Below are 56,647 nucleotides of genomic sequence, written 5' to 3'. Positions count from 1 at the left end.
CGTGAGCTCGAAGCGCATGCGGCGCACCTCGTCGCGCTCGAAGCCGAGCGGCGCGAGCAGGTCCTCGAGGGCGCGCGCCGTGGCGGAGCCGAGCAGGTGGAGTGGCACCGTCACCGCCTCCGGCGCCTCGCGGCCGATCACGTGCTCGATCAGCGCCACGAGCGCCGCCGGGTCGCCGGCATGCCACACGCTCGTGATGGTCGCCGTACGCGCGCCGGCCCCCTTGGCGCGCACCTCGACGAACAAGCCGGCGCTCGGCTCCGAGCCGGGCCGGGAGTTGACGTAGCAGCGCGCGGCGTCGGCCACCGGGTCCTTCAGGCGCGCGTTGAGGCGCACGGCGAGCCCGTGCGGATCGGCGTGCCCCACGAAAGCGAGGGCGCGGCCCATGAACCACACGAGTTCGTCGGGCTCGAGGTTGCGAATCACGAGGACCCAGTCTAGCGTGCCTCGCCGCCAGCGTCACAGACGGGCCTGTCGCCGGTGAGGCGACCAACGAACGGGTCCGTGGCCCGAGGGTCCGGCCAGGCCGTGAGGCGGCTCAAGGTCACGGGCGCGGCCGGCCCGCCGGCGCGGTTATGCTCGTGGGCATGGCTAGCCCGCGCATACTGGCAGGCAGCGCGAAAGGCAGGGTGCTGAAGGTGCCGCCGCGCGGGACGCGGCCCAGCCCGTCGCGCCTGCGCGAGGCGCTCTTCGACATCATCGCCTTCGAGCCCCGCGGACGGTTCCTGGACCTCTACGCGGGCAGCGGCGCCATGGGCCTCGAGGCGGCGAGCCGAGGGTGGGACGCCGTCTGTGTCGACCTGTCACGCTCGGCGGCGGCCGTCATCCGCGACAACGCCCGGGATCTCGGGCTGGGAGTCGAGGTGCTCGTCGGCGACGCGGTGGCGTACGCGCAGGCCCACCCGGGCGAGTTCGACGTCCTCGTCGCCGCCCCCCCGTACCCTGACGACCTGCTGACGATCTTCGCGGCGCTCCTGGCCTCCGGCGCCGTCGGCCCGAGCGGCCTGTACGTGTTCCAACACCCGAGCGAGATGGCCTCGCCAACGCTCCCCGCCCCCCTCGCGGGCGCGGACGTGCGGCGGAAGCAGTACGGCACCAACACGCTGACGCTCGTCAGAGTGCCGGCTTGAGGCCGTAGACGCGGCGCCCCCGGGGGCGCCGTTGCGCCCGAGGCACCGTTGCGGCTGGGGCACCGTTGCGGCTGGGCGCCGTTGCGCCCGAGGCGCCGCGACACCTGGGCGCGCCCCGACGGTCGGCCGCGGCCCCTCGGCACCGACCGGCTCGAAGCCGCTCGTTGACGTTCCACATGCTGCAAGGGACGCGCCGGGTCGCGTGCTAGAGTGCCCTGTTGACTCCGCAGCGGGCGCGCCGGCCAGCAGCCGTTGGCTTCGAAGCGCGCCAGGCGGTAAGCACCCCTGGGCTCCCCCAAGGTGAGCGTCCAGGCGCCTGCGCGGAAAGGTCCTTGACGAGATGCTCGGATTCGTTCAGAAACTGTTCGACAACAACGACCGCGAGGTCAGGCGCTTCCAGGCGGAGGCCGTCAACGCGGCCAGCGCGCTGGAGGCCAAGACGGAGGCCATCGAGAACCTGGCCGAGGCCTACGCCGCCCTGCGCCGCCGGCACCTGGAGGGCGGCGAGAGCCTCGACGCGCTCCTGCCGGAAGCCTTCGCCCTCACGCGGGAGTCGGCGAAGCGCTACCTCGGCCTCAGGCATTACGACGTCCAGTTCATCGGCGGCGCCGCCCTGCATGCCGGGCGCATCGCGGAGATGAAGACGGGCGAGGGCAAGACGCTCGTCGCCACCCTCGCCTTGGCGCTCAACGCGCTCTCGGGCAAGGGCACTCACCTCGTCACCACCAACGACTACCTGGCCAGGACCGGCGCCGAGTGGATGGGTCCGGTCTACCGCGGCCTCGGCCTCAAGGTCGGCGTCATCCAGCACGACACGGACGGCGCCAAGCGGCGCGAGGCCTACCGCAACGACGTCACCTACATCACCAACTCCGAGTTGGGCTTCGACTACCTGCGCGACAACATGGCGTTCCGCCCCGACCAGCTCGTGCTGCGCGAGGACACGCCCCTCAACTACGCCATCATCGACGAGGTCGACTCCATCCTCATCGACGAGGCGCGCACGCCCCTCATCATCTCCGGGCCCGCCGAGCTCGCCACCGACAAGTACTACACGATGGCCAAGATCGCCACGCAGCTCGAGAAGGGCGAGCCCGCCGAGGGCGACAAGCCCGCGACCGGCGACTACTCCGCCGACGCCAAGTCGAAGGACATCCACCTCACGGAGGCCGGCATCACGAAGGCCGAGAAGCTCATCGGCATCGACAACATCTTCAGCCCGGAGAACATGGAGATCGGCCACATGCTGCGCCAGGCGCTGCGCGCGGCCGAGCATTACCAGCTCGACCAGGAGTACGTGAAGGACGACAACGGCCAGATCGTGATCGTCGACGAGTTCACCGGCCGCCTCATGCCGGGGCGGCGCTTCGGCGAGGGCCTGCACCAGGCCATCGAGGCCAAGGAAGGCGTGAAGATCGAGCGCGAGAACCAGACGCTCGCCACCATCACTTACCAGAACTTCTTCAAGCTCTACGGCAAGATCGCCGGCATGACGGGCACCGCCAAGACGGAAGAGAAGGAGTTCCAGGAGATCTACTCGACGGACGTCCTGGTCATCCCGACGAACAAGCCCGTGATCCGCAAGGACGAGGAGGACATCGTCTTCCGCACGGAGGAGGGCAAGTTCGCGAACGTCGTCGAGGAGATCGCGGCCGTGCACGCCACGGGCCAGCCCATCCTCGTCGGCACCGTGACGATCGACGCCTCCGAGCGGCTCTCCAAGCTCCTCAAGCGCCGCGGCATCCAGCACGAGGTCCTCAACGCCAAGTACCACGGCCGCGAGGCCGAGATCGTGGCCCAGGCCGGCAGGTCGGGCGCCGTCACCATCAGCACGAACATGGCCGGCCGCGGCACCGACATCGTGCTGGGCGGCAACGCCGAGTGGCTCGCTCGTCAGCTGCTCGAGCGCGAGGGCTTCGACCGCTACGACTCCGACACGGAGCTCTTCATCAAGGCCATCATGATGCGCAAGCCCGACGAGGCCCGCGCCGCCCTGGCGAAGCTCGACGGCCTGAGCCCCGACATCCTCCCCCGCCTCGAGAGCCTGCGCGACGAGGCCGACGCCGACCACGTGAGGGTCGTCGGCCTTGGCGGGCTGCACATCATCGGCACCGAGCGCCACGAGTCGCGCCGCATCGACAACCAGCTCCGCGGCCGCGCCGGCCGCCAGGGCGACCCGGGCTCGAGCCGCTTCTACGTGTCGTTCGAGGACGACCTCATGCGCCTCTTCGCCAACGAGCGCGTGCTCGGCATGATGGACCGCCTCGGCATGGACGACTCGCAGCCCATCGAGGCCCGCATGGTGACCGGCGCCATCGAGCGCGCCCAGAAGCGTGTCGAGGACCGCAACTTCGGCATCCGCAAGCAGCTCCTCGAGTACGACAACGTCATGAGCAAGCAGCGCGAGGTCATCTACGCCCAGCGCCGCGAGGTCCTACTCGGCAACGACATGTCCGACGACGTGCAGGAGATGATCGCCAACTACGTCGACGCCCAGGTCCAGCGCTACCTGAACCCGCAGCTCGAGCACGAGGAGCAGGACGTGACGGCGCTCCGCACGTCGGTCGCCGATGCCGTGCCCGTCTTCGAGGGCATGGACTTCGAGAAGTACCGGGGCAAGCAGCCCGACGAGGTCACGGACGAGCTCGTCGAGCAGATGGAGACGGCGTACCAGGCGCGCGAGGCCGAGCTCGGCGCGCCGCTGCTGCGCGAGCTCGAGCGCTTCATCGTCCTCCAGGTCGTCGACCAGCACTGGAAGGAGCACCTCCACAACATGGACGTGCTGCGCCAGGGCATCGGTCTGCGCGGCTACGGGCAGCGCAACCCCCTCCAGGAGTACGCGTTCGAGGGTTACAACCTCTTCGAGGAGATGAACGCCAACATCCGCCTCAACGTCGCCAAGCTCCTCTTCCGCGTCCAGGTGAACGTCGATCAGCGCCTGGAGCGGCGCCAGCAGCGGCAGGCACCGGTCCAGTACAGCCAGGCCGAGTCGGGCGGCATGACCGCTGCGGCCGCGGGCGGCCCGCAACGCGCGGCGGGGCCGGCGCGCGGCTCCGGGCCCACGTCGCCCATCCGCGTGGAGGACAAGGTCGGCCGCAACGACCCCTGCCCCTGCGGTAGCGGCAAGAAGTACAAGCACTGCCACGGGCGCGATCAGGAGGCGCACGCCTGAACGCCTCCTCCGCCACCCTGGCGGCGCCCCGGCGCGTCGACACGTTCAGCGAGCACCTCCACGCCCGGGCCGCGGCGGCGCGCTCCGTCGTCTGCCTCGGCTTGGACCCGCGCCCGGACGCCCATCCGCTGACAGCGGGCAAGGCCGGCGCCCGCGAGACGGCGAAGGCCGTCGCCGACTACCTCGTAGCCGTGCTCGACGCGGCGCATGACCTCGTGGCGTGCTGCAAGCCGCAGTCGGCGTTCTTCGAGGCGCTCGGGCTGCCCGGGCTCGAGGCGCTCGCCACCGTCATGCACCACGCGCGCAGCCTCGACCTCCCCGTGATCCTTGACGCCAAGCGCGGCGACATCGGCTCGACCGCCGAGGCCTACGCGAACGCCTACCTGACCGAAGGCGACCTGGCGGCGGACGCCCTGACCGTCAACCCGTACCTGGGCCTAGACACGCTCGAGCCGTTCATCGCGGCCGCGCAGAAGCATGGGCGCGGCCTCTTCGTGCTCGTGCGCACGTCCAACCCCGGCAGCGCCGACCTCCAGGAAGCGCCCTCCGCCGCGGGCGAGCCGCTCTACCTCCGGTTGGCGAACGCGCTGAACGAGCGCGCCGCGGCCCTGCCGCGCGATGCGTGGGGTTACACCTCGCTCGGCGCCGTCGTCGGAGCCACCCAGCCGGCCGCGAGCTCGGAGCTGCGCGGCAAGCTGCCAGCGAGCCTGTTCCTCGTTCCCGGTTACGGGGCCCAGGGCGGGAGCGCCGCCGATGCCACCCACGCTTTCGACGCCAACGGCTGGGGCGCCGTCGTCAACGCGGCCAGGAGCATCACGTACCCCGCCGGAGCGGCCTCGGCCGCGACCCTGAGGGAGGTCGGCGCCGCGGCACGCTCCGCCGCCGCGAGCATGCGCGGAGACCTGGAAGAGGCGCTGGCGGCCAGGAGCTAACGGCTCGGCGTGCTCAGGTAGCCCATCAACGCGGTCGGGGCTACGTTGGTGCGCACCCGCCACAGCAGGCCGAGGAGCGTCCCGAAGCCTACCTCCGGGCCGTCGAAGACCGCCGCGTACACCCGCACCCCGCTCAGGTCGGGGAGGTCGAACGCGAACGCGGACAGCTCCTCACCGGGGGCGACGGCGTAAGGCCAGAAGCCGTTCTTGCCCGGTTGGCTCGCGACGACGTACATGCGCGAGCTGTTGTGCGTGATGAACAAGCTCTTGGCCGTCTCCTCCGGCGCCGAGATGTAGGCTGAGACGCGCACGGCGCAGTTGGAGAGCGCGGCGAGCGCGTCGTTGGGGCGCGTGCCGGCATCCGGGTCCGGGCGCACCACGAGCAGGCGTGGGTAGACCGTCCAGTTCCAGATGATCGCCCAGAACGACGTGCGGCGACCGTCGGACTGGTCCGTAGCCAGCAGCGCGGCCGGCCTGATCGCCCTTGACACGCGGGCGAGCGCCTCGCCCATGTCGGCGAGCAGCTCGGCGACGTCGGCGGGGGCGTCGTACCGGCCGGGGGACACCTCGTACCAGGCGAGGAAGCCGCCAAGCATGGCCGCCCAGGTCTCGCCCGTCAGCTCGCCTTCCGCCCAACTCCGGGGCAGCAGCTCGCGCTCGACGAGGTACTTGACGCTCCCGTAGCCGGGGGAGCCGGGGTCCACCGGCACCGGCTCGTCGTACTGCAAGGGCGGCAGCGCAGGCTCGACGAGCTCGACGGCGCGGCGCAACGCCACGGCGGCGTCGAGGCCCGTGGGGGGCCGGCTCAGCGAGGCCCCGTCGAAGTCGGCGGCCAACTCGGCCTGACAGATCTGGGCGAACGCCGCGGTGGCCAGCGGCAAGACGAGGGTCGCCAGGGCCAGGACCGCCCACGGGAAACGAGAACGCATGGGTCGAGTGTACCGGCCCATGCGTGGAGGTGGTGAGAGGCCCGGTGCGGGCTTCGAGGCGGCTCTAGCCGACGACCCGCCGGCCGGCCGGCTGGCTCAGAGGCCGCCCAGAAGCGTGTACTGGCTCGCGGCCGGGGCCCCGGCGCGGTTGGACGCCGAGTAGACGAGCAGGTAGTCGCCCGTGATGACGCTCACCGTGCCGCCGTTGCCGATGGGCCCGAGGAGCCGTTGGCCGGCGCCGTTCACGACCTCGAGGCGTAGGTCGACCGGGTTGCCGGCGGACGTGATGAACTCGATGGAGCCGGAGGCCGAGGCGCGCCAGTAGTCCTTGTCGTACATGAGCTCGATCGCGCCGCGGTCGCCCGTGGCGCTGTCCACGTCGAACAGGGTGGCGGTGGCGATGGAGTCGTTGGTCTCGGACTCATCCATCTCGGCCTCGCCGAAGAAGTACAGGCTCACGTCGGAGGCGCTCGCGCCCGTGTTGACTACGCGGGCGTAGTAGGCCGACGAGCCGCCGGCCGGGATGATCACGCAGCTGCCGCGGCAGCTGACCGTGTCCGTGATGGCCTGGGCACCGATGTCGTCGGCGGCCGTGATGACGAGGCCACCGCGCTCGGGAGCGTAGTAGCGCGCGCTGGAGCTGCTGGCGACGATGTCGTAGTTGGTCGGGTTGCGCAGTTCGAGGTCGAGGTCCTGGTTGAGCTCGATGTAGACGACGTCACTGGAGCCGCTCACGCCGGCGGGCACCGTGAGCATGAAGTTGAGCCACTGGCCGGCCGCGACCCTGCCGCTCCACACCGGAGTCCCCGGGCTGGCGTTCGCGCTGACCGTGTAGTCGGCCGGCGGCGGGCCGGGAGTGACGGTGATCTTGCAGGCCGAGAGCAGGAAAGCGACGGCGGCCAACGCCACGCCGGTCGATTTGAAACGCTTCATGAAGAGGCCTCCTTCCGAAAGTCCTAGCGCGCACTCTAAGGCGCGACTCGGTGAACGACGTGGGCAGCGGCCTCGCGGCCCTTAATGAAGCACCCATCTTCGTGCCGGCCCGTGAACGCTCGCCCGCAGCCGCGCGCTCACTCGAGCACCATCACGTAGGCGTACAGGTCGGGCCCGCCGGCATGCACCTCGAGCTCCAGGTCCGGGTGCGCCGCCGCGATCCGCTCGACGAGCCGCGCGACGCGCTCGGCGGCCTCGGTGGAGTGGAACAGGGTAGCGACGCCGTAATCCGCGGCGCGGGCTTCCAGCAGCGCGAGCAAGCAGGCGTCCGCGTCGCTCTCCGCCACGAGCAGCACCCCGTCGGCCAGCCCTATCGCGTCCCCGACGCGCACGCTCACGCCGTCGATGTCGGCGTCGCGGCTCGCACGGGTCACCTCGAGCGTGAGCGCTCCGTCCGCAGCCGAGCGCATCTCCTCGTAGAGGGTGTCGGCGTCGACCGCCTCCTGGAAGAGCACGGCGGCGGCGAGGCCCTGACCGATCGTGCGCGTCGGCAGGACGCGCACGTGCTTCTCTAGCACCAGCTCGGCGACGCGCTCGGCAGCCATGATGATGTTCTTGTTGTTCGGCATGACGATGACGCTCTCGGCCCCCACGCTGCGCACGGCGTCGGCGATGTCCTCGACGGACGGGTTGTCCGTCTGGCCGCCGCCCACCACCCGCACTCCCAGACTGCGGAAGGCCTTCGTGATGCCGTAACCGTTGGCTACCGCGACGGCGGCGCTGGCCGGCGCCTCGGCCTTCGCAGCGTCCACGTCGGCGAGGATCTCGGAGTGCTGCTCGCTCATGTCCTCGACCTTGGAACGCACCATGCGCCCGTAGCGCGCGACAGCGGCGAGCAGCTTCTCCGGCTCCTCGGTATGGATGTGGCCCTTGACGAACCCTTCCGCTCCCACGACGAGGAGCGAGTCGCCGAACGGCGCGACGAGCTCGCGGATGGCGCTCGTCGGGGCCGTGACGTCGGCCAGGAGGAACTCCGTGCAGAAACCGAACGCCTCCTCCTCGAACTGCTCCTGCGCGCGGCGCTCGATCTTGGGGGGAGGCGGCAGGTCGCGGCCGTCGAAGTAGGCGAGCAGGCCGTCGAGCAGGTGAACGTAACCGAGGCCGCCGGCGTCGACCACGCCGGCCTGCTTGAGGATTGGAAGCAGCTCCGGGGTCCGCTCGAGCGAGCGTCTGCCCGCGGCGAGGACCTCGCGCAGGACGCCTTCCGGCGCCACGCCGTTCACGCCGGGACGCGCGTGGGCGGCCAGGAGGGACTTCTCCCCCGCCTCGGCGGACTCGCGCACGACCGTCAGTAGCGTCCCCTCGACGGGCTTCATGACTGCGGCGTAGGCCGCCTCGGAGCCGGACAGGAGCGCGTCGACGAGGGCGGTCGCGTCCACGTCGTCACGGACCTTGATGGAGTCGGCGAAGCCCTTGAGGACCTGCGAGAGGATGACGCCGGAGTTGCCGCGGGCGCCGAGGAGCGAGCCGTAAGACAAGGCGCGCGCCACCTGCTCCATGCGCTCGTGGTCCTGCTCGGTGAGCTGCCGCCGCACGGACTGCAGCGTGAGGTGCATGTTCGTGCCCGTGTCGCCGTCCGGCACGGGGTAGACGTTGAGGGCGTTCACCTCGTCGACGTGCACGCCGAGCCACTCAGTGGCGAACACGAAGGCGCGCGCGACGTCCTGGGCGGACCATGCGGTGACCGGCGCGCGCTCAGCCACGGCTGACACCGACGACCTTCACGCGCACCTGGTCGAGGCGGATGCCGGCCAGGTGCTCGGCGGCGTAGCGCACGCGCTCGCGGACCGAGTCGGCCACGACGGGGATGTTCACGCCGTAGGCGACGACGACGTGCAGCTCGACGTCGGCGCGGTCACCGCCGTTGGGGTGCTCGACGACGACGCCCTCGTCGACCTGACTGGCGCCGAGGATGCGTCTGATGCCCTCCGAGAAGCTCGCCGGCGCCATGCCGACGACCCCTGGCACCTCGTGAGCCGACAGGCCGATGATGCTTGCGAGCGCGCCGTCCGACACGCGGACCTGGTCCACGGCTCGGGGTGCGGACTTGGCCGCCTTGGACTTCCCGCGCGCCTCGGACTTCGGCTTGGCGAACGTGCCGAGGATGCCCGTGACGCCCTTGGCGGACGCCTTCTTCTTGCTCGCGCCCACCGCCTGTTGACCCGCCTCTAGCGGGCCTTCGGCCGGGGCCGGTGAGGTCTCGTCGGCCGGCCGCCCGGTCGCGGCGTCGGCGGCGTGTTCGGTCTCGTCGTCCATGCCTCAACCTTCCTGGCGCTCAAGGGCGCCGGCTGCCACGCGCGTTACGTTCCGCATTGTAAGGGAGCCGTCGTGCTTCCCGTTGATCGCGACCGGCGCGAACGACGGCCATCACTCCATGCCGGCCAGGAAGCCGATCTTCCTCAGCGCCCGGATCAGGTCCATGGCCGTGATCTCGCCCGCGTCGTACTCCACCGCGACTCGACCGGCATCGCCGGGCGTGACCTCCATCACCCCCGGCACGAACCGCAGAGTCGCCATGACGCGCTCGCGCGCCTCCGGCGTGTCCATGCCCCGGACGCCCATCAGGACCCTGGCCGTGGCGTCAGCCACGCCTGCCCTCCGCCCACGCGGCCGCGCGGGTCCCGAGCACGAGCGTCAAGGTCACGTGGTCGTCCTCCAGGTACCCCTCGCCGAGCAGCGCCGTCCGCAAGGCGTCGTCGGTCCGCGGCGTGCGGAAGACGAGGTCGTAGACCCCCGCGTCGTAGGCGCTCTTGACCAGCGCCCCGGCAAGAGCGGCGCGCGCCTCCGCCGTCGCATCCTCATGCGCGGCGAGGCGATGGGCGTGAACCGTGGGGCGCTCCCCCGTCCAGACGGCCTGCGCCAGGAGGAAGCCCGCGAGCTCGGCACCGGCCGTAGAGTCGGTGGCCGCCGAGTCCACGACGGCAGCGTCGCCGACCTCGGCGACGAACGAATGGCCGCTGCGCTCGAAGAACCGCAAGGCGGCGAGGTTGACGGCCCGCTCGAGGCCGTGCCTGGAGGAGTAGGCGCCGTCCAACTCGGCCAGTCGCTCTAGGTCCCCTGCGACGAGCGGCCTGATGCTGATGCTCATGCCCCGAGTATACGTAAGCCGTCTCAGACGACCAGGTCGCGCACCGCGCGCTCGGAGGCGACCGGGTCCCACGGCGCGTAGCCGGCCTCGGCGAAGTAGAGGCCCTGCGGGCCGACGTTGTGGCCCGCGCGCCGGCGGTCGCGCGCGGCCAGCAGCGCGGGCATGTCTGACGGCGCCAGCTTCCCCTTCCCCACCCACAGGAGCGTTCCGACGATGGTGCGGACCATGTTGCGCAGGAAGCCGTCCGCGGCGATGTGCAGGCGCACCTCGCCGCGCTCGAGGCGCAGCTCGCAGAGGTGCACGGTGCGCACGGTCGACCTGGTCTCCTGGGTGGCGAACGTCGAGAAGTCGTGGGTGCCGAGCAGGTGGCGCGTGGCCGCGGCCATGGCGCCCAAGTCGACGTGCCGGTGGACGGCGAGCACGCGTTCGCGCTGGATGGCGATGCCGCGCGGGTCGTCGCGCATCACGCGCATGCGGTAGAGGTAGCGGCGGTAGAGGCAGTGGAACTGCGCCTGGAAGTCGGGCGCTGCGTCCGCCACGCGAACGACCTTGACGTCGGGCGGCAGGTGGGCGTTGAGGGCGAGGCGCAGCTTCTCGTTGGGTTGGGTCCACGTCGTGTCGACGTGGGCGACCATGGCGAGGGCGTGGACGCCGGCGTCCGTGCGACCCGCCGCCAGCACGCTCGAGTGCTCGCCCGGCAGGGCGGCGAACGCGCCCTCCACGGTGGCCTGGACGGTGCGCTCGCCGCCCGCCTGACGCTGCCAGCCGAGGAAGGCCGTGCCGTCGAACTCGAGGGTCAGGCGCAGGCGCCTCTGGTCGGCCGCGCTCGGCGAGGGCGGCTCGGCGCGTCCTGCCGGCACGTCAGGCGCGCCTGGCGCCGCCGGTCGCGACGACCGGTCCGCCGCTCAACCGCGCCCAGCGGCACACGAGGGGCGCGAGGACGGTGCCGGTGAGGCCGATGACGAGGTAACGCAGGTAGCCCGGCAACGGCGCGTGCCTCAGCTCCTCGGGCATGAGGGACGAGGTGGCGCCGAGCACTGCCGCCACGAGCACCACCCCCACGACGCCCATGGCGAGGCGTGTGACAACGCCCCCGCCGGCGCGGTGCGTCACGAGCTCGGGGCCGACGATGAAGGCCGAGGCGACCGCGAGGAAGACGTGCGAGGCCTCCGTGGTGAAGAGCAGGTGGACGACGAGCGGCACGAGGAGCCCGAGCGCGACGACGGCGGCCTTGCCGGGCGTGAACGCCAGGCGCCGGGCGAACTGGGCGACGGTAACGACGAGCAGGCCGACGGCCAGGCCGCCGAGGATGTCGCGGGGGTAGTGAACGCCGAGGTAGACGCGCGACAGTGCGACGGCGGCCACGATCAGGGCGGCCAGTAGCCAGAACCACGCCCGCTTGAACTGCGAGGCCGCCAGCGTCCAGAAGATGGCGGCCGACTGCGTGTGACCGGAAGGGAACGAACTGCCCGGCGCCGTGTCGGCCGCCCCGGGACGCAGCACGTCCGGCCGCGTCTGAAACGGCCTCGGGGCGTCGACGAGGGTCTTGATCACGTCGTTGAGGTAGGCGCCCGTCAGGAACACGATGCCGAGGCGCCGCCCGAAAGTCGCGTCGACCGCCAGGAACGCGAGGACCAGCAGGACCGTGAACGCTTCTTGGGAGCAGATGTCGGTGACGAGGAGCATCACCCTGTCGAGGGCAGGCGACGCGAGTCGTTGCAGGGCGATGATGGTGTCCACTTGGCCTCCGGGGCGCGTGGCGGTTCGCGCGACTAGAGCGCGATTTTATCAGTCGCGAGCGGCGCGCGGCGCGGCGTTACGCCGGCGCGGCCCCTGGGATGCGAGCATTGGGGGATGGCCAACCTCCCACCGAGTGACGACACCATCGCCGCCATCGCGACGGCCCCCGGCATGGGGGCGGTCGGCGTGGTGCGGGTCTCCGGACCGAGTGCCTACGCCTTGGCCGACGCGGTCTTCGTTCCCGGCAACGGCTCGCGGCCGAGCGCGACGAAGCCCGGCCGGGTCGTGTACGGCCATGTCGTGGACGGCGGCCGGCGCGTCGACGAGGCCCTGCTCCTGACCTTCAGGGCGCCGCGCTCCTACACGGGCCAGGACGTCGTCGAGCTTCAGACGCACGGTGGGCCGGCGGCGCTGCGGGCCACGCTCGACGCCTGCTTGCGTAGCGGCGCGCGGCTCGCCGGACCCGGCGAGTTCACGTTGCGCGCCTACCTCGCCGGCCGCATCGACCTGCTGCAGGCGGAGAGCGTCATGGACGTGGTCGAGGCGCAGACCGACGCCTCCTTGCGCAACGCGGGCTTCGGCCTCAGCGGGGCCCTGGGCGAACGCCTCGGCACGGTGCAGTCGGACATCCTCGAGGCTTACGCCGCCGTGCAGGCCGCGTTCGACTACCCGGACGATGGCGTGCCGGAGCAGGCGCTCGCGGAGCCCGTCGCGCGCGCGGCGCTCGAGTTGCGGCGGCTGCTCGCCACTGCCGAGGCCGGCAGGCTGAGCCGCGTGGGCGCCAGGCTGGCGCTCGTGGGGCGGCCGAACGTGGGGAAGTCGAGCCTCCTCAACGCCCTCCTCGGCTACGAGCGCTCGCTGGTGAGCGCCACGCCGGGCACGACCCGTGACTACCTCGAGGCGCCCCTGACGCTTGGCGGCGTGCCGGTGACGGCCATCGACACGGCCGGCATCCGGCAGGCGGAAGACGACATCGAGGCGTCGGGCGTGACGCTCGCCAAGCGCATCGCCGAGCAGGCCGACCTCAGGCTCCTGCTCCTCGACGGCTCGGAGAGCTTGAGCGAGCAGCTCGACGAGGCGGCCCGCGCGGAGCTCGGCAAGGGGCGCACGCTCGTGGTCGTCACGAAGACCGACCTGGGCGGTGCATGGGAGGACGCCGAGCTGCGGCTGCCGCTGGGCACCGAGACGCCGGTGCGGGTGTCGGCGCTGACGGGCGAGGGTCTGCGCGAGCTGGAGGCCGCCGTGGTCGCAGCGCTGCTGGGCTCCGCCGCTGGCGCGGAGGTCTGGCTGGGGAACGAACGGCACGTGGCGGCCATCACGGCGGCCTTGGAGTCCGTCGAACGCGCGGGCGCCCAGGCGCGGGGCGGCTGGTACGAGCTGGCGGCGCTCGACCTGCAGGAGGCGATGCGCGCGCTGGCCGGCATCACGGGGCGCGACGGCATCGGCGACGAGACGCTCGCGAGCATCTTCTCGCGCTTCTGCGTCGGAAAGTAACGGTCTTCCCCACCGGTACGCGCGCTTGGCGGCAGGCCGCGCGGCGACAGTGATCGCGGTCTAGGAAGGCGCAACCGCCGCGGCGCGCGCCGCCTCTTCTGCCGCCGCCTCCACGGCCCGCGGGAAGCGCTCGCCCACCTTGCGCAGAACGCTCGCCGCCGTGAGCTCGACCATCTTCAGGAGCGCCTGGGTACCCCAGCGCTCCGCGCTCGGCATGACCAGGAACACCGTGAGCCTGAGCGCGTAGTCGAGGCGGCTACCACCCTCGACCGGCTCGACGCGGGCCTCGCCGCCCACCTCGGCCCAGGCGCGGTCATGGTCGACCGGCCCCGCCGGGGTCAGTGTCGCCCCCGAAGCCGTCAGACCGACGGCGCTGGCGAAAGGGACGTCCCGCACCCCGAAGACGGCGGCGTTGACCGGCAAACGCGCCTCGAGCGTCGGCGGATCGCCCGGACGGAGACGCACCCCGGCAAGGAAGTCGGCGTGCGCTAGCGAGGCGGGCACGTCTTGCACGAAGGCGCGGGCCGCGTCGGGGGCTAGCGGTACGCGCAAACGGAACGAGACCTCGCGTTCGAGCCTCAGTAGTCGGCGCCCGCCAGGACCTGGACTGTGGGCCTCCTCCGACGTGTCGGCGGTCACCTCTCGCCCTTCAAGCGCTGGCCGACCCACTCGACCCTGAGCGTGCCGTCCAGCGCGGCCGCCTCGACCTCGGCGTCGGTAGCGCCGCGCAGGCGTTGCAGGTCCTGGAAGGAGTCGGCGCTCGATGCCAGGCCGACGCGCACCGTCACGGGGCCGTCGTCCGCCAACCTGCCGATGCGCCAGAGGAGGTTGGACGCCAGGTCCTCGAGACTCCCCTTCTCCAGGCCCAGCCCCTCCAGCGTCTCTGCCAACCGTGCCAACACTTGTGAATCGCTCATCCGTGGCTCCGACCTCCAGAGTAACGCATGGCCCCCGGGACCGGCGGCCCGCCCTGCCGGCCTTCATGAGGACCGGGGGGCCACCTCGGTCGTGCGCTCGGGCGCGTGATAACATCCGCGCCGTGTCCGAGCCGAGCGCAACCACCGAGCGTCATGGCCTTGGCTTCGGGGACGGTAGCCACGCCCCGAAGAGCTTCGCGGAAGCGGCCCTCCTGTACTGCAAGGGCCTGTTGATGGGGAGCTGCGACCTCATCCCCGGCGTGAGCGGCGGCACCATCGCCCTGATCGTAGGCGTGTACGGCGGTCTGCTCGAGAGCATCGGCGCCCTGACCAAAGGCGACTTCCTGCGCCCCCTCCTGCGCGGCCGCTTCAAGGAGGCGTTCGCGGCCATGCACGGCGGCTTCCTGTTCCTCCTCGCGGCGGGCATCGGCACGGCCATCGTCCTACTCTCGAGGGTGGTCGCCTACCTGCTCGAGCGCCACCCCGGCTACCTGATGGCCTTCTTCACCGGCCTCGTCGCCGCGTCGGTCATCATCATCGGGCGCAACGTGCGCCGGTGGAACGTGCCGGTCGCCCTCCTGCTCGTGCTTGGCACGGCACTGGGGTTCGTGATCGTCGGCCTGACGCCGGTCGAGACCCCCTCGGGACCCGCCTTCCTCTTCCTCTCTGGCTTCCTCGCCATCTGCGCCACGGTGCTGCCCGGCATCTCGGGCGCCTTCATCCTCGTACTGCTCGAGAAGTACGAGCTGGCGCTCACGGCCTTGGCCAACCTCGACCTCGCCGTCATCGTCCCGATCGCGCTCGGAGCCGCCGTGGGCCTCCTCTCCTTCGCCCGCTTCCTCACCTACCTCCTGGGGCGCTTCCACGACGCCACCCTCGCCCTCCTCACCGGCTTCATGCTCGGGAGCCTGCGCAAGGTGTGGCCGTACGCCGACGGCGCCGGGGCGGCGACCTGGCCGTGGGCGACCGGCGACGCCGGGGCGGCCCTCCTCATGAGCGCGCTCGTAGCCGCGGGGCTGGTCATCGTCATCGGCGTCGACAGGCTGGCGAGAGCCGCCTCGGTTTCACGAACCTCATTCTCATCTACGCGTCGCTTCACCCCGCGGCGTTAGCCTCCAGCACGTGAGGGAGGCGCCAGAGCGCGCCTCTTCCCGAGCTCCCGACCCATCTGAGAGCTAATTGGAGGATTGCAGTGCCCAGAAACCGTTCGCTCAGCGTCCTCGGTACCCTGCTCCTGCTGCTGGCTTTGGCCGCCGTCTGGCTGCCAGGCAAGCCCGCCGTCGCCCAGACGAGCCCGGCGCAGGAGACCTCGGCGCTCCTTCAGGACGAACAGAACACCGTCGACATCGTCACGCAGTGGGGGCCGAGCGTCGTCGCCATCAACGTCGAGGTGCGCGGCAGCCGCGTCGTGCAAGACCCACTGCAGGGTCTCCCCCAGCAGTTCAGGCAGCTGTTCCCGCAGCAGCTCTTCCCCCAGCAGCCCCAGGTGCAGCAGAGCAGCGGCTCCGGCTTCGTGGTGGGCGAGAACGAGATCGTGACGAACTATCACGTCGTCGAGAACGCCCTCACGAGTAACGGCGTCGAGAAGGTGGAAGGCGCGACCATCAAGGTCGTCTTCCCCGACGTCGACGACGAGTACGACGCCGAGGTCGTCGGCGCCGACCCCGATTACGACCTCGCTCTCCTCAGGCTCGTCGACGGCGGCAAGATGCCCGCGGCCGCCAGGCCCCTCGAGCTCGCCGACAGCACCACCGTGCGTGTGGGTCAGAAGGTCATCGCCATCGGCAACCCCTTCGGCCTGCAGTCGAGCGTGTCCCAGGGGATCGTCTCCGCCATCGGCCGCGAGCTGCCCTCCATCGGCCAGATCGAGATCCCGATGGTGCAGACGGACGCCGCGATCAACCCGGGCAACTCGGGCGGTCCGCTGCTCGACTCCGCCGGCCGGCTCGTCGGCGTGAACACGATGATCGTGCCGGGCATGACGAGTAGCGGCAGCGCCGGCAACATCGGCATCGGCTTCGCCGTGCCGAGCGAGCTGCTGATCGAGGCGCTCCCGCTCATGCGCGAAGGCGGCCTCGTCGGCGTGTACGCTCAGAACCTCGACATCGTCAACCGCCCGCGCATAGGCATCGAGGTGGGCGCCGTGACCGCCATCCCGGCCGAGGCCCGTAAGGTCCTGCGGCTGCCCGATCATGGCCTCATGGTCATCAACGTGGCCGATGGCGGGCCCGCCGAGGCCGCTGGTATCGAGGGACCCGCCTTCCAGGCGACCATCGGCAACAGCAGCTACCCGGCGGGCGGCGACGTGATCCTCTCCGCCAACGGCACGCGCATCGAGCAGCCCTCCGACCTGCAGAAGCTGCTCATCGGCGCCAAGGCCGGCGACGAGATGACGCTCGAGGTCTGGCGGAACGGCGAGACCCGCACGGTCGCCGTGACCCTGCAGGTCGTGGCCCAGCCCCAGCAGGAGAGCAGCGGCAACTGACCCGGCGGCGGCGCGGCGCGAGGCTTTGGCCCCCCGGCGCGACCTCGTCCTCGAGCGGGGGGGGGGGGGGGGGGGGGGGGGGGGGGGGGGGGGGGGGGGGGGGGCGGGGGGCGGCGCGGGGCGCGGGGGGGGGGGCGGGGGGGGCGGCGCCGCGCCCCCCCCCCCCCCCCCGCCGCTCATCTGCGTACGGCGCGCCGTACGACGCATGCTAGGATCGCGATATGGAGCGTGCTGGACGTCATATCTGTGTTGGGCTCGTTCTGTCTGGCGGTGGCGCGCGCGGCTTCGCGCACATCGGGGTGCTGCGGGTCCTGGAGCGCGCGGGCGCGAAGTTCGACGTGGTGGCCGGCACGTCGATGGGGGCGATCCTCGGGGCGCTCTACGCCAGCGGCGCCTCCGCCGAGGACCTCTACGAGCTGGCCACGGTCACGGACTGGACCGACGTCGTCGACCTGTCCCTCAAGACCGGCCTGATGAAAGGCGATCGCCTGGCAGGCTTCCTCGCCGAACGCCTGCCCGCCACCTTCGAGGAGCTGAAGCTGCCGCTGGCGGTGGTGGCGACGGACATCGAGTCAGGCGAGGAGGTCGTGATGACGGAGGGCGACCTGGTGAGCGCCGTGCGCGCTTCCGCCTCCTTCCCGGGCGCGTTCGAGCCGGTGCACATCGCCGGCCGCACGCTCGCCGACGGCGGCATCATCAACAACCTGCCCATCAACGCCGCAGGTTGGCTCGGCGCCAACCGCGTCATCGCGTCCGACGTGACGCCGCCGAGGCAGTCCGTGTACACGACCATCGAGGAGGAGGGGAGCTGGTGGGAGCGGATGGTGGCCACCGTCAAGCTGGAGCGGCGCAACCCCATGGCCCAGATGCTCTTCCGCGCCTCGGACATCCAGCAGTCGATCCTGGTCGACATCAACGCCACGATCCACCCGGCCGACCTGCGCATCCGCATCCCCATGCCGCAACACCGCATCGAGTCGTTCACGAGCTTCGAGGAGATCGTGTGGGAGGGCGAGCGAGCCGCCGAGCTGGCGCTCGCGGCCGCCGGCGGCTGGCAAGGCGTGCGCGCCGAGATCGGCCAGGGCCAGGCGGTCGAGCCCCCGGCCCTCGACGCGCCTCCCGAAGCGGTCGAGTCGAGCGTGGCGTCCGTAGCCAAGACCACGTTGGCCAGGGTGATCGGTAGGGGCGGCAAGAAGCGCGCTTGAAGGGCCGCTACCTGCTCGCGTCATCACCGACGTTGATCTCGCGTTCGACCTGGGCGCAAGAAGCGCGCTTGAAGGGCCGCTACCTGCTCGCGGTCGCGCTCGGGCTGCTCCTGGGCTTCGGGCTCACTCAGTGGGGCGCAACGGTGATGCGAGTTCACGGCGTCAGCATGGAGCCGACGCTCGGTGACGGCGAGGTCGTGCTCGTCGTGCGAGAGCCGTTGGCGCGCCTGTTGGAGGGCCTCGGCGCCCTGCCGGAAGCGACGAGGGCCGGCACCGTCGTGGTCGTGCCCGACCCGGGGAGCGGTCGCGATGCCGCTCCCGCGCCCGCCGGCGGACCCCTGCTCGTCAAGCGCGTGGTGGCTGCCGGCGGCCAAGTCGTGGCCCTGGTCGACGGACGCGTCGAGGTGGACGGCGAGCCGCTCGCCGAGCCCTGGCTGGTCGGTTCCGGCGGAGGGCACGCCTCCCACCCGGGCGTAGGCGTGCCGGTCGGGTCGGTCTTCCTCCTCGGTGACAACCGGCTGCCCCTCGCCAGCCGCGACTCACGCCAGTTCGGGCCCGTGAGGCTCACCGCCCTGCGAGGGCGCGTCGTCGCCCACGTCCGGTCGCCGTTCCAACCCGAGGGGTGGCGCTGGCCGCTGACCGCCGTCCGCTGAAGCGCCCGCCTGCGTGGAGCCTCAGCCGGCCAGGGAGCCGTCCAGCCCGAGCTCTGCCGCCCGCGCCTGCATGGCGCCGAGCACGAACTGCATGTGCTCGTCGAGCTCGGTCCCGAGCTCCTCGGCGCCTTGGCGGACGTCGTCGCGGTTGACGCCCCTGGCGAACGCCTTGTCCTTGAGCTTCTTCTTCAGGCTGGCGAGGCCGAGACCGGCGATGTCCTTGTCCGGCCTCACGAGCACGGCCGCGGTTATCAGGCCGGTGAGCTCGTCGCACGCGAAGAGGACCTTCGCGAGCAACGTCTCGCGCTTGACGCCCGTGACGTCGGCCGCGTGCCCTAGGATGGCGTCGAGGATCAGGCGGGGGTAGCCCCTCGCCTCGAGCTCCCTGACGCCCACGAACGGATGCCCGTCGACCCCCACGTCCGGGTAGCGCTCGTAGTCGAAGTCGTGCAGCAAGGCGGCGATGGCCCACGGCTCGCTCGGCTCGCCGTACTTGTCCGCGTAAGCGCTGACGGCCGCCTCGACGGCGAGCATGTGCTTGCGCAGGCTCTCGGACGGCGTCCACTCCTCCATGAGGCGGAGGGCCTCTTCACGTGTCGGTTCCATGGGGGAGTGTAACGCGGTGGGCCGCGCCACGGCCGGGCGCGTCGGCGACCGCGCTCGGCCGGCGTCCTACGGTTCTGGAGACCGCCGCCCCCATGGCGGCTTCGTGCCCACCGGGCGCCTGGCTATACTCCGGCATGACCGCGGAGCTGCTGCATACGCGAGACGTGACGGCGGCGGCCTTGCCGCTCGTCGTGGACGGCCTGCGACGGGCCGTCGCGCTGCGGGGGCGCGCCAGCCTGGTCCTCGCCGGCGGCTCCACGCCCCTACCCCTCTACCGCCGGCTCGCGGCGGTAGACCTGCCCTGGGAGCGCGTCCACTTCGTGTGGGGCGACGAGCGGCGCGTGCCCGTCACCGACGCGAACAGCAACGCCCGCTCCGCGCTCGAGGCGCTCGTCGACCGCGTGGGCGTGCCGGAGGAGAACGTCCACCTCTGGCCCCTGCTGCCGAGCGGCGAAGCGGCGGCGGCCGCCTACCAGGGGGCGCTGGAGGCGGCCCTCGGCCCAGAGCCCGTGTTCGACGTCACCCTCCTGGGCCTGGGCGACGACGGCCACACCGCGAGCCTCTTCCCTCGCACGGGCGCCGCCCTCGCGGGGAGCTTCGCGTTAGCCACCACGGCCCCGAGCGGCGCGGCGGTCGCGGAGCGCCTCAGCCTGGGGGCCAGGACGCTGAGCCGGAGCCGGTTGGTGGTCTTCCTCGTGCAAGGAGCCGGCAAGGCCGCCGCCGTGGCGGCGACGTTCGGAGCCGGCGCGCCCGACGTCGGGGAAGGCCCGCCCTGGTCGCCCGAAGCGGCGCTCGAGGTCGACGCCCACCCCGCCATGGCCGTGACGGCGTTGGAGCGGCTCGTGGTCGTCACGGACGTAGACCTCGCCTAGAGCGCGGCTGCGCCGGCGGCTCCGAACTGTCCGGACTACCTAGCGGTCAGGCCCACTTGATGGCGTGGGCGTCGAAGGGCGAGCTGAGCAGCGGGTTGGTGGCCACGACGCGCGCGCCGTAGACGAGCCTCCCGGAGAGCTTCGGCCTGAAGCGCGCCGAGTACGCCTGGGTGCCGTCCGGCGCGCGGTCGCCCCGCGCCTCCATCCGGACGAGCTCCAGCCGCTCCTCGAGAGCGTCGCCTTCGCGGCTGTAGACGATCTCCACTACCACGTCGTCGGCGGCGAGGCCGCCCAGGTGCAGCTCCGCGCCGAGCTGCACCTCGTCGCCGATCCGGAGCGGCGCCTCGGCGAGCGGACCGGCGGTGAACCGCACCTGCGGCCACAGCTCGCGCACATGCCTGGTCCACTCGGCCAGCTCGATGGCCTTGCGATGACCGTGGGCGCTCAGCTCGGCGCCGCGTTCGCTCGCGGGGACGTAATAGCTCTCGACGTACTCGCGGACCATGCGCTGGGCGTTGAAGCGCGGCGAGATCGTCGCGATCGCCTTGGCCGACCGCCGCATCCAGGCGTCAGGGACGCCTTGGGCGTCGCGCTGGTAGTAGAGCGGGACGACCTCGCGCTCGAGGAGGTCGTAGAGCGCGTCGGCGTCGGCGGCGTCGGAGCGTGCGTCGTCCTGGTAGGTCCGGCCGGTGCCGATGGCCCAGCCGTTGGTGCCGTCGAACCCTTCCGGCCACCAGCCGTCGAGGATGGAGAGGTTCAGCACGCCGTTCATGGCGGCCTTCATGCCGCTCGTGCCCGACGCCTCGAGCGGACGGCGGGGGTTGTTGAGCCACACGTCGACGCCCCGCGTCAGCGCGCGCCCGATCGCCATGTCGTAGTCCTCGACGAAGAGGACCCTGCCCTGGAAGCGCTGGTCGTGAGAGAGGTTGTGGATGCGCGCGATGAGCTGCTGGCCCTCGACGTCCGCCGGGTGGGCCTTGCCGGCGAACACGAGCTGCACGGGGCGCTCGACGCTCGTCATGATGGCCGCGAGGCGGTCGAGGTCGGAGAAGATCAACGTAGCGCGCTTGTAGCTGGCGAAGCGGCGGGCGAAGCCGATCGTCAGCGCGTCCGGGTCGAAGAGCGTGTTCGTGTCGTGGAGCGTCGTCGGGCTCGCCTCGTGGCGGCTCAGTTGGCTGAGGAGGCGCCTGCGTAGGAAGCGCACGCTGCGCGCCTTCATCTGGCGCCTCACCTGCCAGAGCGTCGCGGCCGGCACCGCCTCGAAGGCGCGCCAGGCTTCCGGGTCGTCCGTGCGCTCGCGCCAGTCGGGCCCGACGACGTCGCCTATCAGGTCGATGATCTCCGGGGACGTCCAGGTAGCGATGTGCACGCCGTTCGTCACGTGTCCGATGGGGACCTCGGCCACCGGTACGCCTTCCCAGAGCCGCGACCAGATGTGCCTGCTCGTGTCGCCGTGCAGGGCCGCGACGCCGTTGCGCCCGGACGAGAAGCGGATGGCGAGGGCCGGCATGCTGAAGACCGGTCCCCAGCCGAGGTCGGCGCCGCCCAGGTCGTTGAACTGGGCCTGAGTCAGCCCCAGGCCCTCGAAGAACCGCCCGAAGCCCTGATCGACGAGGTCGAAGCCGAAGGCGTCGTTGCCGGCGGCGATGGGGGTGTGGACGGTGAACACGGTCGCCGCCGCCACGCTCGCGCGTGCCGCCGGGAACGGCAGGCCGCCCGCGACGAGCTCGCGGCACCGCTCCAGGACGGAGAACGCCGAGTGCCCCTCGTTCATGTGCCAGGCGGTCGGCCGCACGTCGAGCGCCCTCAGCATGCGCACCCCGCCGATGCCGAGGATCATCTCCTGGGCCACGCGGGTCCGCTGGTCGCCGCCGTACAGGCGGTAGAGGAGCTTGCGGTCGGCGGGGTCGTTGCCGTCGACGTCCACGTCGAGTAGGAGCACGCGGACCTTGCCGACGCGCACCTCCCACGCCTGCACGAGCACTTGACGTCCGAAGATCTCGACGGTTATCGCGGCGCGCCGTCCGAGCGCGTCGAGCGCGGGTCGGAACGGGAGGGCGGCTGGGCTCGAGCGCTGGTAGACGGCTTCTTGCCGCCCGTCAGGGCCGACCCGCTGATGGAAGTAACCTTCCGGGTAGTAGAGGCCGACCGCCACCAACGGCACGCCCAGGTCGGAGGCCGCCTTCGTGTGGTCGCCGGCCAGCACGCCGAGGCCGCCGGAGTAGAGCGCGATCGCCTCGCTCCAACCGTACTCGGCGCAGAGGTAGGCGTAGAGGTGGTCGTTGCCGGCTCCGACGGCAACGGTGGAGTCGAACCAGCTCTTGCTCGCGAGGTAGGCGTCGTAGCGCGCCATGACCGCCGTGTACTCGGCCAGGAAGTCCGGGTCTAGGGCGGCGGCGTCGAGGCGCTCCTGGGCGATGTCGCGGAGCATGGCGACGGGGTTGTGCCCGCATGCCTCCCAGAGGCCGACGTCAAGGCGGCGGAAGACGCGCCTGGCGTCGGAGCGCCAGCTCCAGTAGAGGTCGTGCGCGAGCTCTTCGAGGCGCGCGAGCGGTTCGGGCAGTCTGGGAAGGAGTGTCAGTCGACCGAGGATGTTCATGTTCAGGGTTGCTCGCTTCGTGTCACGTGTGGCGCAGGCGGCCTGGCACGCCAGGTCGGCGCGCTGGCCGCTAGGGCGGACGGCAGTGTAACACCGTGACCGTAAAGTCCGCCTGCGGCGCCGTTCGCGGCGCGCTGGCGCCACCTTGCGACGACGCGCCGCGACCGCGGACGGGTTAGCGTCTGGCATGCGCAACGTCCTGGGTCCGCGTCTGGTCCTGATCACGCTCGTCACCCTGGTCTGCACGACCGCCGGCGCCCAGGGTGTCAGGTTCTGGCTGGGGGCGCTCTCCCCCGCCACCGCGCCCGCCGGCGCCTCGTTCGGCGTCCGGTTCGAAGCGCTGCGGGTCGAGGGCGGGACGGCGACGCTCGACGTGCGCTACGCCGGCGCCCCGCAGATCGGCCTCGCCTTGAGCACGAGCCGCGCCTTCGGGCCCATAGGCAACGTCGTATTCGACGCGTGGGGGGCACTGCGGACCGACGGCAGCGCCGAAGGTCGGCTGGGCGCGCGGGGCGTTCTCGGTCCGGTAGCCGTGCGCCTCGCCGTGGCCGGGTTCGGCCCCGACCGGCTGCTCCGGCAGGAGGCCTTGACCGCCTCGGACCGCCCCGACCTCGCGAGCGCGGCCTTCGGCGTCCAGGCCGGGGTCACGTGGCGACCGAACCGCGATCTGGTGGTGGAAGTCGCCCCGGAGGTCTACCTGGCCGGCGGCGTCGCGCTGCGGGGGGAGGCACGCTTACGCTGGCTGCGGGCGCTCGGGGACGACGAACTCTTCGCCGTGGTGCTCGGCTACGCGCCGCCCGGCCTCGGCACGGCCTCCGCGGGCGGCGGGGTCGGACTGACGCTCACGCGGGGCCGCGCGCCCGACTGGACCTTCGTGGCGCTCGTAGGCGCCTCCCGAGCCGGCGTCGCGGTGGGCGGGCGGGCGAGCCTCGTCGAGGACCTGGGCCCTGTTCGCGTCAGCCTGGACGCGGCCTACGAGCCGTTCCGCCTCGACCTGCGCCCCTTGCGCGTGCATGCCGCCGCGAGCGCGCCGGCGTTCACGGGCGGGACGTGGGAGTTGGCCGTCGACCTCGGAAGCGACCTGGGCGTGAGCTCGGCGGTGAGGGTAGCGAGCGGTACGGCGTACGCCGCCTCCGTCGGGTTGAGCATGCCCTTGTCGAGCGGCCGCTGACCCAGGACCCCGGGCAGCCGGCGTCAGTTGCCGACCGGCACCAGCTCGCCCGTGACGAGGTCGAGCCGGTAGACGCCGTGCTCGGGGACCGCTCGCAGGTACGTGCGCGACTCGCGGGCCTCGCGTAGCTCGAAGGTGCGCAGGCCGGGCCTCACTCCCTGCGCGTAGGCGCCCGACTGCAACGCGCCGTCTATGTAGACGAGCACCTCGCGACGCTCCTCCCAGAAGACCAACGGGTCCAGCGCCGGCGTCAGCTCGCGATCGACGCGCGTGACGCGGTAGTTGCGCACGAGCACGTCGAGCTGGTCGTCCACGAAGCCTTCACGGGTGAGCGTGAGCCGGTGCGTGCCGGGGAGGGCGGCGATCGTGAGCGGGCTCCTGCCGACCTCCACACCATCGAGGAAGACGTGGGCGCGCGGGTTGGCGATGACCTGGATGCTACCGCCGGAGATGGGCGTCAGGACGACGTGGACGAGCGCCGTGTCGGCCGAGCGCAGCTCGACCATCCGGACGTCAGGGAGGAAGCCTTCCTTGCGCACCTCGAGTTGGTAGCGGCCGGGCACCACCATGGCCACGTCGAGGTGGCTGGTCCTGCCGAGCGCGACGCCGTCGAGGAACACCTGGGCGTCGCTCGGCTCGCTCGAGACGAACAGCCCCGCGTCGCCTCTCTGGAGGTCGACCAGTGCGCTCGTGAACGTCGCGACGGTGGCCGCTAGCTGGGTGATCGCCGTACGGAGGTCGTCCGGGTCGAGAGGCAGGCTGATCAGGTCGGTGGCGCGGTCGCGCTCCGAGTCGACGACGATCATGTTCACGGCGTAAGCGTCGCCGGCCGCCGCGCTTGAGCGTGCCAACTCGCCGCTCACCGCGTAGCGCGCCTGGTCGAGCTCCGCTATCAACATGGCGAACTCCGGTTCCAGGCTCCCGGCGATGCCGGGGGTGATCAACTCGCCGTTGCGCACGTCCAGGCCCGTCGCCGCTCCGACCGCGGACCTGAAGGCGGGCATGAAAGCGCTCACCAACGAGTCGGGAACGTCGCCCCGCGTACCGAAGGTCGGCACGGAGACCTGCGCATGGGCCAACGCGAACAAGCATGCCAGCAGCACGGCACCCCGTCTTAACGAGGGGTAGAGACGACGTGGCTGGCGCACGCTGCAAGTATAGCCGCTGGCGCGCCGGTTCCCCCGGCCCCGCGGCCGCACGGGGCGTCCGGGTCGGCGCGCCCCGCACGCCCCGTGCCGGCCCCGCGGCACCCGGCCAGACGGACGCGGCGTCCGTCTGGCGCGGCTACGCGCCCTGGTATCGTTGCGCTCATGCGGTACCTGGTGCTCAGCGACGTCCACGCCAACCTTCCGGCGCTGGAAGCCGTGATCTCACACGCCAAGAAGCAGGGCTACGACCAGGTCGTGTTCCTGGGCGACGCCGTCGGCTACTACCCGCACGCCGAGGAGGTCGTTCAACGCCTGATCGCGCTCGACCCCGCCGTGCGCATCCTTGGCAACCACGACTCCGCCCTGCTCGAGCTGGTCAACGGCGACCGAGGCGATCATTGGGCCGCCGGCGTCGTGATGAACGTCCTCGAACGTCAACTCGTCACGCTGAGCGGCGACTCGCTGCGCTTCCTCGGCGCCCTCGTGCCGCGCCACTCGCAGCACGGCTTCGAGGCGGCGCACGGCGCGTTGGCCCAGCAGTGGGACTACTTGTCGACCGTCACGGCGGCCCAGGCGAACGTCGGGCTCATGACGGAGAAGCTCCTGTTCGTCGGCCACACGCATGTGCCCAAGGTGTTCGCCACCGTCACGAAGGGGCCGCAGGAGCTCTGGCGCACCGTCACGTTCAAGGAGTCGGGCGGCTCCACCTACCGCCTCCCGCCGCTGGCGCGCACCATCGCCAACCCCGGCGCGGTGGGGCAGCCGCGGGACCAGATCCCGTTGGCGTCGTACGTGATCTTCGACCACGGGGCCGGCCTGCTGATGCACCACCGCGTCGCCTACGACGTGCGGTCCGTCCAGGCCGACGTCATCGCGGCCGGTTACCCGGAGGTGCTGGCTTCCCGGCTCGAGGCGGGAAGGTGACACTCCCCCCCGGAAGGGTGGGCTCGCGCCTTCCGCCCGGCGGCGAGCGGTGAGCACGCCCCCCGAGGGCGGCCGGCGGGGCGTCGCCGACCTCGCCCCCTTCGGCCAGGACGCGGCGCTGGCGGTCCTCAGGAGGCTGCGCGGCTCGAGCGCCGGGCCGCGCAGCCTCCTGCTGGCGGGACCGGAGCACGTCGGCAGGCGGCAGGCGGCCAGGTGGCTCTGCGCCTTCTCGAACTGCTCGGCGCCGGACTCCGGCCCGCGCCCGTGCGGCGAGTGCGAGAGCTGCCGCCTGGCGCTGGCCGGCATGCATCCCGACCTCAAGGAGGTCGGCCCGGCGACCACGACGGAAGCGGGCCGCGCCAAGCGCAACCTCGAGATCCGGATCGATCAGCTCGTCCCACGCGAGGGCGGCGACCCCGAGCCCCTCGCGCCGTGGCTCACGACGCGCCCGCGCTACCAAACGCGCGTGGGGCTGATCGACCATGCCGACGCCCTCAACACCTCCGCCGCCAACGCGTTCCTCAAGGTCCTCGAGGAGCCTCCCCCCTGGGCGCTGATCGTGCTCGTGGCGCCGGGACCGGAAGCGCTCCTCCCCACGGTGGCGTCTCGCTGCGTGACGGTGCGCTTCGCCGCGGTCGATGACGCGCTCGCTCGTCTGGGCGAGACCGGGGCGCCGGTGGCGACCGCCGACCTGTCCGGCCACCCCGGGGTCAGGCTCGGCCAGCCGGGAGCCCTCCTCCGCGCCCTAGAGGACGCCGACGCGACCGCGGCCGCCAGGAGCGCCAGCTCGGAGCTCATCGCCGCCCTGCCGGGCGACGTCTTGACGGCCATGCAGGCCGCGGAAGCGTTCGCGAAGGCCGTGGCCGCGAGCATGGAAGCGGGCCAGGAGCCAGGGCCGCTCGGTTGGCTGCGCGAGGCCCTCCGCTCGCTGCCGGCCGCACAATACGCGGCCGCGCTCGACGCGCTCGACGCGTGCGAGCGCGCCATCGCCGCTTACGCCCAGGTGCCGCTCGCCTGCTCGGTGCTGGCCTTGGAGCTGCGCCGGCTCACCCTCGACCGCCGCTGAGCGCCGCGCCATACCGTCCGGTCGACCGCGGGCGCCAGGCCGGAGCGCCGCGTCGTCTCTCTGATCAGGCCCCGCGCATGCGCGTGATCTCGTTCGCCGGGAACTCGCCGAAGCCGCCCTCGTCGGTGCGTAACTCCACCGTGCCCTTGAGCGGGTTGAGCTTGACGACGCGGCCGCAGGTGCCGCTGCCGTCGTGGCACGCCTTGGCGCCCTTGCGCGGCAGGCCCTCCAGCAGGTCCTTGTACATGTCGTGCTCGTACTGGAGGCAACACATCAACCGTCCGCACGGTCCGCTGATCTTCTCGGGGTTGAGCGGAAGCTGCTGGTCGCGAGCCATCCTGATGCTCACGGCGTTGAAGCTCTGCAGCCACGTGCTCGAGCAGGTGCCGTCGCCGCACACGCCGAGGGCGCCGAGCATCCGCGCCTGATCGCGCGGACCGACGTTGGCGAACTCGATGCGGGCCTCGGTGTGCGCGACTAGCTCCTGGGCGAGCACGCGCAGGGGCGCCTGCCGCTCGCTCGTGTAGCTGACCACGAGCAGGGTCTCGTCGATGTTGAACTCGAGCGCCACGATCTTGACGTCCGAGTCGACTTGTCTGGCGCGCGCCTTGAGGAGCCACTTGAGGTCGTCGGCCTTGACGTTCAGCTCGTCGAAGCGCTGCACGTCCTCTTCCTGAGCGTCCCTGACGTAGTGACCCTGCGGCTTGGCGACCTCGCGCACGCCCGTGCGCACTCTGCCGAGCTCGAGGCCGCGCCGCGTCGAGACGACGCACCGCGTGCCGATGGCCGGAGCGCTCGGCGGCGCCTCGAGGTAGTGGATCTTCGGGCCGTTGTCGAACTTGATACCGATGCACTCCGGCATGGTGAAGGCTCCTTCGAGCACCCCGTGCCTGACCGGGCGGCGGCGCCTGGAGCTCGCGAAGAGGTCTCAGGCCGCGTGGCGCGCCCGTCGGGGTTGCGCCATTCTACGCGTCAGCCATGCGCAGCGTGGCCTTCGAGGAGCCTGAGCTGCGCGACGGGCGCGAAGCTCGACCTATGCTCCGGGGTCGGGCCGAGGCGCGCGAGCGCGAGGAGGTGGCTCTTCACGCCGTACCCCTTGTGCTTCTCGAGCCCGTACCCCGGGTAGCGTCCGGCCAGGGCCACCATGTGGGCGTCGCGGACCGTCTTGGCGAGGATGCTGGCGGCCGCCACCTGGTAGCTCCTGGCGTCCGCAGAGGCGACGGCCACCGTCGGTAGCGGGGTGGGAAGCGTCAGGTAGTCGGTCACGAGGGCGTCCGGCGCCACCTGGAGCGCTTGGACGGCGCGCAGGGCGGCACGCTTGGTGGCCTGCAGGACGTTCACCTCGTCCACCTCGCGGGCGCCGGCGAACGCCACCGCGAACGCGACGGCCTCGGCGCGCACCTGGGCGGCCAGCTCCTCACGCCGCTTGGCGCCAAGCGTCTTGGAGTCGCGGTAAGGGTGCTCGCGGCCCCGCACCAGGACGACGGCGGCGACCACCACGGGCCCGCAGAGGGCGCCCCGGCCGGCCTCGTCCACTCCGGCGACGAGCCGGGCCCCCTGCGACCAGAGCCGTTCCTCGAGTTCCCAGCCGGGCTGAGCCCGCCGGCTCACGCCCCGCCGACCACCGTCGGCACGCGCTCAGGGAGGGTGAAGTAGAAAGTACTGCCGCGACCGACCTTGGACTCGACCCAGATCCGCCCGCCGTGCTTCTCGACGGCCAGCTTGCAGAAGGTAAGACCCATGCCCGTGTCGTACCGGTCGTGGATCGTGTGGCGCGACTGCTCGAACGCGTTGAAGATGCGCTTCTGGTCGCTCTCCGGGATCCCCTCCCCGTCGTCTCTCACGCTCAAGACGACGTTGCCGTCCTTGCTCCACGCGCGGAAGTCGATGTAGCCGCCCCGGCGCGTGTGCTTGATGGCGTTGGCCATCAGGTTGGCCAGGATGCGCCTGAGCAGCTTCGGGTCGCCGAAGACCTGTTCCGCCTCCGGTCGCACCAGGAAGCCGAAGTTGCGGTCGCGCGGGCCGCCGCTGACGTCGGCGAGCGCGGCCTTCGCGAGCTCCGTGAGGCTCGCGATCGACTCGGGCTGGTAGGGCATGTGCCCTTCCTTCATCCTGCGCACGTCGAGGATGTTGGCAGCGAGGTTGAGAAGGTGATGGGACTCGATCTGCGCCATCTTGAGGAGCTCCTCGACGTCGTGGTCCCCCCCTTGGCCGCGCAGCATCTCGAGGCTGTGCTCGAGCAGGCCCATGACGCTGGAGATCGGGCTCTTCAAGTCGTGCACGAGCATGTGGATGAGGTCGTCCTTCATCCGCTCGCTCTCCTTGTACGCCTGCTCGAAGCGCCTCGCGCCCTCGAACGCCTTACGAATGGCGCTCTCGGCCATGCGGCGCTCGAGCAGCCTGCCCAGGTACGCCTTGACGAGCTCGGGGCGCGTCGGCAACGTGATGTAGGCGTCGGCTCCGCCCTCGAGCACCCGCGTCTGCAGCTCGGGGGTGGCGGGGCCCAGGTACAGGAACGGGACGTCCTCGAACCCCTTGCGCCGCCTGAGCAGCGCCACCAGCTCGAGGGAAGGCACGCGCTCCGTCAGGCCGTGGTCTAGCAGGAGCGCGTCGGGCACGTTCGCCCCGCGCGTGTGGTACAGCAGCTGCTCAACGTCGGTGAACACCTGGCCGACCAGCCCGACGCTCTCCACGACCGGGAGGAACCCAGCGGCGCGGGCCTCGGATGTCATGGCGATGAGAGCGTAAGGCGCCGCGGGCGCAGGGTCGGGCACGCCAGCATCTTATCAGCGGCCACCCGAACCGCCGTCGCCGGCACGGCGCCCGATGAACCAGCGATTAAGGAAACCGGGCTACGGCCCGGTCGGGCTCGGCGTAACGCCGGGTCGCTACCGTGGCGACGCGCCCCCGCCTGCTACCATGCCCGGACGGTAATGGACGCTCTACCTTGGACGGTGCTGGCAACGGGGTTCGCGACGCTCGGGTCGGAGCTGAACGGCCTGCGTTTCGCGCACCCCTGGCTGCTGCTCGCGGCCGTGCCGCTCGTGCTGTTCGTCTACCTAGGGCGCCGCCGCGGTTGGTGGCTGCGCGCCTTGGCCATGTGCGCCTGCGTGATCGCGCTGGCCCAGCCGTGGCTCACCGCGCCCGGGGGGCACCTTGGCGTGCTCGTCGACGTCTCCGACTCCATCGGCGAAGCCGGCCTCACCGTGGTGCGCGCACTCGACCTGACGGGCAACCTCGGCGACGTCCGCTACACGTACGTCGCCGCCGAGGCGGCGCGGGTGGACGGCCTGGGCGCCAGGGTACCCGCCACCCTGCGGACGGACGCGACGGACCTGGCCCGCGCGCTGCAGGTCGCCGTCGCGAACGGCGCCACGCGCGTCTTGCTCGTGTCCGACGGCGTCACGCCAACGGCGCCGCTGCTCAGCGCCCTCCCGCAAGTCCCGGTCGACGTCCTGCCCGTGACCCCGTTGGAGGACGTCCGGGTAGCGGAGCTCCTCCTGCCCGAGCGCGCGGCGCCCGGCCAACGCGTCGAGGGCACGGCCGTCGTGCGCTCGGACAGGCGGACGTCCGCCACCATGCGCGTCACCGTCGACCGGGATACGGTCGTCGAACGGGCTGTCGAGCTCGAGGTGGGCGAGAGCGCACTCACGTTCTCGTTCGGGGTGCCGAACGCCGCCGCGGGCGCCGCCACCGTGGCGGTCGAGCTCCTCGTGCCGTTCGACCAGCCGCGCTCCAACGACTCGGCGGAGGCCGTCGTCTCGATCCAGAACCGGCCCCCCGTCCTGGTCATCGACGACGCAGCGACTGCCGCGCTCCTGCGCTTGCAGGGGTTCGACGTGGTCCAGGCCGGGCCGGAGGCCCTGACCTTGCCCCTCGCCTACAGCGCCGTGGTCGTGCGCGGCTCTTCGGGCCAGTTCAGCCAGACCCAGCTAGCGCTGCTCGCCCAGTACGTGAAGGACGGCGGGGGCCTGCTCATGACCGGCGGCCCGGACTCGTTCGGCTTCGGGGCGTGGTACCGCACGCCCGTCGAGGATGTCCTGCCCGTGACCACGGACCTGCGCACCGAGGTCTCCCTGCCGCTCGTCGCGTTGGTGATGGTGATCGACCGGTCGCAGTCGATGGCGACGGGGAGGCCGGCGAAGATCGACCTGGCCAAGGACGGGGCGGCGCAGGTCGTGGACCTGGCTTACGAGCAGGACCTGCTTGGCCTCATCGCGTTCTCCGACGGCCCGGGCACGCGGTGGGTCTTCCAGCTCAGGCAGGCGACGGAGCGGGGCAAGCGCGAGATGGCCGCAGGCATCTACTCGCTCGACACGGGGGGCGGGACCGTCCTCGCGCCCGCCTACCGCCAGGCGCTCGACGCGTTGAAGGGGGTCGAGGCGTCGGTCAAGCACGTCATCATCCTCTCGGACGGCCAGCTGTACGACCAAGGCCCGTTCGGGGCGGAAGGCACGGACTTCGCCGCCATGGCGAGCGAGGCGCTGGCCTCGGGGATCACCAGCTCGACCATAGCCATCGGCGACGCGGCCGACTTCCAGCGGCTCGCGCAGATAGCGGCGGCGGGCGGCGGGCGCTACTACGCCGCGCGCGACGCCAGCAACCTGCCCCGCATCTTCACGAGCGAGGCACTGACGGCGACGCGCGCGCTCCTGATCGACGAGCCGACCACGCCGAGCGCCAGGCCGAACCCGCTATACGCCTTCCCCACCGACCTGCCGGACGTTGGGGCGTACGTCGCCACCAGCCTCAAGTCCGACGCCCAACCCCTGCTCGTAGGGAGGTCGGACGAGCCGCTCCTCGCCACGTACCGGTCTGGCCTAGGCCGCAGCGCCGCCCTCACGACCGACCTCAACGGCTGGGCTGGGCAGCTGGGTGACTGGCCCGAGCTGCCGGGCGTTGTGGCCACAGTGGTCCGCTGGCTGCAAGCGCGCCCGGGCGGCATGACCGCGACGGCGGAGCGGCAAGGCAACTCGGTCATCATCACGCTCGACGCGGTCCGGGACGGCGTCTACCTCAACGACCTGCGCGCGGAGGCCCGCTTCGGTACCGCCGGCACGACGCTCGAGCAGGTCGCGCCCGGCCGGTACCAAGGCACCGTGCCGTGGCGGGGCGACGCCGGTGCGGACGTGGTAGTGGCCGTCGGCAACGAGCTCGTGGCCCGTACGCGCGTGACCGGGCCGGACCCGGAGTACGCGGACGTCGACGGGGCGGTGCTGCTCGCCGAGGTAGCCCAGCGGACGGGCGGCCAGGTCGTCGACCCCGAGACCTACCGGCCCGCGCTCGGCGCCGTGCGGCGTTCCGTCTGGCAGTGGCCCGTCGGCGCCGCGCTCGCGCTGTTCATGCTCGAGCTCGCACTGCGCCGCGTCGGGCCGAGGGCGAAGCGTTCGGACGACCAGGCGTAGGCGAGCGCGGAACGGCCGCCCCCAGGCGGTCGCGTAGGCGGGTCGCGCCGGCGGTCGCGCGCTTCGGCTCAGTCGGCATCCTCCCCATCGCCCGCGGCGAAGCCGTCACCGCCGCCGGCCGCCTCGATGGGAGCCTCGAACGGGGCGTCGACGTCGACCTTCATCACTTCTCTCAGCACGGCGGTGGCGTACGCGCCCTTGGGGAGGTCGAAGGTCAGGGTGAGCGCCGTGCCGACCTGGCGGACCGACGTGCCGGAGAGCACGACGCGCGTAGAACGCCTGTCGCCACGCCGCGAGCCGAACTGGGCCCAGCGCAGCCCGTACCGCTCCAGCACCAGGCTCTCGACCGCGCCGGCCGCGCCTTCCGACGGCTTCACCTTGCGCCCGTGCAACGGCAGGGTAGCGCTGATCTCCAGCCGCTCGGCGCGCGGGGCCTCCGCAGCCTCGTCGGTCACGAGGAACGTGCCGCCCGTGTCGTGCTTGCGCGCCCAATCGCCGTTCACGACGGTCGTGTACCAGCCGCGCTCCACGCGTTCGGCCAGCATGGCGTTGAACAGGAGCGACTGCAGGGCCGCCACGAAGAAGCGCTGAAGGTAGTGCCCGCCCGGCACGCGCTCGCCCCGCACTACCCTCAGGCCGTCGTAGGCGTTGCCACCGAACCGCCCGAACCGCTGCGGCCCGAACCAGTTGGGGGAACCGCTGGCTGCGAGCCGGTCGAGGACCGCGCCGGCGCGCAGGGCGGCGCCGTCGTCGACCCCTTGGACGGTCACCTCGAACCGGTTGCCGCGAAGATGCCCGATCCCGAGCTTGTTGCGGTGGTAGCTCTCCTCGAGGAGACGCACGCCGGGCAGGGCGAGCAGCTCGTTCACCGCTTCGCCGTAGCGCTTGGGCAGCGACAGCCACTGCACGGTGACGGCGGCCTTGTCCTTCAGGCCGGCGACGCCGATGGAGCTCTGCTCGACGCCGGCGCGCCGCAGCGCCTGCACGAGGTCGCGCGTGGTGAGGTCCCGCTTCTCGATGAGCAGGTACCGGTGTGACCCCGACCCTTCCGGCAGGTAGGCGGGCAGCTCGGTCACCCGGAAGTCCTCGGGCGCCGTGCGGATGACGCCGCCGCTACCCGGCACCTCGGGGGTGACGAGGGGCAGGTCGCCCCAGTCGAACGCGAACCTCTCCCGCTCCGACTCGTCGGCCGCGACGGCGGCCCCCGAGAGCGGCTCGCGCGCATTGTCCACCGGCTCGCCCGCGGCCGTCACGCCCTTCCCCGCTTGGCGCGCCCCCTACGCTGCATACGCTCGAGCATCATGCCGCGAGCCAGGTCGAAGCGCTCGCGCAAGGACTCGGCCTCGAGCAACGTCTGCTTGGCGGCCGTGGGAACGAGGATGTTCGCACACACGAACGACGCCTGGTAGAAGGGGTCTTCGGGAACGTGCTTGTCTATCTCCTCGCCGGCGTCGCCGTCGAAACGCGTGCCGGCGTAGGTCCGGAAGGTGTCGAGGGCGTCCCAGGCCGCGATGGCCTCCTCGTTCGGGTCGCCCCGGTAGAGGGGCGCGGGGCGCTCCTCGGCGTAACCGAGGGGTCTGCTCGAGCCGCCGCGCTCCGTGACCTCGACGACGGTGTCGACCTCGACGCGCGTGCGCTCTTGACCGTGCACGAGCAGGTCGAAGGTGCCGTCGACGTTCTCCTCGGCCGAGAGTACGTGCACCACGGTGCCGTAACGCGCCATGCGGGGCGCGACATCCGTGATGGCCGGGGCGGCGTCCGAGTAGACGATGATGAAGCGCTTGGGCTCCTCCTCCTGCGCGAGCACCTCACGGACCAGGCGCTTGTAGCGCTCCTCGTGGGCGTGCAGCGGGACGGTCATGCCTGGGAAGACGACGACGTCCAAGGGGAAGACGGGCAGCTTGCTCATGCCTAGACGGTACCAGGTGCCGGCGGCGACACGTGATTCGTGAGGTGCTTGCCCCTTCACCGTGCGGCAATGAAGGGCGCCCCGGCACTCCCTCGAGTGCCGGGGCGCTGCTCGCTTGGCGGAGCCGACGGGATTTGAACCCGCGACCTTCTGCGTGACAGGCAGATATGCTAACCGCTACACTACGGCTCCACGCGAAGGCGAGTGTACGTGAGGGTCGGGGCGCGGTCAAGGCCGCCCGCCGCCACCGGTTCAGCCGGGCACCACCAGCCCGAGGACGATGCCGCCGAGCATGAGCAGACCGACGACGAGGTTGGCGTTGAAGGCCGCCAGGACCTCACCCGCGGTGCGGCTGCGCAGCGCGAGGTGCTGCCAGGCGAGCACGAGCGCGGTGACCGTAAGAGCGAGCCAGTAGGGCCAGCCGAGGTCGCTGACGAACGGCACCGCCGCAAGGGCGGCGAGCGCGAGGCCGTGCAGGGCGGCCGCCCACGCGCGCGCGCCGGCCACGCCGAAGCGCGCCGGGATGGAGCGGACGCCGTGGTTCAGGTCGAACTCGCGGTCGAGGAGCGCGTAGACGACGTCGAACCCGGCCACCCAGGCGCCCACGCCCAGCCACAGCAGCCAGGCGGCCGGCGCGAACGCGCCGCTCACGGCGATGTAGCCGCCGGCGGCCGCGGCGCCGATCGTCAAGCCGAGCCACAGGTGGCATGCCCACGTGAAGCGCTTGGTGTAGGGGTAGGCGACGAGGAACGCCACGGCGACCGGCAGCAGGACGAGCGTCAGGGGGTTGAGGAGCGCGGCCGTCACGGCGAGCACGAGCAGGCTAACGAGCGCCACGAGCCGACCGTCGCGCGCCGTCAGCTTGCCTACTGGGATCTCGCGCCCGGCCGTGCGCGGGTTGAGGGCGTCCAGCTCGGCGTCGATGACGCGGTTGGCGGCCATCGCGGCCGTCCTGGCCCCCACCATCGCCAACGTCACGAGCAGGAACACGCGCCAGCCCGGCCAGCCGCCGGCCGCGAGCAGCATGCCGCCGTAGGCGAACGGCAGGGCGAACAGGGTGTGCTCGAGCTTGACGAACGACGCGAGCGTCGCGAACGTCAACCTCCCCCCGCCTCCCGTCCGCACGCCGCCCGTCACGTCAGTGCTGTTTGGCAGCTTCCTTGATGGCATGGGTCGAGAAGCCAAAGCTCGGCAGGTGGTCGTGCACCTCGCCGGTGAGGACCGTGTCGACGAGCTCGGCCAGGTTCGTGCCGCCAACGGCGATCCGCATGCCGAGCTCGGCCTGGAGGTCGCTGCGGGTCAGGTCGTCGAGCATCGTCTCGGTGCCGTACTTGAACATGTTGGGCGACAGGAGCAGCAGGTCGGCCTCGCCGGGCCGCACGCCGCCGAGGATGTCGCGGCCGGCGAGCAGGCCGGCGACCGTGGTGACCTCGCCGAACGTGCGGTTCGTGATGGCGCGCACTTCCAGGTGAAGGCCCTCCACCCCCTCGAGCGACCGCAGGGCCTCCCGCAGCACGGGGGCGAAGAGCCTGCCGGTCGCGATGAGCACGTGCCTGGGGCGCTCGAGGCGCTCAGGGAGGACCGGGACACCGGTCGAGAGGAAGTCGCGGACCATGCCGACGCCGTTCTCGAGCATGGTGTAGCCCTCGTAGGCCTCGTCGGCCGGCAGCGGGAGGCCGGCCCGGATGTAGAACTCGTCGGAGGCGAACACGAAGCGCGTGCCGCGCTCGGCCAGCATGCGCCGCTGGAAAGCGTGCACGCGCGCGATCACGTCGGCGGCCTGCTCCTGCGTGTACGGCTCGAGGGCGACCAGGTGGGAGCGGTGCCCCGTCAGCCCGACGGGAACGGCGGCGGCCGCGAGGACGTTCGGGCGGGAGGCGAGGTAGTCGAGCGTCTCGTCCAGGTCGTCGCCGTCGTTGCGACCGGGGACGAGGACCATCTGCGTGTACAGCTCGATGCTCTCCAGGCGCTCGATCATGTTGCGGACGCTGAGCGCCTCCTCCGTGGCGACCTTGTTGGGCCACCACTTCATGAGCTCGGCGCGCTTGGCCTCGTTGGCCGTGTGAACGCTCACGTAGAGGGGGCTAAGGTGCTCGTCGAGGATGCGCTGCACGTCGCCCTCCCGGAGGTTCGTGAGGGTCACGAACGAGCCGTAGAGGAACGACGTGCGAAAGTCGTCGTCCATGATGTAGAGGCTCTTGCGCATGCCCTTGGGCATCTGGTGGATGTAGCAGAAGTCGCAGTGGTTGGCGCAGAGCCGGATGCCGTCGAAGATGACGTCGTCGAACTCGAGGCCCGGCTCCTCCCAGGCGACGGCGAACGTCGTGTCGTCGCCGGTCGGCGCCCGCACGCGCAGCTCCGCCGTGCCGGCCTGGAGCTCGCGGCGGTACGCGAGCACGTCCGGGATGGGCTGGTCGTTGACCGTGAGGAGCTCCCAACCCGCCTCCACGCCGGCCTTCGCCGCCGCCGAGCCCGGCGCCACCTCGCGGATGCGGGCGGGGGTGATCTTGACCGGTTGAGGGTCCTTGCGGCTCAAGACGACGCGCGGCATAACGGGTCAGTGTAGCAGGCGCGAGTGGGGCTTGGCGGCGGCCCGGTGACGGGCGCGCTCGGGGCCGGCAGGCGGGCGCCGGCTCAGATCTGGTCCTCGTGGCGCTCTCGTTTCGCCGCGCTGCGGGGGGCGGCGGCCGAGACCACGAAGCCGTGAACGGGCGCCGGGCAGTCGCAGCGCACCGACTCCCCCACGGCGAGGCCGTCGGGAAGCTCGCCGCGCAAGCCGACGACGAGCGGCACGCCGGCGTCGAGGACCACGAACTCCCCCTCGACGGCCAGGACCGTGCCTTGCGCTTGCAGGCTGCTGATGCCGTCGGCGACGAGCGCGGGTTCGGCACCGGCAGCCAGGCGCTCGACGGCGTCGGCGAGCGGATGGATGATGACCCGCTTGACGCCCGGGCGCGAGAGGTACGGCCCGGTGCGCTCGAAGAGCTGCAGCATGGCGCTTCCTGCCTTGCATTCGAGGAGCGGGCTGCCCTCGGTGCGCGGGAACAGCTCGACCTCGGCCGCGTACCGTGCCCAACGCGAAGCGAAGCCTTCTGGCGAGTCCTCCAGCATGTAGTCGAAGTCTAACCCGCTAGGGTGCGTGCTACACTCCGGGGCGTGACTCGACCGAACTACCTAGGCGTAGACCGCACCCTCGCCCATAAGCATCCGGGCGGGGGTTTTTCGTTACCGGAGGCATGATGCTCACCCAACTGGCCGAAGTACAAGCGTTCGACCTCAAGCTGGACAGCTTGCGCGAAGAGCGCGGTCAGGTGCCCCCGGAGCTTACGGCCACCGAAGCGAAGAAGCGCGACCTCGAGGCGCGCATAGCGCTCAAGGAGCAGGCGCAGGACGAGCTGCGAAAGCGTGTGAACGCCAACGAGCTCGAACTGAAGGCGCTGCAGGAGCGGCGGCGCTCCGCCGCGGACTCCGCGGTGCGGGCCTCGACGACCAAGGAAGCGTCGCAGTACCAGAACCAGGAGCTGCAGTTCGCGACCCGCCTGACCGAGCTCGAGGAGGACACGCTCCCGCTGCTCGAGAGCCAAACGGCCCTGGATGCCGAGGTCGCTGGGCTGCACGCCGAGCTGGCGGCGCTCGTGCCGGAGCTCGAGGCATTGGTGCAAGCCGAGGCGGACCGGGTGGCGGAGGTCGACGCGCGCAGCGTCAGCCTCGCGCAGGAGCGTACGGCCCTGGCGCACGGCATCACCCCCGCCTTGCTCCAACAGTACGAGCAGGTGCGCAAGGCCAAGCGCGGGCTAGGGCTCGCCGAGGTCGTCGGCAACGGCACGTGCGGCGGCTGCAACGTCCGCCTGCCGATCCACGTCGTGCAGAAGGTCAAGCGCGCCGACAACGTGACGCGCTGCCCGAGTTGCGGCCGGATCCTCTACTACAAGTCCTGAGGTAGCCCCGCCATGGCGGGGTAACCAAGCGTTCGGGGCCCGCTCCAGCCTTGCCGCAGCGGGCCCCGAACGCTTGCCGTTACAGCGCGCCGTAACCCCGGCGCGCCGGGTGCTCGCTCAGCCTCGGGCCACCGACCCGCCCGCCGGCCTCAGGGGAGCACGGCGAGCGGGTCGCGGGCGTTGCCGTTCGACTCGTGGACCTCGAAGTGCAGGTGGGGGCCGGTCGAGAGGCCGGTCGAGCCGACACGGCCGACGCGGTCGCCCTGGTTGACGTACTGGCCGACGCTGACCGAGATGGAGCTGAAGTGGCCGTACCACGCCTCGGAGCCGTCTGCGTGCCGGACGCGGACCAGGTTGCCGTAGCCCTGGGTGGACCAGCCGGCGAACGTCACCGTGCCGCCGCGTGACGCGCCGACGGGCGTGCCGCTCGGGGCAGCGATGTCTATGCCGCGGTGGAAGCTCGACGTGCCCATGCCGAGGTTGCGGGGGCCGAAGTAAGAGGTGAGGCGGCCGTGGATGGGCCAGACGTAGCGGTTCTCCGCCTCCCGCACCTTCTGCAGGCGGGCGAGCGCGTCGGTCGGCACCACCTTGGGGAGGAACAGGAGCATGCCGGGAACGACGTCGAAGGGCGAGCGCAGCCCGTTGGCCCGGGCGAACGTGGCCGGGTCGAGGTCGTAGCTCGCCAAGAGGTCCAGCACGCTCTCGCCCTCGCCGAGGCGGATGACGAGGCCCGCGCTCGGCGGCACCAGGAGCTCGTAGCCGGCCGGGAGGCGGTCGAGCGAGGAGATGTCGGGGTTGGCTCCGACGAGGGCGTTGAGGCCCAGGCCGAAGCGGCTGGCGACGGAGCTCAGCGTCTCGCCCTTGCCCAGGCTGTACCAGCGGAAGCCGGGCGGCGTGGCGACGCTCTCGCCCAGCGGACCACCGACGGCCGCCACGTAAGGGACCCGTAAGACGTCGCCTGGTCTGATAAGGCTGGATTCGAGCTGGTTCGCGCCGAGCAAGGAGTCAACGGTGATGTGGTACCGCTCCGCGATCAGCCCGATCGAATCGCCGGGAACCACGGTCCTCAGGGCATAAGCCTCAGCGCTGGCGATGCTTGGCAGGGCAGCCACCAACACCAAGCAGGCAGCAATCGACTTTTTTAGCAAGGCTAGAGCCCCCTCGAGGTCAGATCATCGTGGTTACCGTACCAACCAGATGTTGAGAAAGTCATGAGGATTGTGGGGCTCAGTAGGCGGCCTGGCCGCGCCTCCTCGCGATCTCCGACCTAACGTAGGCGACGACGTCGTCCGTGTTCGCGCCCGGCGTGAAGATCCGACCGACGCCGAGCTCGGCCAGCGTCGGCAAGTCCATGTCCGGCACGATGCCGCCGCCGAACAGCAGCATGTCGGTGGCGTCGCGCGCCGCCAGGGCGGCGGCCACCTCCCTGAAGTAGTGCATGTGGGCCCCGGAGAGGACCGAGAGGCCGACCGCGTCGACGTCCTCCTGGACGGCCGCGTTGACGATCATCTCGGCCGTCTGGCGCAGCCCCGTGTATATGACCTCCATGCCGGCGTCGCGCAGCGCCCGAGCGATCACCTTGGCGCCCCGGTCGTGGCCGTCGAGGCCGGGCTTCGCTATGAGGACCCGAATGGGTCTGTCCATCGCCATGCTCCTCTCCGCATGCTCGATCAGACGAGCACCGGCTCCTCATAAACGCCGTACACCTCGCGCAGCACGTCCATCTGCTCGCCGAGCGTGCAGAACGCGTGGGCCGCGCGCATGAAGGCGGGCATCGTGTTGCCGCCGTCCCTCGCCCTGTCGCGCAGCTCGGCGAGGGCCTCCTCGGCGGCCCGCGGGTCGCGCTCGCGCCGCACGCGCTCGAGGCGTTCGCGCTGCACGCGCGCCACGGCGGCGTCGACCAGCTGGATGGGCACTTCCTGCACGTCCTGCTCGAAGGCGTTGACGCCGACGACGAGCCGCCTTCGCTCGTCGATGTCGCGCTGCTGCTTCCAGCTCGCGTCGCCGATCTCCTTGGCGAAGTAGCCCGCCTCGATGGCGCGCTCGACCCCGCCGATGGCGTCGATCTGGGCGAAGTAGTCGAGGGTCATGCGCTCCATGTCGTTCGTCAGGCTCTCCAGGTAGTAGGAGCCGGCGAGCGGGTCGACCGTGTTCGTCACGCCGCTCTCGAAGGCCACGACCTGTTGCGTCCGCAAGGCGAGGGTGGCGGCCTCCTCCGTCGGGAGGGAGAGCGCCTCGTCGAAGGCGTCGGTGTGCAGCGAGTTGGTGCCGCCCAGGACCCCCGCGAGGGCCTGGATGGCCACGCGCGCGACGTTGACGAGGGGCTGCCTGGCGGTGAGCGACACCCCCGCCGTCTGGGCGTGGGTGCGCAGCATCCAGGAGCGGGGGTCCTTCGCGCCGAAGACGTCGCGCATCTGGCGCGCCCAGATCCGGCGCGCGGCGCGGAACTTCGCGATCTCCTCGAAGAAGTCGTTGTGCACGTTGAAGAAGAAGGAGATGCGCGGGGCGAACTCGTCTATGTCGAGGCCGCGCTCGAGGGCCTTGCGGACATAGTGGATGCCGTCCGCGAGCGTGAAGGCGAGCTCCTGCACGCTCGTGGAGCCGGCCTCCCTGATGTGGTAGCCGGAGACGGAGACGAAGTTGAAGCGCGGCGCGACCTGTGGGCCCCATTCGAACGTATCGATGACGAGCTTGACGGAAGGGGCCGGCGGGAAGATGTACTCCTTCTGGGCGATGAACTCCTTCAGGATGTCGTTCTGGATGGTGCCACCGACCTTCGCGAGGTCGGCACCCTTGCGCTCGGCCATGGCGAGGTACATGGCCCAGACGGCGTTGGCGGGGCTGTTGATGGTCATGGAGGTCGTTATCGCCTCGGGGTCGATCCCCTCGAACAGGACCTCCATGTCCGCGAGGCTGGCCACCGCGACGCCGCACTTGCCCACCTCACCCTGCGCCATGGGGTGATCCGAGTCGTACCCCATCAACGTCGGCAGGTCGAAGGCGGTGGACAGACCGGTCTGGCCGGCTGCCAGCAGCTTGTGGAACCGCTCGTTCGTCTGCTCGGCCGTGCCGAACCCGGCGAACATGCGCATGGTCCAGAGCTTGCTGCGGTACATGCTCGCTTGCACGCCACGGGTGTACGGGAACTCGCCGGGGTAGCCGAGCTCGGTGGCGGCGTCGAACCCGCGGAGGTCCTCCTCCGTGTAGAGGGGTGCGACGGGGATGTCCGACAGCGTCTCGAACACCGCGTCGCGTTCAGGCATGCGCTTGACGGCGGCCGCGTACTCTTCCCGCAGCCACGCCTCTTTGGGCTTCATGCCCGCATTATAGGCGCCTGACGGCGATGCCGCTCGCCGTCGTGACGGGGGTGGCCTCCGCAACGTCGGAACGCATGACGGCGAGGGCCTCGAAGCCGCCGTCCTCGGCCTCTACGACGGTGCCGAGGCGCCCGACGGTGCGGCCGCCCGCACGCAGCTCGCGCCAGGCCTCGCCGTCCGGGCCGGGCGGCTCACCGCGCGGTCGGGGGTCGCCGGCCAGCCGCACGTGCGCGAGGGCGCGCCTGACGTTCCCGCGCGCCTCGATGCGCGCCATGATCTCCTGACCGAGATAGCAGCCCTTACGGTAGGAGAGCGCACCCTCCAAGCCGGCCTCTTGAGGCAGGACGCCTTCGCCGGCGTCCTGAGGGGCAAGGGCGGCGCAGGCCCTGACGCGTATGCGCGTCAACTCCGACGGCGTCGCCAGCGCCGCGCCCGCCTCCGAGAGGACCGGGAGGTCGTCCTGGTCCATGCGCGACACGACGTCATAGCCGCCGAGCGCCGAGCGCCCGCTGGGGTACGCGAACCCGCCGGCGAGCGTGACGACGCGTTCGGCCGCCGGCGCGTCGACGCCGAAGGCCCGGGAGAAGACGACGTCGACGCCATCGCCGAGCGCGGCGCCCACCCCACCCACCTCCACCGGAGCAGCCAGGAGGGTAACCAGTCGGACCGGCGTGGGTCCGACGACGCGCACGTCGTCGAAGATCACGTGACGCTCGAACTCGGCCTTCATCCACGCGGCGGCCCCGCCCTCCTCCACCAGCACGTACTCGTCGCGCGCCAAGCGCACGACCATCGCCTCTGCCAGCGCGTGGCCCTTGTGGTTCAGGTAGAGCGAGCGCCTTGCCCCGCCGACGGGCAGGCCCGCGACATCGTTGGCGAGCTGCCCTTGCAGGAAACCCGTGGCATCGGGACCGCTCACCGTCAACGTGGTCGCTCCCGCGACCGGTCCTGCGACCGTCCTAGCGGCGGCGCTGCCGGCCTCGGCGGCCGGGCGCGAAGTAGTGCTCATGCCGACATCACCCCTTCTCCACGTCGAAGAGCGTGAACTCGTACGCGTTGACGACCCGCACGCCCGCCGCGTCGACGTAGCTGCGCGGGGCGTTGGCGCCGGAGAGGTGCACGTGGCCGTGAACGTGAACCTTCGGCTTGAACAGGCGGTGGAAGAGGTTGAACGCCGCCACGCCGGCGTGCACGTGGTCCTCGCCCGCGTTGGGCCCAACGGGCGCGGCGTGCGTGAGGAGCACGTCGACGGCGCGTCCGTTGCGCCAAGCGCTCCAGAGCAGACGAGGCAGCATCCGCCACACCATCGCGTAGTAGGCGAGCTGCGTGTACTGGTGCGGGCCGGGCCGGTAGCGCAGGCTCCCCTCGAAACCCACCACGAGGAGCCCTGCCGTCTTCACGAGCCGCATGTGCACGTTGGTACAACCGCCCGGCGGGCGCGGCTCGTCCGTCACGGGGTCCCTGACGTAACCGGCGGCATGGTTGCCGAAGACGTAGAGGGGCGCGGCGCTCGTCTTGGTGGCTACGAACTCGAGCACCGCCCCGGGCATGTCGCCGGCGCTCAGCACGAGGTCGAAGGGCGCCAGGTTGGCCGGGAAGTTGGTCGAGTACACGACCGGCGAGACGGCGTCGGCGATGGCCAGCACGCGCGCCACGGGCGCTAGGCCACGAGCTCGCTCTTGGCCGCCCACTCGAGGCCGGCCCAGATGAGGTCCTCGATATCGCCGTCCAAGACGTTGTCGGGGTCGTGCCGCATCTCGCCCGTGCGATGGTCCTTCACGTACTGCTTGTCGAGGACGTACGAGCGTATCTGCGAGCCCCACTCGATGGCCTTCTGCTCGCCGCGCGCCTTGAGCTGCTCGTCGAGGCGACGCTGCTCCTCACGCTCGAACAGGCGCGAACGGAGCACCGTCATGGCCTTCTCGCGGTTCTTGATCTGCGACTTGCCGTCCTGGATGGTGACGACGATCTCTTCCGGCGTACCACCCTTGTAGACGACGCGTACCGCGGAGTCCGTGGTGTTCACCGACTGACCGCCGGGGCCGCTCGAGCGATAGACGTCGACGCGCAGGTCCTTCTGGTCGATCTCCAGCTCGAAGGTGTCGTCGATCTCCGGCATGATCTCGACCGAGGCGAACGAAGTGTGCCGCCGGTTCTGCGAGTCGAACGGGCTGACGCGCACGAGCCGGTGGACGCCGCCCTCCATGCGCAGCATGCCGAACGCACGTTCGCCGCGCACGATGAGCTGGGCGTAGTCGATGCCGTTCGGGGCGTCGTGGTTCTGCACGAGGTCGAGCAGCTCGACCTGCATGCCGTGCCGCTCGGCGAAGCGCCGGTACATGCGCAGCAGCATGCCGGCCCAGTCCGACGACTCGGTGCCGCCGGCGCCCGGCTTGATCGTCACGATGGCCGGCCGCTCGTCGTGGTCGCCGCTGAAGAGCGTCTCCCGGTAGAGGGTGTCCAAGCGCGTCGTCACGCTCGCCACCTCGCCCGCCAGCTCGTCCTCCTCCTCCGCGGTGGCCAGCTCGAGGAGCTCGGCGAGCCCCTGCACGTCGCCGGCGATGGCGCGGAACTCCTCCACGACGCGCCTGAGCTGCGTGGCCTCCTGGGTCACGCGCCTCGCGGTGTCCGGGTCGTTCCAGAGCTCCGGGTCGTTCAGCTTGGGTTCGAGCAGCTCCAGCTTGGCCTGCTTGCCAGCCAAGTCAAAGGTACCCCCTGAGGTCCTGGACTCTTTCCTGCAGCTCTCTCACGCTCACATCAGGCATGGTGCCCTCCGCGGCCACTCTATCAGGGCGCGCTCCCAGGGGGCGTCCCACCGCTTGCCGAGCGCGCCTCGTCTCGGCTCGCCCCAGGCATACGCGCCCCGTCCCCGAGGCCGATGAAAACAAGTGTTATCGTTTGCTGCACCTGGTCTCGAAAGGACGCGCGTTCGTCCCGAGAGACGCGCAACGCAAGAGTCGTCGCTTGCTCTACCTCGTCTCGGAGGGACGCGGGCTCGTCCCGGAGGCGAACGACGCAAGTGTCAACGTTCGCCTAACCTCGTCTCGGAGGGACGCGCTTGGCAGTGTTCGAAGGGTTCGGGATCCAGGACGTCATCGACATCCTGATAATCACCGTGCTTCTCTACCAAGCGTACGCGCTGCTCCGCGGGTCTCGCGCCTGGAACGTGCTGCGCGGGCTCCTCGCGGTGGCGGCCCTGTGGTTCCTCGCCGGCCAGTTCGGCCTCGAGGCCACCAAGTGGCTCTTCGACGCCATCGCGCCCGCCGGCTTCGTGGCCGTCGTCGTCGTGTTCCAACCGGAGCTCCGCGCCGTGCTGGAGCGCGTCGGGCGCGGGCGGATGCAGCGCGCCGTCAGCGCCGACCCGGTCAGCGAGATCATGACCGCCGTGAGGGAGCTCGCCAGCCAGCGCAAGGGCGCGCTGATCGCCGTCGAGCGGCGCACGCCGCTCAAGGAGTACGCGGAGCGGGGCACCGCCATCGGAGCACCGGTGACGGCCGCGCTGCTGCAGACGATCTTCGCCTCGTCCGGACCGCTCCACGACGGGGCCGTCGTCATCAGGGAGGACCTCGTCACCAACGCCGGCGTCGTGCTGCCCCTGTCGGACAAGCGGGAGGGTTGGTCAGTCAAGCACGGCACGCGCCACCGCGCGGCGCTCGGGCTCTCCGAGGTCTCCGACGCCCTCGTGGTCGTGGTCAGCGAGGAGCGCGGCACGGTGAGCATCGCCCAGGAGGGCGTCTTGCATAGCGACATCGCCCCGGCCGACGTCCTGAAGGCGCTCAGGGAGGCGTACGCCCCATGAGGCCACACGAGGCCGCCCACACGCACGCCCTGCTACCGCCTGCGCTCGGGGACGTGAGGCCATGAGCGGCATGCTCGCCGTCCTGGTAGCCCTCGGCCACCGCCTCCTGCGCAACTGGCCGAGCAAGCTGGCCGCGCTCCTCGTCGCCCTCTTCTTCTGGACGATCATCACCTCGTCCAGCACGAACACTACCCAGCGGTCGTTCCTCGTCGACCTCGAGGTGGACGGCGTCGAGGCGAGCACGGTGGCCGTCGGCGTGCCGGCGACCGTCGAGGTGAGCGTCTCGGGCCTCAGCTCGCGCGTCGACCGCCTGCGCGCCGACCAGTTGCGGGCCACGCTGGACCTGAGCGACGCGGCCACCGATTTCGAGCGCCGCATCCAGGTCCAGACGCCGCCGGACATCCGGCTCCTGCAGGTGACCCCCTCCGACGTCATCGGCTTCCTCGAGCAGGTCGTGCGGCGCGCCATGCCCGTAGAGGTCGCCCTCCTCGGCGACCCGCCGCCGGCCGCGGAGCTCGACTCCAGCGCCGAACCCGCCACGGTGAGCATGCAGGGCCGCAGCCAGGTGCTCGACGAGGTCGCCAGGGTCGTCGCCCTGGCCCCGGCGCGCGGCGGCGACGTCGAGCTCCTCGCTTTGGACGCGCGTGGTCACCCCGTCTCCGAGGTCACGTTCGATCCGGCGAGCGTGACCGTGACGTTCACCCGCACGGACCTGCTGCGCACGAAGGTCGTTCCCCTCACCTTCACACCGCCACCGGCGCTGACGCCGCAGAGCGTCACGCTCAGCGCCGAGACGGTGACCCTGGCCGGCACGCCGGAAGCGCTCGCCGCCATCGAGAGCGTCGCCGGCACGGTCGACCCGCCTACAGGGGAACGCGCCGCCGGCCGGTATACTCTGAGCGTCCACCTGACGCTTCCGAGCGGCGTGGTGGCGTTGACCGTGCCGACCGCCACCCTGCAGTACGGAGACAGTCCCGTACCGCAGTGAGGTTGGGGCTTGGTCATGCAGGAGGAGCGGTGATTCACCCCATCCGGCTGTTCGGCGACCCGGTGCTGCGGCGCCGCGCCGATCCCGTCACTGTGTTCGACCCGGAGCTCGCGCGGCTGGCCGCCGACATGCTCGAGACCATGTACGCCGCCGAAGGCGTCGGCCTGGCCGCGCCCCAGATAGGCGTGCTCAAACGCGTCTTCGTCGCGCTCGAGGTGCCTGACACCGAGGACGGGGCGGAGGCGGACGGGGACGGTCGGCGCGAGCACGTCATGGTCAACCCCGTCATCACGCGGCGCGCCGGCCGGCAGCTGGGGCGCGACGGGTGCCTGAGCATCCCCGGGCTCGCCGTCGAGGACGTGCCGAGGGACCTCGTCGTGCACGTCGACTACCAAGACCTCACCGGCGCACACAAGACGCTGGTCGCGGAAGGCTACTTCGCGCACGTGCTGCAGCACGAGGCGGACCACCTGGACGGCGTCCTGTTCTTCGACCACCTGACGGCCGCGAGGCGCGGCGCGTTCCTCGAGGAGAACCGCGGGGAGCTCGCGGACATGCAGCGGCAGGCCAAGGCGTTCCTGCGCGATCTGCGCACCCGGGCGCCGGCCGACGCCCGAGCCGGCGGCGAGCGGGCGGGCAAACCGCCGGGCACGCGGCCGAACGGCACGCGCACACGGCGGTGAAGCCCCTGCGCGTCGCCTTCTTCGGCAGCCCCGAGTTCGCGCTGCCGACGTTCGAGGCCCTCTCGCGCCAGCACGACGTGGTCGTCGTCGTGTCGCAGCCGGACCGGCCGGCCGGCCGCGGCCTCGGGCTGAGGCGACCCGCCGTCGCCGCCGCCGCGGTAGCGGCCGGGCTACCGCTCCTGCAACCGCGCAAGGTGAAGCGCAACGAGGAGCTCCTCGCCCACCTCGCCGCACTCGACCTCGACGTGGGCGTGACGGCGGCCTACGGGCGCATCCTCCCCCCGGAGCTGCTGGCGCTACCGCGCTTCGGCGTGCTCAACGTCCACGCGAGCCTGCTACCGCGCTGGCGCGGCGCGGCGCCCATCCAGTGGGCGCTCATCGCAGGCGACCGCGTGACGGGCATAACGGTCATGCAGACGGACGCGGGGCTCGACACGGGCGCTATCAGGCTGCAGCGCCGCACCCCTGTAGAAACAGACGAGGACGCCCCCGCCCTCTCCGCCCGCCTGGCCGCGCTCGGCGCCGAGGTCCTGGCGGAAGCCCTCACGCTCCTCTCGGCCGGGAGCCTCCCCCTGGTGGCTCAGGACCCTGACGCCGCCACGCTCGCCCCGCCCCTCACGCCGCGAGACGGCGAGGTGCGGTGGGCGGACACTGCCGGGCAGGTGCACGACCGGCACCGCGGCGTCGCCGGCTGGCCGGGCACGAGCTTCGTTCACGCCGGTCAGCGCGTCAAGGTCGGCACCCTCCTGCTCGCGTCCGACGAGCGTGGCGGCGGCGCGCCCGGCACGGTGCTGGGGTTCGCGGGCGAGAACTTGCTGGTGGCGTGCGGCGCGGGCCTCGTCGAGATCGGCGACCTGAAGCCGGAGAGCAAGGGCATGATGAGCGCGCGGGCGTGGGCCAACGGCCGGTCGGTCAAGGCAGGAGCACAGCTTGTTTAACGTAGCCATAGTCGGCCGCCCCAACGTGGGCAAGTCGAGCCTCTTCAACCGCCTCGTCGGCAAACGCGAGGCCATCGTCGCCGACATGCCCGGCGTGACCCGCGACGTCAAGGAGGGCTTCGTCACGACGGACGACGGCCTGACCTTCCGGCTCCTCGACACGGGGGGGCTCTGGTCCGGCGACCGCTGGGAAACGCCCATCAGGCAGAGCGTAGCCGCCGCGCTCGTCGGCGTCGACCTCGTGCTCCTCTGCGTCGACGGGCGGGAAGGCCCCGTTACGGCCGATCACCAGGTCGCCGAGTGGCTGCGCACCATGAACAAGAGAGTCCTGCTCGTCGCGACCAAGCTCGACGACCCGCGCCACGCCGAGACGGGCGAGTTCTACGAGCTGTACTCCCTCGGCTTCGGCGAGCCGTTCGTGACGGCGGCCGAGCACGCCATCGGCACGACGGAGCTCGTCCACCACATCGGTGAGTTGATGGGTGAGCTGATGGGCGATGCGGAGGGCGAGGTCGAGGAGGAGGCTGTCAAGGTCGCCATCATCGGGCGCCCGAACGTAGGCAAGTCCAGCCTCGTGAACGCCCTCGTGGGCGACGAGCGCGTGATCGTCGCCGACGTGCCCGGCACGACCCGCGACTCGGTAGACGTGCACTTCGAGTTCGGCGGTCGCCCGTTCACGCTGATCGACACGGCCGGCATGGCCCGCAAGGACGTCGGCGACCTGGAGTACTACGCGCGCATGCGCTCCGAGATGGCCCTGCGGCGCGCCGACGTCGCCATCCTCGTCATCGACCCGTTCGAGATCGGCGACCACGAGCTCCGCCTCGCCAACCTCGCGCTGGAGTGGGGCAAGCCCATCGTCATGGCCGTCAACAAGTGGGACCTCGTCGCCGACGACCAGCTGGAGCCGTTCAGGCAGCGCCTCGACGAGCAGCTGGAGCACCTCAGCTTCGCCCCGCGCGTCTACACGAGCGCGCTGACGGACTTCGGCCTGCACGAGCTGCTCGCGACGGCCGTGCGGCTGTACGACACGGCGCATAGGCGCGTCGGGACGTCGGAGCTCAACGGTTGGCTGGAGGTATGGACGCAGCGCCAGCCGCCGCCCAACTTCTCCGGCCGGCCGCTCAAGCTCCTCTACGTGAGCCAGGTGGACGTCGCGCCACCCACGTTCGTGTTCTCGATCAACAGCGAGACCCTGCTCACGCGGCCGTACGAGCACTACTTGCGCAACCGGATCCGCGAGGACGTCGGGTTCTCGGAGGTGCCGATCCGCATGGTGTTCAAGGAGCGCAGCGGCGGTAAGAAGCGTGTGCGGGTCTAGGCTAGCGCCTTGGCCCGCACACGTTCGGGTTCGGGACGCTAGCGAGTCCCGAACACCGGCGAGTGCCCGGGCGACTCGAGTGCGCTAGGCGCGTTTCGCTCAGGACCGCTCCACCTGCAACGTGACGCGGAGGTTGCCGCGGCGCGTCTCCCCTTCCACCTTCACCACCTTGAAGCGTCCCAGTCCGGCGGCGAAGACCTCGTCGCCCTCGGCGGCGCTCGCCGACTTGCCCGCCGGCTTGCCGTTAACGCTCACGCGCCCCGCCTCGACCCCTTTGGCGAAGTAGGCGCGCGACACCTTGAAGGCGCGTGCACCGAGCACGTCGACGCGCAGCGACGGCACGACGGCCGGCTGCAGCTTCTCGCTGCCGCCGAACGCGAGCCCCGGCGGCACCTCCGTGAGGCGCGACTGCGCCCCGCCGACGCGCACGGTCCCGAGCAGCGCTTGCGGCACGGGGGCGAGGAGGACGACGGTGGCGCCGTCAGCGTGCGTGGTCGCGTCGCCGACCGCCCCCTCGCCGGCGACCGCGCGCGCAGCCACCTGCAGCGCTTGCGGATCGGCGCAACCCTCGGCGTAGAGGGCGGAGAGGCGCGGGGTCGCCTCCGGCACCCCGTCGGGCGCCGCGTACACGACGCGCCTGACCGCCCCCGCGTAGCCGCCCGAAGCACCGGCATGAACGCCGCGGCGGCGGAGGGCGGCCAGGAGCGCGTCCGCAGCGTCCGGTTCGAGGAAGCCGCTGAAGGCGACCCGCCCTCCGCCGACCTGGGCGGCCATCTCTGCCGCCTGCCGGTCGACCTCCGGCGCGCTCTTCACCTCTTTACCCATGCGTTTCGTCAGCGGACGTCCACCACGTCCAGGCCGGCCGCCTTGAGGCGCTCCGGGAAGCCCTTGGCGTCCTCGCCGGCCACGCGGAGCACGAGGCGCCGCTTATGCCCGGGCTGGATGCCGGTCGTGACGGCGGCGACGATGTTGGACGGCGCTCCCTGTTGCGCCACGCGCGCGAGCACGCCCGGTTCGTCGGGCAGGTCGACCGTCACGCGCGTGCCGCCCTCGCGCAAGGCCAGGAAGGAGACGAGGGCGCGCATGAGGTCGGTGATCGTCAGGATGCCGACGAGGTTGACGCCGTCCAGCACGGGAAGGCCGGAGACGCGGTGTTCCTCCATCAGGAGCGCGGCCTGCTCGATGGGGTCGTCGGCCCGCACCGTGACGACCGGCGAGCGCATGACGTCCTTAACCCGCAGCTTGCTGAGCAGGTAGTTGAGCTCGTAGATGGACAGCGTCGTGGCCTTGGAGGGCGTGGCCTCCTTGAGGTCGCGGTCGGTGACGATGCCGATGAGCCGCCCGTCCCTGCTGACCGGCAACCTGCGGTAGCCGCCCTCGCGCAACCGCTGCATGGCTTCCATGACCGGCGTGTCCGGGCTCACCGTCTGCGGGTCAGGCGTCATCCACTCGCGAACTAGCATCCTCGTCCTCCTTATGTCTGGTACCAGATGGTACCACCGTGCGGCCCGGGCGTCCGCGTTGCCCGACTCGGGACTACTCACCGACGCATGCGATGATGTTCGGGTGAAACGCTTGAGCGTCCTCGGTTCCACCGGCTCCATCGGCACCCAGTGCCTCGAGGTGGCGCGCTGGCACGGCTTCGAGGTGGTGGCGCTCGGCGCCGGCCGCAACGGGCGGCTCCTGGCCGCCCAGGCCCGGGAGTTCAAGCCGCGGCTCGTGGCGTGCGCGTCGGAGGCGGCCGACGAGGTCCGCGAGGCGCTGCCCGCCGGCACGCGCCTGGTCACCGGCCAAGCCGGGCTCGAGGAGGCGGCCGCGTGGGATGCCGACGTGACCGTGGCGGCCGTGCCCGGCCTGGCGGGCCTGGCGCCGACGGCGGCGGCCTTGCGCGCGGGGCGCCATGTCGCCCTCGCGAACAAGGAGGCCATGGTGGTGGCCGGCCCGCTCATGTGGGCGCTGGCCCGCTCCGCCGGCGCGCGCATCACGCCGGTCGACTCCGAGCACTCCGCGCTCTTCCAGGCGCTCGCCGGGGAGGACATGAACCGGGTCGCCGCGCTGGTGCTCACCGCCTCTGGCGGCCCGTTCCGCGCCGGACCGGCCGACCTCGCCACCGTCACCCCAGCCCAGGCGCTCGCCCATCCGAACTGGACGATGGGCAAGAAGGTGACGATCGACTCGGCCACGCTCTTCAACAAGGGCCTCGAGGTTCTCGAAGCGCACTTCCTCTTCGAGGTGCCGCTCGCGGCCGTCGAGGTCGTCGTGCATCCGCAGTCGTTGGTGCATGGCCTCGTGCGCTACGTGGACGGGAGCATCAAGGCGCAAGTCGGCCCGCACGACATGCGCCTCCCCATCCAGTACGCGCTCTGCGCCCCCGACCGGCTCCCTACCCCCCTCGCCCCCCTGCCGCTCGCGGGCGCCTGGACGTTCGAGGAGCCGGACCACGCGCGCTTCCCGAGCCTGCGCCTCGCCTACCGGGCCGGGGAGCTAGGTGGGCTGGCGCCGACCTACCTGAACGCCGCCGACGAGGTCGCCGTCCCCGCCTTCCTGGCGGGGCGCATCGGCTTCGACGCCATCCCGCGGGTGCTCGAAGCCGTGCTCGCCGCCGCGCCGACGGGCGAGCTGAGTTGGGACGCGATCGCAGGCGCCGACGCCGACGCGCGCGCGCTGGCCAGGAGCGTCGCCGGTCTGGAAGGGGGCTGAGCCGTGGACAGGGCCGGCGTGCTGCTGCCGTTCAAGCTCTTCGGGGTCGCGGTGCGTCTCGACTACAGCTTCTTGCTCGTGCTGCCGCTCTTCGCCTACCTCATCGGCGGCCAGCTCCCCGCCTACGCCGAGCTGTTCGAGGCCTCCATGGGGATCGAGGTCGACGTGAGCGCGCTCACCGTCGGCGCGACGCGCTGGCTCATCGGGCTCGCCGGCGCCGTCGGGCTGTTCGCCAGCGTCCTGCTGCACGAGGCGGGCCACGCGCTCGTGGCGCGCCGCTACGGGGTCGAGGTCAAGGAGATCCGCCTCTGGTTCCTGGGCGGCGTGGCCCAGTTCGACGACATGCCCAGGCAGCGCGGCGCCGAGGCCGTCGTGGCCATCGTCGGGCCCGTCGTGAGCTTCGCCATCGGCTTCGTACTGCTGCGCCTGGCTCCGGCCCTGGTCGGCTCCGGCGCCGTCTTCATGGTCGTCGCCTACCTGGGGGTCACCAACGTCGCGCTGGCGCTCTTCAACCTGCTCCCCGCCATCCCCCTCGACGGCGGCCGGGTGCTCAGGAGCCTCCTGGCCCTGGCGCTGCCGAGGGAGCGCGCCACCATCGTCGCCACGTCCGTCAGCGCGGTCATGGCCGTCCTGCTCGGCCTGTACGGCTTCTTCACCATGCAGCTCTGGCTCGTGATCCTGGCCTTCTTCATCTACAACGCCGGACGCCTCGAGGCGCAGGCGTCCATCGTGGCGAGCGCGCTCGACGGGCGCACCGTCGCCGACCTCATGACCCGCGACCCCGTCACGGTGGCGCCAGACATGCGCCTGACGCAGTTCGCGCAGCTCATCCACTTCCGCCCCCACACCGGCTACCCCGTCGTCGACTCGGGCGGCACGCTGCTCGGCTTCGCCCGCCTGGCGGCGGCGGGCCGGTCGGCGGCCGGTCCGGCGACGACCGATCCGGCCGTGGAGACCGGCCCCGTCGAGGTGGACCCGGAGGCGAGCGTCGCGGACATAACCGAACCGGCGGAGACCATCTCCCCCACCGCCAGCGCCTACGACGCTCTGCGGCAAGTGGCGGAAGGGCGGCTAGGCCGCCTCGTCGTGGTCGACACCGCCGGCCGGGTCGTCGGCCTGCTCAGCAAGACGGACCTGGTCAGGACGCTCTCGCGTAAGGAAGCGACTCGCGATGGCCGCTCCGTCTGACATACTGCTGGTCAGCCTTGGGAGCAAGGCGAGATGCTGACTGCCCTGACCTTCGCACTCATCCTCACGAGCGCCGTCGTCGTACACGAGCTGGCGCACTTCCTCGCCGCCCGCAGCGTCGGGGTGGCCGTCCGGGCGTTCAGCGTCGGCATCGGCCCTATCCTGGCGCGCGTCAAGTGGCGCGGCACCGAGTGGCGGCTGAGCCTGCTGCCCCTCGGCGGTTACGTCGATCTGCCCGGCATGGGCGCGCGGGTGGACGAGGACGGCACGCTGCACCACCCCGACGAGGGCATGGCCAAGCTGCGCCTCCTCCCGAAGCTCTGGGTGCTCGTGGCGGGCGTGATAGCCAACTACGTCCTCGGCAGCGTCCTGCTCGCCTCCGCCATGACCATGCAGCCGGGCTTCCGCGAGATCACGGGCGCCCAGGTGGTCGTCGAGGGCTCGGAGATCGCCCGCGTGGTGCCCGGCTCCACTGCCGAGGCGCTAGGCATACGCGGCGGCGACCGCATCCTCTCTGTCAACGGCCTGGCCGATCCCGGCCCGGACGCGGTCGTCGACCAGGTGCGCGGCGCCGATCGCCTCGACTTCGTGTTCCTCCGCGACGGCGAGCGCGTCGAGTTGGGCACGCCGTGGCCGCCTGCCGGCGCCACCCGACCCGCCCAGCTCGGCGTCGAGATCGCCGCGATCATCCCGCCCGTGGGCTTCTGGACGGCCCTCTCGGAGTCCGCCGCCTTCGGGCTTCGCGTGGTGCCGGAGATGGTGCGCGGCTTCGTCTCGGGCTTCGGGGCCGCCATCACGGGCGCCGAGAACGCCGAGGTGGCCGGACCGGTCGGCATGGTCACGATGGTCTCGCAGGCCACGCGCGTCGGGCTCGCGAGCGTGCTCCTGCTCGCGGCCGTCATCAACTTCTCGCTCGGGGTCTTCAACCTCCTGCCCATACCCGGCCTGGACGGCGGCCGCATGCTCCTCGCCACGGTCGTCGCCATCCGCGGCCGGCCGTTCCGCCCCGGGCAGGAGGAGCAGTTCCACTTCGCCGGGATAGTCCTCGTCATGGCCCTCATAGTGCTCGTGACGTTCCGCGAGCTGAGCGCCCTCTTCACGGGTTGAGCATGCCTTCCTCCGACCCCCGGGCCGGAAGCCGCGACCGCCCGCACGCGCCCGGACCCGTTGCGGCGGACGTCATCATCCCCGCCTACCAGGAAGCCCCTAACGTCGGGAGGGTCGTCCAGGTCGCGCTGGCCGCCGGCCTCGGCCGTGTGCTCGTCATCGACGACGGCTCGACGGACGGGACCACCGCGGCAGCTCGAGCCGCCGGCGCCGAGGTCCTCAGCCTGCCGAGCAACCGGGGCAAGGGCGGCGCCCTCGTGGCCGGCGCGAACGCCTGCACGCGCGAGGTCGTCGTGATGCTCGACGCCGACCTGGTCGGGCTGCGGCCCGAGCACGTCGTGGCGCTGGCCGAGCCGGTATGTGGCGGGTGGGCGGACATGGCGCGCGGCACGTTCGAGGGGGGCCGCTGGCGGACCACCGCCGCCCAGCACGTCGCGCCGCAGTTGAACGGGCAACGGGCCGTGCGCCGCGAGCTGCTCCTCGCGGTGCCCGACCTGGAAGGGAGCCGTTACGGCGTAGAGGTGGCCATCACCTTGTACGCCGCCGCCGAAGGCTGGCGCTGTGTCAGCGTGCCGCTCGAGGGTGTGTCGCAAGTGATGAAGGAGGAGAAACTGGGCTTCTGGCGCGGCTTCAGGGTACGGCTCGCCATGTACGGCGACATCGTCGCCACGCTCCTGCGCGCCAGGCGCTCCGCCAAGCCCGGGACCCGGACGGCCGCCCATGACCGGGCCAGGGGCGAAGAGGTCGAGCGGAAGTGAGGCGGGCGTGGAGCTGATCGCAGTCCCGCTCGGCGAGCTGCAGGCCAACGCCTACCTCGCCATCGCAGGCGCGGACGTCGTGGTCGTCGACCCGGGCGGCGAGGGCGAGGCTCTGGCCGCGGCGCTGAGCGAGCGCGGACTGGAGCTCAAGGCGATATGGCTCACCCACGCCCACTTCGACCACGTCGGGGGCCTGGCCGCGTTGAGGCGGAGCGCGCCCGGCATACCCGTGTACATGCACCACGCGGACGAGCCGGTGCTGAGAGCCGCCGCCGCCGCGGCCGCCCGCTGGGGCGTCCGGATCGAGCAGCCGCCGATCGACTACGTGGCGGTCGCCCACGGCGAGACGTTGACGGCGGGCGCCATCCGAGCCGTCGCCCTGCACACGCCCGGCCACGCGCCCGGGCACCTCGCCTTCCACTTCGCGGATGCCGGGGCCGTACTCTCCGGGGACGCCCTGTTCAACGGCTCGATCGGCCGCACCGACCTCCCGCTCGGCGATCACGACGAGCTCATCGCCAGCATCCGCAGGGAGCTGCTCGGCCTGCCGCCGGCCACACTCGTGTACCCGGGCCACGGCGGTCCGACGACGATCGGCGCCGAGGCGGCCGGCAACCCGTTCCTCTGAGGCGACGGGCCGCGCCGGAACGCGCTGCGGCGGCCCTCGACACGCGTCACGCCTGCCGCTTCGGCGGCCGCGAGAGCTACCCCCCGTCGCGGCCGCCGAAGCGGGCTTCGACGGCCAACGCGTGCGCCTCCAGGCCCTCGGCCCTCGCCATACGCGCCGCCGCCGGGCCGAGCGCCGCGACGACGGCAGGGCTCAACTGCGTGAACGGGATGACCTTCTGGAAGTCGCGCAGGTTGACGAAGGAGCTGAAGCGCGCCGTCGCGCCGGTTGGCATGACGTGGCTCGGGCCGACCACGTAGTCGCCGAGCGCCTCCGGGCTGCTCCCGCCGAGGAACAGCCCGCCGGCGCTACGTACCGAGCCGACGAGCGCCCACGGGTCGCTCACGAGGAGGCAGAGATGCTCGGGGGCGAAGGCGTTGGCGACCTCGATGGCCTCACCCAAGTCCTCGACGAGCACCGCCGCGCCCCGCTCGCGCAACGACTCCTCCGCGGAGCGCGGATCGCTCAGGGCCGCCAGGGCACCCGGGAGCGCCGCCACCACGCTCTCGAGGAGGGGGAGGCTCGGCGTGACGAGGACGGGCTGGGCAGCGGCGTGCTCGGCCTGCGCGAGCAGGTCGGCGACGACGTGACCGACGTCCGCCTCGGCGTCGGCCACCACGAGGGTCTCCGTCGGGCCGGGTAGCGCCTCGATGCCGACGGTGCCGTAGAGCTGGCGCTTCGCCTCGACGACGTAGCGGTTCCCGGGGCCGACGACCTTGTCGACCCGCGCCAGGCTCTGTGTGCCGTAGGCGAGGGCGGCGACGGCGTGGGGGCCGCCGACGCACAGCAGTTCCTGCACGCCGGC

At 71.6% G+C, this 56,647-nt stretch carries 55 protein-coding genes and 1 tRNA gene (2 of these 56 only partly in view); 24 read left to right on the top strand and 32 right to left on the bottom strand.

Annotated features, from left to right (window positions below):
• A protein-coding gene (locus tag M9914_01895; GenBank protein ID MCO5172923.1) for a hypothetical protein crosses the window boundary here: on the bottom strand, positions 1 to 426 show its beginning. The gene continues 465 nt to the left of window position 1, outside the view; the window shows 426 of its 891 coding nt (coding positions 1-426); it begins with the start codon at positions 424 to 426; the stop codon falls past the left edge of the window.
• 161 nt (positions 427 to 587) lie between these two features.
• On the opposite strand from M9914_01895, the gene M9914_01890 reads away from it, so the two are divergent.
• The 3 genes from M9914_01890 (at position 588) to pyrF (ending at position 5,234) form a co-directional block, all read left to right on the top strand.
• The gene (locus M9914_01890; GenBank protein ID MCO5172922.1) at positions 588 to 1,130 is read left to right on the top strand and encodes an RsmD family RNA methyltransferase; all 543 of its coding nucleotides are present in this window, start codon (positions 588 to 590) and stop codon (positions 1,128 to 1,130) included.
• Between the two features lie 340 nt (positions 1,131 to 1,470).
• Positions 1,471 to 4,302 (top strand): preprotein translocase subunit SecA, encoded by a 2,832-nt coding sequence (gene secA, locus M9914_01885; protein ID MCO5172921.1) that lies wholly within the window; start codon positions 1,471 to 1,473, stop codon positions 4,300 to 4,302.
• A gap of 101 nt (positions 4,303 to 4,403) precedes the next feature.
• Complete coding sequence (pyrF, locus tag M9914_01880; protein MCO5172920.1) at positions 4,404 to 5,234, top strand: orotidine-5'-phosphate decarboxylase; 831 nt, start codon at positions 4,404 to 4,406, stop codon at positions 5,232 to 5,234.
• On the opposite strand, the gene M9914_01875 is transcribed toward pyrF, so the two are convergent.
• The 8 genes from M9914_01875 to M9914_01840 all read right to left on the bottom strand — a co-directional run bounded on the left by M9914_01875 (position 5,231) and on the right by M9914_01840 (position 11,984).
• On the bottom strand, positions 5,231 to 6,163 hold the full coding sequence (locus M9914_01875; GenBank protein ID MCO5172919.1) for a hypothetical protein: 933 nt from the start codon (positions 6,161 to 6,163) through the stop codon (positions 5,231 to 5,233). The genes pyrF and M9914_01875 overlap by 4 nt on opposite strands.
• 96 nt (positions 6,164 to 6,259) lie before the next feature.
• Entirely contained in the window at positions 6,260 to 7,096 is an 837-nt protein-coding gene (locus M9914_01870; protein MCO5172918.1) for a hypothetical protein, read from the bottom strand.
• A gap of 137 nt (positions 7,097 to 7,233) precedes the next feature.
• On the bottom strand, positions 7,234 to 8,868 hold the full coding sequence (locus M9914_01865) for a DAK2 domain-containing protein (GenBank protein ID MCO5172917.1): 1,635 nt from the start codon (positions 8,866 to 8,868) through the stop codon (positions 7,234 to 7,236).
• On the bottom strand, positions 8,852 to 9,412 hold the full coding sequence (locus M9914_01860) for an Asp23/Gls24 family envelope stress response protein (GenBank protein MCO5172916.1): 561 nt from the start codon (positions 9,410 to 9,412) through the stop codon (positions 8,852 to 8,854). The genes M9914_01865 and M9914_01860 overlap by 17 nt, the downstream gene beginning before the upstream one ends.
• A 111-nt stretch (positions 9,413 to 9,523) precedes the next feature.
• The gene (locus tag M9914_01855) at positions 9,524 to 9,745 is read right to left on the bottom strand and encodes a hypothetical protein (protein ID MCO5172915.1); all 222 of its coding nucleotides are present in this window, start codon (positions 9,743 to 9,745) and stop codon (positions 9,524 to 9,526) included.
• A complete protein-coding gene (locus tag M9914_01850) occupies positions 9,738 to 10,244 on the bottom strand; it encodes a DUF1999 domain-containing protein (protein MCO5172914.1) in 507 nt (168 codons plus the stop codon). The genes M9914_01855 and M9914_01850 overlap by 8 nt, the downstream gene beginning before the upstream one ends.
• Before the next feature lie 23 nt (positions 10,245 to 10,267).
• Positions 10,268 to 11,104, bottom strand: coding sequence for a tRNA pseudouridine(38-40) synthase TruA (truA, locus tag M9914_01845; GenBank protein MCO5172913.1), 837 nt, complete (start codon positions 11,102 to 11,104; stop codon positions 10,268 to 10,270).
• A gap of 1 nt (position 11,105) precedes the next feature.
• Positions 11,106 to 11,984: a phosphatase PAP2 family protein gene (locus M9914_01840; GenBank protein ID MCO5172912.1), complete on the bottom strand. Its 879-nt coding sequence runs from the start codon at positions 11,982 to 11,984 to the stop codon at positions 11,106 to 11,108.
• A gap of 114 nt (positions 11,985 to 12,098) precedes the next feature.
• On the opposite strand from M9914_01840, the gene mnmE reads away from it, so the two are divergent.
• Entirely contained in the window at positions 12,099 to 13,478 is a 1,380-nt protein-coding gene (gene mnmE, locus M9914_01835) for a tRNA uridine-5-carboxymethylaminomethyl(34) synthesis GTPase MnmE (GenBank protein MCO5172911.1), read from the top strand.
• Between the two features lie 60 nt (positions 13,479 to 13,538).
• On the opposite strand, the gene M9914_01830 is transcribed toward mnmE, so the two are convergent.
• Positions 13,539 to 14,117 (bottom strand): DUF3809 domain-containing protein, encoded by a 579-nt coding sequence (locus M9914_01830; GenBank protein MCO5172910.1) that lies wholly within the window; start codon positions 14,115 to 14,117, stop codon positions 13,539 to 13,541.
• The gene (locus M9914_01825) at positions 14,114 to 14,395 is read right to left on the bottom strand and encodes a DUF3248 domain-containing protein (GenBank protein MCO5172909.1); all 282 of its coding nucleotides are present in this window, start codon (positions 14,393 to 14,395) and stop codon (positions 14,114 to 14,116) included. Before M9914_01825 ends, M9914_01830 begins: the two co-directional genes overlap by 4 nt.
• A 122-nt stretch (positions 14,396 to 14,517) precedes the next feature.
• Between M9914_01825 and M9914_01820 the strand changes: the two genes are divergently transcribed.
• The 4 genes from M9914_01820 (at position 14,518) to lepB (ending at position 18,738) form a co-directional block, all read left to right on the top strand.
• Complete coding sequence (locus M9914_01820) at positions 14,518 to 15,507, top strand: DUF368 domain-containing protein (GenBank protein MCO5172908.1); 990 nt, start codon at positions 14,518 to 14,520, stop codon at positions 15,505 to 15,507.
• A gap of 80 nt (positions 15,508 to 15,587) precedes the next feature.
• On the top strand, positions 15,588 to 16,880 hold the full coding sequence (locus tag M9914_01815) for a trypsin-like peptidase domain-containing protein (protein ID MCO5172907.1): 1,293 nt from the start codon (positions 15,588 to 15,590) through the stop codon (positions 16,878 to 16,880).
• 221 nt (positions 16,881 to 17,101) lie between these two features.
• Positions 17,102 to 18,085, top strand: coding sequence for a patatin-like phospholipase family protein (locus M9914_01810; GenBank protein ID MCO5172906.1), 984 nt, complete (start codon positions 17,102 to 17,104; stop codon positions 18,083 to 18,085).
• Entirely contained in the window at positions 18,082 to 18,738 is a 657-nt protein-coding gene (gene lepB / locus M9914_01805; protein ID MCO5172905.1) for a signal peptidase I, read from the top strand. Before M9914_01810 ends, lepB begins: the two co-directional genes overlap by 4 nt.
• Positions 18,739 to 18,759: 21 nt before the next feature.
• Here lepB and M9914_01800 read toward each other — a convergent pair whose 3' ends face one another.
• On the bottom strand, positions 18,760 to 19,344 hold the full coding sequence (locus M9914_01800; protein ID MCO5172904.1) for an HDIG domain-containing protein: 585 nt from the start codon (positions 19,342 to 19,344) through the stop codon (positions 18,760 to 18,762).
• A gap of 134 nt (positions 19,345 to 19,478) precedes the next feature.
• On the opposite strand from M9914_01800, the gene pgl reads away from it, so the two are divergent.
• A complete protein-coding gene (gene pgl, locus M9914_01795; protein MCO5172903.1) occupies positions 19,479 to 20,216 on the top strand; it encodes a 6-phosphogluconolactonase in 738 nt (245 codons plus the stop codon).
• Positions 20,217 to 20,262: 46 nt separating this feature from the next.
• On the opposite strand, the gene glgP is transcribed toward pgl, so the two are convergent.
• The gene (gene glgP, locus M9914_01790) at positions 20,263 to 22,815 is read right to left on the bottom strand and encodes an alpha-glucan family phosphorylase (protein ID MCO5172902.1); all 2,553 of its coding nucleotides are present in this window, start codon (positions 22,813 to 22,815) and stop codon (positions 20,263 to 20,265) included.
• Positions 22,816 to 23,002: 187 nt separating this feature from the next.
• Here glgP and M9914_01785 point away from each other — a divergent pair, with 187 nt between their 5' ends.
• Positions 23,003 to 23,986: a hypothetical protein gene (locus M9914_01785; GenBank protein ID MCO5172901.1), complete on the top strand. Its 984-nt coding sequence runs from the start codon at positions 23,003 to 23,005 to the stop codon at positions 23,984 to 23,986.
• Between the two features lie 23 nt (positions 23,987 to 24,009).
• On the opposite strand, the gene M9914_01780 is transcribed toward M9914_01785, so the two are convergent.
• Entirely contained in the window at positions 24,010 to 25,134 is a 1,125-nt protein-coding gene (locus M9914_01780) for a PEGA domain-containing protein (GenBank protein ID MCO5172900.1), read from the bottom strand.
• A gap of 162 nt (positions 25,135 to 25,296) precedes the next feature.
• Here M9914_01780 and M9914_01775 point away from each other — a divergent pair, with 162 nt between their 5' ends.
• Together M9914_01775 and M9914_01770 are read left to right on the top strand one after the other, a co-directional pair.
• Positions 25,297 to 26,058, top strand: coding sequence for a metallophosphatase family protein (locus M9914_01775; GenBank protein ID MCO5172899.1), 762 nt, complete (start codon positions 25,297 to 25,299; stop codon positions 26,056 to 26,058).
• A 49-nt stretch (positions 26,059 to 26,107) separates the two neighbouring features.
• Positions 26,108 to 27,124, top strand: coding sequence for a hypothetical protein (locus M9914_01770; protein ID MCO5172898.1), 1,017 nt, complete (start codon positions 26,108 to 26,110; stop codon positions 27,122 to 27,124).
• A 64-nt stretch (positions 27,125 to 27,188) separates the two neighbouring features.
• On the opposite strand, the gene M9914_01765 is transcribed toward M9914_01770, so the two are convergent.
• The 3 genes from M9914_01765 to M9914_01755 all read right to left on the bottom strand — a co-directional run bounded on the left by M9914_01765 (position 27,189) and on the right by M9914_01755 (position 29,856).
• Positions 27,189 to 27,986: a hypothetical protein gene (locus M9914_01765; protein ID MCO5172897.1), complete on the bottom strand. Its 798-nt coding sequence runs from the start codon at positions 27,984 to 27,986 to the stop codon at positions 27,189 to 27,191.
• 110 nt (positions 27,987 to 28,096) lie between these two features.
• Positions 28,097 to 28,735 carry a ribonuclease HII gene (locus M9914_01760; GenBank protein ID MCO5172896.1) on the bottom strand — a complete coding sequence of 213 codons (639 nt, stop codon included), beginning with the start codon at positions 28,733 to 28,735 and terminating at the stop codon, positions 28,097 to 28,099.
• Positions 28,732 to 29,856 (bottom strand): HAMP domain-containing histidine kinase, encoded by a 1,125-nt coding sequence (locus M9914_01755; protein ID MCO5172895.1) that lies wholly within the window; start codon positions 29,854 to 29,856, stop codon positions 28,732 to 28,734. The genes M9914_01760 and M9914_01755 overlap by 4 nt, the downstream gene beginning before the upstream one ends.
• A 201-nt stretch (positions 29,857 to 30,057) precedes the next feature.
• Between M9914_01755 and M9914_01750 the strand changes: the two genes are divergently transcribed.
• Complete coding sequence (locus M9914_01750; GenBank protein MCO5172894.1) at positions 30,058 to 32,529, top strand: VWA domain-containing protein; 2,472 nt, start codon at positions 30,058 to 30,060, stop codon at positions 32,527 to 32,529.
• A 68-nt stretch (positions 32,530 to 32,597) separates the two neighbouring features.
• Here M9914_01750 and M9914_01745 read toward each other — a convergent pair whose 3' ends face one another.
• The 6 genes from M9914_01745 to M9914_01720 all read right to left on the bottom strand — a co-directional run bounded on the left by M9914_01745 (position 32,598) and on the right by M9914_01720 (position 37,549).
• Entirely contained in the window at positions 32,598 to 33,782 is a 1,185-nt protein-coding gene (locus M9914_01745) for a tRNA pseudouridine(13) synthase TruD (protein MCO5172893.1), read from the bottom strand.
• Positions 33,779 to 34,438, bottom strand: a complete 660-nt coding sequence (locus M9914_01740) for an LON peptidase substrate-binding domain-containing protein (GenBank protein ID MCO5172892.1) — start codon at positions 34,436 to 34,438, stop codon at positions 33,779 to 33,781. The genes M9914_01745 and M9914_01740 overlap by 4 nt, the downstream gene beginning before the upstream one ends.
• Before the next feature lie 116 nt (positions 34,439 to 34,554).
• A tRNA-Asp gene (locus M9914_01735) sits at positions 34,555 to 34,630 on the bottom strand.
• 60 nt (positions 34,631 to 34,690) lie between these two features.
• A complete protein-coding gene (gene ubiA, locus M9914_01730) occupies positions 34,691 to 35,608 on the bottom strand; it encodes a putative 4-hydroxybenzoate polyprenyltransferase (GenBank protein MCO5172891.1) in 918 nt (305 codons plus the stop codon).
• Positions 35,577 to 36,989: a DUF512 domain-containing protein gene (locus M9914_01725; GenBank protein ID MCO5172890.1), complete on the bottom strand. Its 1,413-nt coding sequence runs from the start codon at positions 36,987 to 36,989 to the stop codon at positions 35,577 to 35,579. Before M9914_01725 ends, ubiA begins: the two co-directional genes overlap by 32 nt.
• A gap of 83 nt (positions 36,990 to 37,072) precedes the next feature.
• Entirely contained in the window at positions 37,073 to 37,549 is a 477-nt protein-coding gene (locus M9914_01720; GenBank protein MCO5172889.1) for a hypothetical protein, read from the bottom strand.
• A gap of 128 nt (positions 37,550 to 37,677) precedes the next feature.
• On the opposite strand from M9914_01720, the gene M9914_01715 reads away from it, so the two are divergent.
• On the top strand, positions 37,678 to 38,376 hold the full coding sequence (locus tag M9914_01715) for a C4-type zinc ribbon domain-containing protein (GenBank protein MCO5172888.1): 699 nt from the start codon (positions 37,678 to 37,680) through the stop codon (positions 38,374 to 38,376).
• 149 nt (positions 38,377 to 38,525) lie between these two features.
• Here the strand turns inward: M9914_01715 and M9914_01710 are convergent, their stop codons facing one another.
• The 6 genes from M9914_01710 to prfB form a co-directional block, all read right to left on the bottom strand.
• Positions 38,526 to 39,488: a M23 family metallopeptidase gene (locus tag M9914_01710; GenBank protein MCO5172887.1), complete on the bottom strand. Its 963-nt coding sequence runs from the start codon at positions 39,486 to 39,488 to the stop codon at positions 38,526 to 38,528.
• Positions 39,489 to 39,603: 115 nt separating this feature from the next.
• Entirely contained in the window at positions 39,604 to 40,020 is a 417-nt protein-coding gene (locus tag M9914_01705) for a cobalamin B12-binding domain-containing protein (protein ID MCO5172886.1), read from the bottom strand.
• Positions 40,021 to 40,046: 26 nt separating this feature from the next.
• Positions 40,047 to 41,693, bottom strand: a complete 1,647-nt coding sequence (locus tag M9914_01700; protein MCO5172885.1) for a methylmalonyl-CoA mutase family protein — start codon at positions 41,691 to 41,693, stop codon at positions 40,047 to 40,049.
• A 7-nt stretch (positions 41,694 to 41,700) separates the two neighbouring features.
• A complete protein-coding gene (locus M9914_01695; GenBank protein MCO5172884.1) occupies positions 41,701 to 42,702 on the bottom strand; it encodes a hypothetical protein in 1,002 nt (333 codons plus the stop codon).
• Between the two features lie 7 nt (positions 42,703 to 42,709).
• Positions 42,710 to 43,348: a hypothetical protein gene (locus M9914_01690; protein ID MCO5172883.1), complete on the bottom strand. Its 639-nt coding sequence runs from the start codon at positions 43,346 to 43,348 to the stop codon at positions 42,710 to 42,712.
• Between the two features lie 5 nt (positions 43,349 to 43,353).
• Positions 43,354 to 44,458, bottom strand: a protein-coding gene (gene prfB, locus M9914_01685) for a peptide chain release factor 2 (protein MCO5172882.1) whose coding sequence is annotated in 2 segments (ribosomal slippage) — positions 43,354 to 44,397 and positions 44,399 to 44,458 — 1,104 coding nt in all. Because the reading frame shifts where the segments join, the coding sequence is not laid out codon by codon here.
• A 299-nt stretch (positions 44,459 to 44,757) separates the two neighbouring features.
• Between prfB and cdaA the strand changes: the two genes are divergently transcribed.
• The 5 genes from cdaA to der all read left to right on the top strand — a co-directional run bounded on the left by cdaA (position 44,758) and on the right by der (position 49,422).
• Positions 44,758 to 45,492 carry a diadenylate cyclase CdaA gene (gene cdaA, locus M9914_01680; protein ID MCO5172881.1) on the top strand — a complete coding sequence of 245 codons (735 nt, stop codon included), beginning with the start codon at positions 44,758 to 44,760 and terminating at the stop codon, positions 45,490 to 45,492.
• A gap of 61 nt (positions 45,493 to 45,553) precedes the next feature.
• Entirely contained in the window at positions 45,554 to 46,480 is a 927-nt protein-coding gene (locus M9914_01675; GenBank protein ID MCO5172880.1) for a hypothetical protein, read from the top strand.
• 29 nt (positions 46,481 to 46,509) lie between these two features.
• Positions 46,510 to 47,163, top strand: a complete 654-nt coding sequence (gene def, locus M9914_01670) for a peptide deformylase (protein ID MCO5172879.1) — start codon at positions 46,510 to 46,512, stop codon at positions 47,161 to 47,163.
• Complete coding sequence (fmt, locus tag M9914_01665; GenBank protein ID MCO5172878.1) at positions 47,160 to 48,101, top strand: methionyl-tRNA formyltransferase; 942 nt, start codon at positions 47,160 to 47,162, stop codon at positions 48,099 to 48,101. The genes def and fmt overlap by 4 nt, the downstream gene beginning before the upstream one ends.
• On the top strand, positions 48,094 to 49,422 hold the full coding sequence (gene der / locus M9914_01660) for a ribosome biogenesis GTPase Der (GenBank protein ID MCO5172877.1): 1,329 nt from the start codon (positions 48,094 to 48,096) through the stop codon (positions 49,420 to 49,422). Before fmt ends, der begins: the two co-directional genes overlap by 8 nt.
• A 99-nt stretch (positions 49,423 to 49,521) precedes the next feature.
• On the opposite strand, the gene M9914_01655 is transcribed toward der, so the two are convergent.
• Positions 49,522 to 50,247: a hypothetical protein gene (locus M9914_01655; protein ID MCO5172876.1), complete on the bottom strand. Its 726-nt coding sequence runs from the start codon at positions 50,245 to 50,247 to the stop codon at positions 49,522 to 49,524.
• Positions 50,248 to 50,255: 8 nt separating this feature from the next.
• Complete coding sequence (locus M9914_01650) at positions 50,256 to 50,885, bottom strand: CBS and ACT domain-containing protein (protein ID MCO5172875.1); 630 nt, start codon at positions 50,883 to 50,885, stop codon at positions 50,256 to 50,258.
• Between the two features lie 103 nt (positions 50,886 to 50,988).
• On the opposite strand from M9914_01650, the gene dxr reads away from it, so the two are divergent.
• From dxr to M9914_01625, 5 genes are read left to right on the top strand one after another with little or no spacing between them, the layout of a single operon-like run.
• Positions 50,989 to 52,122 (top strand): 1-deoxy-D-xylulose-5-phosphate reductoisomerase, encoded by a 1,134-nt coding sequence (gene dxr / locus M9914_01645; GenBank protein ID MCO5172874.1) that lies wholly within the window; start codon positions 50,989 to 50,991, stop codon positions 52,120 to 52,122.
• A gap of 3 nt (positions 52,123 to 52,125) precedes the next feature.
• Positions 52,126 to 53,310: a site-2 protease family protein gene (locus tag M9914_01640; GenBank protein ID MCO5172873.1), complete on the top strand. Its 1,185-nt coding sequence runs from the start codon at positions 52,126 to 52,128 to the stop codon at positions 53,308 to 53,310.
• A 33-nt stretch (positions 53,311 to 53,343) separates the two neighbouring features.
• Complete coding sequence (locus tag M9914_01635) at positions 53,344 to 54,417, top strand: site-2 protease family protein (GenBank protein MCO5172872.1); 1,074 nt, start codon at positions 53,344 to 53,346, stop codon at positions 54,415 to 54,417.
• A 2-nt stretch (positions 54,418 to 54,419) separates the two neighbouring features.
• Entirely contained in the window at positions 54,420 to 55,175 is a 756-nt protein-coding gene (locus M9914_01630) for a glycosyltransferase family 2 protein (GenBank protein MCO5172871.1), read from the top strand.
• 7 nt (positions 55,176 to 55,182) lie between these two features.
• Positions 55,183 to 55,803 (top strand): MBL fold metallo-hydrolase, encoded by a 621-nt coding sequence (locus M9914_01625; protein ID MCO5172870.1) that lies wholly within the window; start codon positions 55,183 to 55,185, stop codon positions 55,801 to 55,803.
• Between the two features lie 76 nt (positions 55,804 to 55,879).
• Here M9914_01625 and hisD read toward each other — a convergent pair whose 3' ends face one another.
• Positions 55,880 to 56,647, bottom strand: partial view of a histidinol dehydrogenase gene (hisD, locus tag M9914_01620; protein MCO5172869.1) — the 3' portion only. The gene runs 519 nt beyond the window's last position; only the last 768 of its 1,287 coding nucleotides appear in the window; its start codon lies beyond the right edge, outside the window; it ends in the stop codon at positions 55,880 to 55,882.

The sequence above is a fragment of the Trueperaceae bacterium genome, assembly GCA_023954415.1.
In the GTDB taxonomy this organism is placed as follows: domain Bacteria; phylum Deinococcota; class Deinococci; order Deinococcales; family Trueperaceae; genus JAAYYF01.
This window is presented reverse-complemented; position numbering and strand designations above follow the sequence as displayed.

Coding starts and splice junctions, on each gene's coding strand:
- M9914_01890 (MCO5172922.1), top strand. CDS start 588: ATGGCTAGCCCGCGCATACTGGCAGGCAGCGCGAAAGGCAGGGTGCTG.
- secA (MCO5172921.1), top strand. CDS start 1,471: ATGCTCGGATTCGTTCAGAAACTGTTCGACAACAACGACCGCGAGGTC.
- M9914_01875 (MCO5172919.1), bottom strand. CDS start 6,163: ATGCGTTCTCGTTTCCCGTGGGCGGTCCTGGCCCTGGCGACCCTCGTC.
- M9914_01870 (MCO5172918.1), bottom strand. CDS start 7,096: ATGAAGCGTTTCAAATCGACCGGCGTGGCGTTGGCCGCCGTCGCTTTC.
- M9914_01860 (MCO5172916.1), bottom strand. CDS start 9,412: ATGGACGACGAGACCGAACACGCCGCCGACGCCGCGACCGGGCGGCCG.
- M9914_01850 (MCO5172914.1), bottom strand. CDS start 10,244: ATGAGCATCAGCATCAGGCCGCTCGTCGCAGGGGACCTAGAGCGACTG.
- mnmE (MCO5172911.1), top strand. CDS start 12,099: ATGGCCAACCTCCCACCGAGTGACGACACCATCGCCGCCATCGCGACG.
- M9914_01825 (MCO5172909.1), bottom strand. CDS start 14,395: ATGAGCGATTCACAAGTGTTGGCACGGTTGGCAGAGACGCTGGAGGGG.
- M9914_01810 (MCO5172906.1), top strand. CDS start 17,102: ATGGAGCGTGCTGGACGTCATATCTGTGTTGGGCTCGTTCTGTCTGGC.
- M9914_01800 (MCO5172904.1), bottom strand. CDS start 19,344: ATGGAACCGACACGTGAAGAGGCCCTCCGCCTCATGGAGGAGTGGACG.
- pgl (MCO5172903.1), top strand. CDS start 19,479: ATGACCGCGGAGCTGCTGCATACGCGAGACGTGACGGCGGCGGCCTTG.
- glgP (MCO5172902.1), bottom strand. CDS start 22,815: ATGAACATCCTCGGTCGACTGACACTCCTTCCCAGACTGCCCGAACCG.
- M9914_01785 (MCO5172901.1), top strand. CDS start 23,003: ATGCGCAACGTCCTGGGTCCGCGTCTGGTCCTGATCACGCTCGTCACC.
- M9914_01775 (MCO5172899.1), top strand. CDS start 25,297: ATGCGGTACCTGGTGCTCAGCGACGTCCACGCCAACCTTCCGGCGCTG.
- M9914_01765 (MCO5172897.1), bottom strand. CDS start 27,986: ATGCCGGAGTGCATCGGTATCAAGTTCGACAACGGCCCGAAGATCCAC.
- M9914_01755 (MCO5172895.1), bottom strand. CDS start 29,856: ATGACATCCGAGGCCCGCGCCGCTGGGTTCCTCCCGGTCGTGGAGAGC.
- M9914_01750 (MCO5172894.1), top strand. CDS start 30,058: ATGGACGCTCTACCTTGGACGGTGCTGGCAACGGGGTTCGCGACGCTC.
- M9914_01740 (MCO5172892.1), bottom strand. CDS start 34,438: ATGAGCAAGCTGCCCGTCTTCCCCTTGGACGTCGTCGTCTTCCCAGGC.
- ubiA (MCO5172891.1), bottom strand. CDS start 35,608: ATGCCATCAAGGAAGCTGCCAAACAGCACTGACGTGACGGGCGGCGTG.
- M9914_01725 (MCO5172890.1), bottom strand. CDS start 36,989: ATGCCGCGCGTCGTCTTGAGCCGCAAGGACCCTCAACCGGTCAAGATC.
- M9914_01720 (MCO5172889.1), bottom strand. CDS start 37,549: ATGCTGGAGGACTCGCCAGAAGGCTTCGCTTCGCGTTGGGCACGGTAC.
- M9914_01715 (MCO5172888.1), top strand. CDS start 37,678: ATGCTCACCCAACTGGCCGAAGTACAAGCGTTCGACCTCAAGCTGGAC.
- M9914_01705 (MCO5172886.1), bottom strand. CDS start 40,020: ATGGACAGACCCATTCGGGTCCTCATAGCGAAGCCCGGCCTCGACGGC.
- M9914_01700 (MCO5172885.1), bottom strand. CDS start 41,693: ATGAAGCCCAAAGAGGCGTGGCTGCGGGAAGAGTACGCGGCCGCCGTC.
- M9914_01695 (MCO5172884.1), bottom strand. CDS start 42,702: ATGAGCACTACTTCGCGCCCGGCCGCCGAGGCCGGCAGCGCCGCCGCT.
- M9914_01675 (MCO5172880.1), top strand. CDS start 45,554: ATGAGCGGCATGCTCGCCGTCCTGGTAGCCCTCGGCCACCGCCTCCTG.
- M9914_01655 (MCO5172876.1), bottom strand. CDS start 50,247: ATGGGTAAAGAGGTGAAGAGCGCGCCGGAGGTCGACCGGCAGGCGGCA.
- M9914_01650 (MCO5172875.1), bottom strand. CDS start 50,885: ATGCTAGTTCGCGAGTGGATGACGCCTGACCCGCAGACGGTGAGCCCG.
- M9914_01635 (MCO5172872.1), top strand. CDS start 53,344: ATGCTGACTGCCCTGACCTTCGCACTCATCCTCACGAGCGCCGTCGTC.
- M9914_01630 (MCO5172871.1), top strand. CDS start 54,420: ATGCCTTCCTCCGACCCCCGGGCCGGAAGCCGCGACCGCCCGCACGCG.